Origin of the sequence: Pantoea sp. EKM20T (assembly GCF_011800485.1) — a bacterium.
Lineage (GTDB): Bacteria > Pseudomonadota > Gammaproteobacteria > Enterobacterales > Enterobacteriaceae > Pantoea > Pantoea agglomerans.
This window is the reverse complement of record NZ_JAALFW010000007.1, coordinates 57,672-115,342: the sequence shown is the minus strand read 5'-3', so window position 1 is coordinate 115,342 and position 57,671 is coordinate 57,672. Positions and strand designations below refer to the sequence as shown.

The following is a 57,671-nucleotide window of genomic DNA, read 5'->3' as shown; positions in this document are numbered from 1 at the left end:
CGGCATCATCATCAGCACTAACAGGGTAGAGAAGCACATCACCCGACGGCAGCCAAACCGCGCCACCAGTGTGCCGGTCACCGGCATCGCGGCCAGCGAACCAATACCCAGACAGAGCAGTAACGCGCCCAGTGATGCGCCGCTGAGCTGCAGACGATCGCGGGCAAACGGCACCAGCGGAGCCCAGGCTGACATTCCTAAGCCATTGATCAAAAAGATGGTGCGTGTGCCCCAGTTCAGGCGGCTCTGATGTTTGTTTTGTTGTGCAGCGTCCAGTGCGGTCATAGGTCAGATTCATCAATGGTAAAGCGGAAAAGTGTAGCACTGGCCGTGAGTCAGTGGTCGTTGCGCCTCTTATCAGGAAGGGGATTGCAACATGGCATAAATGACAAAACCGGGAGTTTACCGACTTTTGTCGCGCTGCGAATTTTTTCCAGAACTTTCCTGGCATGACCACCGCCCCGCAGAATGACTTAACTCAAATTTCACTGTGGTTTTTCAACGACTTGCTGCTGAAAAATCGGAACAGGGCCACTGATAAATGATGGCTGAATCGCTTAATGAACAAATTTTTTTTACAGCCCTGATGTTCCGGTAGTGGTGGTTTTTTAACCTTTCCGCATCATTTCCGGAAACAGTCAGCAATAAATTGACATGTAAAAACAAAGGCAAAGCGGATTTTATGATAACCTTTTTTCAAGTGAGGCTTATGTAATGAAGATTAAACCATAATGAAATCTGTACATTGAAATTGTTTTTTAACACGGCTACGCTAAAACTTAATCTGTCAGAAACGTTACATTTTGCGTGAGTCTGTACAAGTAAAACTAACAATAACACCGTCACTCGCCACTCTGATTAGAGCGTGTGACCAGCTTTGGCTTTGCCGTTTCGACATACACCAGGTTAAGACATCTTCTGATTTTCAGAAGATGAAACTATGTGTGAACACTGTAAGCATAAAATAATTTTATGTTTATGGATTCAGTATATTAGCTAATCTGGTGGAGTAGAGGTTACAAATGGCAGAACTCACGCAAGGCCGTGTAGACATTATCTCGCGCGAAAACGGCACACTCATCTCGCAGTCCGTCAGCGGTTCGTCACAATCCATTAACCTCACCGAGCCCAGCGTCGTGCGCATCAGCGGCACCCGCGACATGGTGACGCAGTATGAGCGCCAGGGTAACGATCTGGTGTTGCATATGCGCGACGGCAAGACTGTCCGCTATCAGAAATTCTTCCTCGACGACGCCGATGGCCAGCACAGCGAACTGGTGTTCGATGATGGCGTCAACCCACCAGAACACGCGCTCTTTCCCCAGACCGCAGAAGGGGCTGAACTCGCTTCAACGTCGGTCACGCCAACCTATGAATCACTCGACAGCGTAGAGCCGCTGCTGCTGGCAGATAACGCCAACACCTCGATGGGTGTGATAACGGCGGGCGGTCTGGGTGTGCTCGGCTTAGCCGGTCTGGCCGTTGGCGTCGGCGGTGGTGGTGGTGGCGGCGGTGGGGGTAACGGTGGCGGCAATGATGGTGGCACCGATCCTGGAACACCGGTCACGCCGGGGACGCCTGCTATCACGCTCAATGCATTCGCTGGCGATGACGTTCTGGATAACGCGGAAAAAAGCAGCGATCAGGTACTGAGCGGCACCACCAGTAATGTCGAAGCGGGTCAGATTGTCACTGTCACGCTGGGCGGCCAGACCTACAACGCCACCGTCGGTGCTGACGGCAGCTGGAGCGTTACTATCCCTGCTGCCGCGCTGGCGGGACTCGCCGCAGGCACCACCACCATCGACGTCAGCGTCACTAACGCGGCGGGCACGACGACCACCGGCAGCCTGCCCATTACCGTCGCGGCCGCCGATCCCGGCACACCGGCTGCGCCGTCCATTAGCCTGAACCCGTTTGCGGGCGATAACCTGCTGGATAACAGCGAAAAAACCACGCCACAAACGTTGTCCGGCAGCACCAGCAATGTCGAAGCGGGCCAGCAGGTCAGTGTGACATTGGGCGGACAGAGCTATAACGCCACTGTGGGGGCGGATGGCAGCTGGAGCGTCTCAATACCGGCTGCCGCACTCTCGGCGCTGGCTGCAGGCAGCAGCACCATTTCGGTCAGTGTGACCAGCGCCGCGGGCACGGCGGCTGCCGCCAGCCTGGGTATCCAGGTGCAGGCACCTGACACCACCCCTGGTGTGCCAGCCCTGACGATCGCCCCGTTTACCGGCGACGACGTGCTGAGCAACGCAGAAAAAACCAGCGATCAGATTCTTAGCGGCAGCACCACCAACGTCGAAGCCGGGCAGATCGTCACGGTTACCCTGGGCGGCCAGAGCTACAGCGGCAGCGTGGCAGGCGACGGTAGCTGGAGCATTACCGTGCCTGCTGATGCGCTGACCGCACTGGCAACCGGCACCACCACGGTGACTGCCACCGTTGCTAACCAGGCAGGAACCGCTGCCAGCGGTAGCCTGACCGTAAACGTAGAGCCACCACTGACTCAGCCGGGTACGCCCGTTATCACCATCGATCAGTTTGCCGGTGATGACATTCTCAGCAATGCCGAGAAAAGCAGCGATCAGGTACTTAGCGGCACCACCACCAATGTGGAAGCGGGCCAGATTGTCACCATCACGCTGGGCGATCAGACCTACAGCGCAGTAGTGGATGCGCAGGGCAACTGGAGCGTCACGCTCTCGCCTGCGGCACTGAATGCGCTGGCAACCGGTTCGGTTGCGATTTCCGCGGTCGTCACCAGCCAGGCTGGCATTGAAGCCAGTGAAAACCGCGCGATCAGCATTGATACGCCGGTCGTTCCGGGCCCGCCATCCGTCACGCTGGATAATTTTGCCGGGGACAACGTGCTGAGTAATGGGGAGAAAGCCACCGATCAGACACTCACCGGCAGCACCAGCAATGTTGAACCCGGTCAGCTGGTAACCGTCACCCTGGGCGGCCAGACTTACAGCGGCAGCGTTGATGCGCAGGGCAACTGGAGCGTTACTTTGCCATCGGCGGCCCTGAGCGCCCTGGCGGCAGGTGAAACGACGCTGACGGTTTCAGTCAGCAATGTGGCCGGTGATACCGTGACCGGCACGCGGCCCATCACCGTGGAAGCGCCTGTCACACTGCCGGGCGAACCCACCGTCACCATTGGTCAGTTTGCCGGGGATGATATCCTCAGCAACGATGAAAAAGGGACGGCCCAGACGCTCTCCGGCTCCACCACCAACATCGAAGCGGGCCAGACGGTGACAGTCACCTTCGGTGGCCAGACTTACCTCGGCACCGTCGATGGCAGTGGTAACTGGAGTGTAATTGTTCCGGCAGCCGCGCTGGGTAATCTGCCTGCGGGAGCTAATACCATCAGCGTTACCGTCAGCAATGCCGATGGCGTGAGCACTACCGAAATCCGCGATATCGCAGTTGAGACGCCAGTAACGGAACCGGGTGTGCCGTCTCTGATCCTGAATGATTTCGCCGGCGACAACCTTCTGAGCAACGACGAAAAAGCGGTCGATCAGCTTGTCAGCGGTAGCACCAGTAATATCGAAACCGGGCAGATCGTGACGGTCACCCTGGGCGGTCAGACCTACAGTGCCAGCGTGCAGGGTGATGGCAGCTGGAGCGTCGCCGTGCCGTCAGCCGCGCTGAACGCGCTGGCAGCAGGCACCACCACACTGACCGTCTCGGTCAGTAATGCAGCGGGCGACACAGTCACTTCAACGCAGCCAGTCACTGTCGAAGCCCCGGTAACGCAGCCGGGTGAAGCCACCGTAACCATCGACGCCTTTGCCGGGGATGACATCCTCAGCAACAGCGAGAAAGCCAGCGATCAGCTGCTGAGCGGCACCACCACCAATATCGGCGAAGGCCAGCAGGTCACTGTCACTCTGAACGGAGAGACTTTTACCGCCACGGTCGGTGCGGATGGCAGCTGGAGCGTGACGATTCCTGCCAGTTCACTGGCTGCGCTGACAGCCGGTAGCGCAGCCCTGAATGTGACGGTGACAGATCAGTCTGGTACTCAGATCACTGAAACCCGCGACTTCCTGGTGGAGTCAGCGGGCACTTCACCGAATGCCCCGACGCTAACCCTCAATGCCTTTGCTGACGACAACATCCTGAGCAACGATGAGAAGCTGGAAGCGCAGGCGGTCTCCGGCAGCACCACCAACGTCGAGGCGGGCCAGATTGTCACGGTGACGCTGGGCGGCCAGAGCTACAGCGGAACGGTTGGCGCCGACGGCAGCTGGAACATTGCCATTCCGGCCGATGCACTCGGTGCGCTGGCAGCCGGTTCTGCCTCGCTGGTGGTCACGGTCAGCAACGCGGCAGGCACCACCGTCAGTGACACGCTGCCGATCACGGTTGAGCCGCCGGTTACCGAGCCGGGCCAGCCCACTATCACGCTCGATCAGTTCGCCGTGGATGACGTGCTGAGCAACGATGAGAAAACCAGCGATCAGCTGCTGAGCGGCAGCTCAACCAATGTCGAGGCGGGTCAGGTCGTGACCGTTACGCTGGGCGACCAGACTTACAGCGCCACGGTCGGCGCGGATGGCAGCTGGAGCCTGAGCGTCCCGGCCAGCGCGCTGGCGGCACTGACGGCGGGCAACGCGACTATCGCGGCCACAGTCACCAATCAGGCGGGCGTAACAGTCAGCGAAGATCGGGTGATTGCGGTGGAAGCGCCAGCGGAACCGGGTACGCCGACGGTGACGATCGCCCTGTTTGCCGGTGACGATCTGCTGGATAACAGCGAAAAAGCGCTGGACCAGACGCTGTCCGGCAGCACCAGCAACGTGGAGGCGGGCCAGACGGTCACCATTACCCTGGGCGGCCAAAATTACACTGCGCTGGTCAACGCGGATGGCAGCTGGAGCACGCAGATCCCCTCTGCGGCGCTCAGCGCACTGGCGGCGGGCAGCAGCACCATCGCGGTCAGCGTCACAACGGCGGCAGGCGCCTCAGCTACCGACACCCGCGATATTAACGTCGCCCCGGCGGCAGGCGAACCTGGCGTGGTCTCCATTAGTGAACCGGTCAGCGTGGATGGCTTCCTTAACCAGCAGGAGCTGAGCAGCGATCTGATCATCAGCGGCTCTGCGGTAGGCGTTAACCCGGGCCAGGCGGTGCAGGTTAACTTTAATGGCAATAATTACAGCGCGGTAGTGAACAGCAATGGCTTCTGGAGCGTCACTGTTCCGGCAGGCGATCTCACCACTATCACCGACGGCGTAAAACTGATTTCGGTCACCACCACCGACGCCACTGGCGCACTGCTGACCGACTCCGCTCAACTGAATGTAGTCGCAGCCACGCTGCCGCAAATCACGCTGGAGGAGAGCGCAATCACCGATGGCCTTCTCAACCGGGTGGAAGCGGGCAGCGATCTGCTGATCGGCGGCAGCACCGGCAAAGCCGTGCCGGGCCAGCAGGTTGAACTGGAACTTAACGGTAAAACCTACAGCACCACGGTCAATCCTGACGGTAGCTGGAGCCTGGCGCTGCCGGCCGCCGATCTCGCCTTACTACCACAGGGCGCCAACAGCCTGATCATTACCGCGATTGATGAAGCAGGCAACCGCGTGGATGAGACGCTCAACTTCAGCGTCGACACGCTGCCACCGAATCTGATTGTGGCAGAGGTCGCAGGCGGCGATGGCATTCTCAACAGCAGCGAAGTGGCTGCCGGTCTGCCGGTCAGCGGTTCAGGTGCGTTGCCGGGCGAAGTGGTGTCTGTCTCGCTGAATAACGAGAGTTACAGCGCCACCGTAGATGGGCAGGGTAACTGGACGGTGGATGTGCCGCCAGCGGCGCTGCAGGCCCTGTCAGATGGCAGCAGCTATACGCTGGTAGTTACGCTGACTGATGCCAGCGGTAACACCACCACGCAGACGCAGCCCCTGGCGGTCAGCACGCAGCCTCCGGTTGCAACCGTTACCGCTCCGGGCGGTGATGGCGTCCTGACCAACAACGAACTCACTACGCCGCTGCAAATCAGCGGAACCGGCACCCCGGGCGACAGCGTGACGGTGGAGTTAAACGGTAAGTCCTACACCGCCATTGTTGACGAAAACAGTAACTGGAGTGCATCCGTCCCGGTGGCCGATCTCGGCACGCTGACCAATCAGACCTATCCGGTGACCGTCACCGTGACCGATCCGGCCGGTAACATCAGCACTCAGAATACGGAACTGCGGGTGGCTACCGCGGTGCCCGCTCTGACGCTCAACGATCTCAGCGATGATGGCGTGATCAACGTCAGCGACGCGCAGCAGCCGCTAATCGTCAGCGGAACCGGCGACGAAGGCGACATCATCCGCGTCACGCTGAATAACGTGGCCTACAGCGCCGTGGTGGCGCAGGGTGGCAGCTGGAGTGTCACCGTTCCGGCATCCGACCTGGCAAATGTGCCCAACGGTACCCAACCGGTATCGGTAGTGGCGACAGACGCCGATGGTAATACCACGCCAGCCAGCAGTTCACTGATTTTCGCCACCACACCGCCGCTGCTGGAAGTCTCCACGCCGGGCAGTGATGGTTATATCAATATCGCTGAACACACTCAGGATCTCACACTCGACGGACGCGGGGGGGCCCAGGGCGACACCGTCACGGTGAGTTTCAATGGCGAGACCTACACCGCCACCGTGGATACCGATGGCGCGTGGAGTGTTACGGTGCCCGCCGCGATTATCAGCCAACTGGGTGACGCAACCTATCCGGTGGATGTGGTACTCAGCGATGCATATGGTAACAGCAGCACCGTACCGACCAGCGTCACTGTGCTGGCGGCAACGTCGCCGGCGCTGACCATTAATCCCGTGACCGGCGATAATCAGGTCGACAGCGCTGAACAGCTCACCGACATTCTGGTCACCGGTAACGTCACCGGCGTACCGGCAGGTCAGCCGGTATTGCTGACCATCAATGGCCAGTCTTACGATGGCGTAGTACAGGCGAACGGTAGCTGGAGTGTGTCGCTGCCAGCCGGATCGCTGGGCGGTGCAGGCGATAAAACCTTCACCGTGGCGATTACCGATGTGGCCGGTAACCCGGCGCTGCCTGCTGAAGGGCAGTTTAGCGTGGTTACTTCACCCATACCGTCGCTGTCGATTGCCCCAATCAGTGACGACAATGCGCTGAATGCCCTGGAGGCGCAGAGCGATCTTATCCTCAGCGGCGGTTCAGCGAACCTGCCGGCTAACAGCCCGATCAGCGTAACGCTGGTGACTGGCGGCACCGTCTACAGCACGACGACCGATGAAACCGGTGCGTGGACCCTGACCGTGCCGGCTGCCGATCTGGCGACGCTGCCGCAGGGCACGACCACCGTTACCGTCTCTTCGGGTGATGTGCAGAACAGCCTGCCGCTGCTGGTGGCGACCGCGCCGCTGGCAGACCCGCAAATCAACACGCCATTCACTGACGGCATACTCAATACCGATGAAGCCAGCGCGGCGCAGACGCTGACCGGCACAGTGCTGCCAGGCCAGGCCGTCAGCGTGACCCTGGGCGGTGCCAGCTATCCGGCCACTGTAGACGCGAATGGTGAATGGAGCGTGACGATACCCGCAGACAGACTGCAGGCACTTGCGCAGGGCAGCAATCCGATTACCGTGACGGTGAGTGATGAAGCGGGTAACAGCACCAGCATCAGCGAGCCGCTGATTGTTGATACCGGCGTACCGGCGCTGACCGTTAACCCGATTGCCACCGATGGCACGATTAATGAGGCTGAAACCGCCACCGATCTGACCCTCAGCGGCACCGTTACGCCGGGTAGTAGCGTCAGCCTTGCGCTGAATGGCCAGACCTATGACGCAGTGGTTGCCGCCGATGGCAGCTGGACCGCCACCGTGCCTGCTGCGAATCTGCAACAGTTGCCAGATGGCCGTTACGATCTCAACGTGACCGTCACCACCGTCAGTGGCAACGTGGCTACCACGCCAGTGTCGGTTACCGTGGATACCACGGCACCAGACTTCAGTATCGCTGCGCCCGCGGGTGATGGTGTGCTGAACATCGCTGAGCAGGCGGCAGGGTTCAGTTTCAGCGGCGCAGGCAGTGAAGGCGATCGCGTCAGTGTGACGCTGAATGGCGTGACCTACACCGGCACCGTTGATGGTGACGGAAACTGGGCGCTGGCTGTTCCGCCAGCGGCGCTTGCCGGTCTGACCAATGGCAGCAGCTATCCGGTGGTGGTCACCGTCACCGACGCAGCCGGTAACAGCAGCAGCCAGAACAGTGCCCTGACGGTTGCGACTACGCCGCCTCCGCTGGTCGTCGCGCCGGTCAGCGGTGATAACGCGCTGAACGTCGGGGAACTGGCAGAGCCGCTGGTGGTGAGTGGCAGTGGTCAGAATGGCGACGTGGTCACGGTCCAGCTCAATGACCAGCTCTACAGCACCACCGTTGGCGTTAACGGCCAGTGGACGCTGCAGATCGCCCCTGAAGCGCTGGCGGCGCTGCCTCCTGGCAGTAATCTGGTGACGGTGACGGAAACCAGTGCTAACGGGAATCAGAGCAGCCAGGTGGTTGATCTGAATGTGGCAACCGCGCCGGACGTGCAGCCTGTACTGACCATCGACAGCAGCACCTTCGCCGGTGACGGCATCGTTACGGCAGCGGAGCAGCTGCAGCCGATAACGGTTCGCGGCAGCAGCACGAATGTCGAACCTGGCCAGCAGGTGATCATCTCCCTGAATGGCATCGAATACAGCGGTGTGGTCGAGGCCAGCGGCAACTGGAGCATTATTCTGCCTGCGGGCGCCCTGGCTGAACTGGGAGAAGGCACTCAGACGCTGAACGTCAGCGTCATCAACGCCGTGGGTAACACCGCCAGCAGCACGCTTGACTTCAGTGTGGACAACACCCTGCCGTCGATCGCGCTGGCACCCGTCAGTGACGACAACTACCTCAATGCGCAGGAATTGGGTGGCGCCGTCGTGGTCAGCGGCAGCACCAGCGGTCTGCCTGACGGCAGCATTGTCACCGTGCTGGCCAACGGCACCACGGTCAGCACCACCGTGACGGCAGATGGAAGCTGGAGCCTGACCTTACCGGCAGGCACCTTTACCGGAACGGCAGATGGCCCGCAGACCATCACCGCCACCGCCAGCGACGCTAACGGACAGCCGCTGGCGACCAGCGACGCTACCCTGACGGTGATCGCCACTGCATTGCCGGTGGCGACCCCGGGCGTGGCCTTTGATGATGGCATTCTGAACGGAGAGGAAGCCGCTGCCGGTGGTACGATCACCGGTAACACTGGCGTGACCGGCGACGGCCAGACCGTCGTCGTGACGTTGGGCGGCAACAACTACAGCGGCACGGTCGATGCTGCAGGCAACTGGCAGGTCGCCGTTCCGGCCGATGTCTTGTCTGCATTGCCGCAGGGCAATAGTGGCTACACCGTGGTCGTCAGTGATGTGGCGGGCAACAGCAGCCAGGCGGATGGCAACCTCGTGGTGGATACGCTGCCTCCGGTGCTGAACTTCATTACGCCATCCGATGGCATCATTAACGCCGCTGAAAGTCAGCAGCCGCTGACGCTGACCGGCAGCAGCGAAGCTAACGCCCTGATTGTGGCCAGCTTCAACGGCACCACCCTGAGCACCACCGCTGACGTCAACGGCGTCTGGTCGCTGGAGCTGCCCGCCACGGTTTACACCGGGCTGGGCAACGGCAGCTATCCGCTGACCGTGACCGCCAGCGATGCGGCAGGAAATGCCACCACCACCAGCCGCGACCTCGCGCTGAAAGTGGAGCCAGGCACACTGCCGACCCTGACGCTGGATGCCTTTGCCGGTAACAACGTGGTCGATGGCGCGGAGCGCCTCACCGATCAACGTCTCTCCGGCACCACCACCAACGTCGAAGCGGGTCAGCTGGTCACCGTCACCGTTGACGGCACAGTCTACAGCGCCGCCGTGCAGGCGAGCGGAGCATGGAGCCTGATCGTGCCAGCCGGTGCGCTGGCCGCGATTAATGATGGCAGCGCCAGTTTTACCGTGGCAGTCAGCGATGTGGCGGGCAACACCTCCACCAGCAATCTCACCTTTGACGTCAACAGCAACGCCTCTGGCCTGGCGATGGATGCCATCAGCGAAGATAACTACCTGAATGCGCAGGAGCTGGGTCAGGCCCTGGTCGTCACCGGTACGTCGGTGAACGTGACAGAGGGCAGCACGGTCACGTTGCTGTTTAACAACATCAGCTACACCGCGCAGGTCTCGGCCAGCGGCCGCTGGACAGTGATCGTTCCGGCTGAGGCACTGACGGCGCTCGCCGATGGGCCTTACACCCTGACTGTCACCGCAACGGACAGCGGCGGGGCGACCCTGAGCAGCGAGGCAGCGCTCAGCGTGCTGGCGACGCTGCCAGCACCGCAGATCGTCTCGGCCTTTGGCGATGGCCTGCTCAACAGCAGCGAGATCGCCACAGCACAAACCCTGAGCGGCACCACCGGCATAACCGGTGACGGCCAGACGGTGAGCGTGCTGCTGAATGGCGCAACCTACAACGGCACCGTCGACGGCAATGGCAACTGGCAGATCAGCGTGCCGGCTTCCGCGCTGGCCGGCCTGCCGGAAGATCTCCTGAACTATACCGTCACAGTCCAGGATGCAGCGGGTAACACCGGCAGCAGCCAGGGCAGCGTGACGGTGGATCTGACGCCACCGACCCTGACACTGAATACGGTTGCGGGCGATAACAGTATCAATATTGCCGAAAGCACCGCGCCGATTGTTCTCAGCGGCAACAGCAATGCCGAAGCGGGACAGCAGGTCACCATTACCCTGAACAATCAGACCTGGACCACCACGGTTGACCAGAACGGCGAGTGGAATCTGACGCTGCCTGCGGGTTCGCTGGCCGGCATTCCGGCCGGGGCGTACATCCTGACCGTGACGGTCAGCGATGCGGCGGGTAACCCGGTAACTGAAACGCGTGAAATCACCGTGGCGACGGCGTCGCTGGCCGTCAGCATAGACACCCCGTTTGGCGATGGTTATCTGAACCTGGCGGAACAGGGAGTCGGTCAGACGCTGACCGGCAGCACCGGTGTAGCGGGCAACGGCCAGACCGTCAGCGTGACGCTGGGCGGGAATGATTATTCCGCTACGGTGGATGCGCAGGGTAACTGGACGCTGACCTTAACAGCAGATCAGGTGCAGACGCTGGGCGAGGGGGTTACTACGCTGGTGGTCAATGCCAGCGATGCCGCCGGTAACAGTGGTTCGCTGACCAGCGCCGTTACGGTCGATCTCACGCCGCCAGTGCTGACCGCCAATGCCATCGGCGGCGACAACATCATCAATTCGGTAGAGGTGCTGGAAGCGGTCGCTATCAGCGGCAGTGCGTCGGTAGCGGATGCCGGACAGACAGTCACCGTCAGCTTCCAGAACGTCGATTACACCACTCAGGTGCTCTCTGACGGCACCTGGGAGGTGACACTGCCAGCCAGCGTCGTGCAGGGGCTGGCAGACGGCAGCTACACCGTTGCTGTCTCAATGACCGATGCCGCGGGGAACCCGGCCACGGCCACCCAGACCCTGACGCGTGATGCTGACACTCTGAACCTGCCAACCCTGACCATCGGGACCATCAGTGATGATAACTTCCTTAACCAGGCGGAGTCGCTACAGGATCTGAACATCGGCGGCACCAGTAACAACCTGGTGGAAGGCCAGCTGGTGACGGTGACGCTGAATAACATTCAGTACAGCGGCACGGTGGCAGCCGACGGCAGCTGGACGGTGACCGTTCCGGCCGCCGATCTGGGTAATCTGCCGGATGGCGATCAGCTGCTGGTCGTGGTCTCAGCGGATACGTCTGGCAATCCGGCCAGCGCCAGCACCAGCCTGGTCGTGCTGGCCAGCGCGCAGGTTCAGCCGACGCTGACCATGAACGTGGTAGCCGGCGATGATGTGATTAACGCCACCGAGGCTACAGCGGATGTCGCGGTCAGCGGCAGCAGCACCCTGCTGGCAGCGGGTACGCTGGTGACGGTGTCGTTTAACGGCACTGACTACAGCACCACGCTCGACGCTGACGGCAACTGGACGGTGAATGTGCCGTCTGCTGCCTTTACCAGCGTGGCTCCGGGCAGCACGCAAATCTTTACCGTGACCGCCACTGATGTCGCAGGCAATCCGGCGACCGCCACTCAGGAGGTTAGTTTCATTACCACACCGCCTGCGCTGACGAATATCACGGTCGATGCGGGAGATACCCTTAACCTGGCGGAGTCGCTGCAGGATCTCACCATCAGCGGCAGCACCACGGGCGCATTGCCGGTGACGGTGACGCTGAATAACGTCAGCTATACCACCACGGCCGATGCCGACGGTAACTGGTCACTTACTATTCCGACCGCTGACCTGCAGCAGCTGGCGGACGGCCCCAATGCGATTACCGTTTCGGTCACCGACGCGGCGGGCAATATCACCACGGATAGCACCACGACACTGGACGTAGCGTTTAATACCTTGCCAGCGCTGACGCTGAATACGCCGTTTGGCGATGCGCTGATCAGTGCGGCAGATGCGGAAGGGGCGTTAACGCTGAGTGGTGACAGTACCAATCTGCCGGAAGGCAGCGTGGTGAACATCTCTGTAGGCGGGCAGAACTTCAGCACCACCACGGATGCCAGCGGTAACTGGACGCTGAACCTGGCACCGGGCGCGCTGACGGGCCTGGCCGATGGATTGACACAGGTGGTGGTCAGCGCCGCGGATGGTGCCGGTAATCCGGCGCAGGTTACCGCAGGCGTTGAGATCCTGCAGAGTGATCCTGTTTCAGCCGCCTTCGACACGACACTGTTCGGCGATAACATCATTAATATCAGCGAAGCAGGCTCCGTTCAGCTGGTCACCGGCACCTCCACCGTCGTGCCGGGCCAGACCCTGAGCGTCACGGTAGGCGATGACAATATCCCGCTGTCGGTGACGGTCGATGCCAATGGCAACTGGACTGCCAGCCTGCCCCCAGAGTTCATTGCCAGCCTGGGAACCGGTGAACATACCCTGACCCTCACCACCACGGATCGGGCCGGTAACAGCATTGAAACGATCAAAACGTTCGTCGCTGCGATTACGCCGATTGCTAATCCAACGCTGGATACGCCATTTATTGATGGCCGTATCAATGCTGAAGAGGCCGCCTCAGGCGGATCCCTGACTGGTGCGGTGAATATTAATAACGCCGCGTCGGTCACGGTGACCGTTAATGGCACGGTCTATTCCGCTACGCTCAGTGCGGATGGTTCGCGCTGGTCGCTGGATCTGCCACCTTCTGTATTGCAGTCATTGCCGGATGGCAACTGGCCGGTGAGCGTGACGGTTACCGATGCGAACGGCAACGTCGGCAGCACCAGCGGCACGATACTGGTCGCCGTTAACGCGCTGCCGGATGTCACCCTGAACCTGCCGTTTGGCGACGGTGCGCTGAACGCAGCAGAGGCGGCCGGTGAACAGATCCTCAGTGGCACAACCGGCATTACTGGTGCCGGACAGACGGTAACGGTGCTGATCTCCGGCTTTAACAACGGTCAGCCGCTGGCAGCCGCGGTGCAGACCGATGGCAGCTGGTCTCTGGCCCTGTCGCCAGCGCAGTTAGCCACCTTCACCAGCGGCACCCACACCATTACCGTGACGGCGACCGATATCGCGGGTAACAGCGACGCGACGGCGCAGAACGTGGTGACAGAGGTGGCGCTGCCTGTGCCGACCTTCAACCCAGGCGCATTTGGCGGCGACAACCTGCTGAACATCAGTGAAGCCGCGGCAGGGGTGACCCTGACCGGCACCACCGGCAGTGTCGGGGCGAACCAGGCGGTCAGCATTACCGTGGATGTCAACGGCAGCCTCTATTCTGGCACCGTGGCGAGCAACGGTAACTGGACTGTTAACATTCCTGCCAACGCCCTGAGTTCACTGGTTGACGGTGCGCAATCACTGACGGTTAACGTCGTGGATGCGGCGGGCAACAGCGCGTCGGCGCAGCTGCCGTTCACCGCGGATCTCAGCGCGCCGCAGCCTGCGGTCAATCCGGAATTCCTTGGCAGTTATGTGAATGGCGGCGATGTTGCCGCGGGAGTGACGCTGAGCGGAACCACCGGTGAGGCGGGCGCGAATCAGACTGTGCAGCTTACGCTTGGCGGCACAACCTATTCTGCAACCGTCGATGCCAATGGTAACTGGACGGTGCCACTGACAACGGCGGAGCTTTCACAGCTGCCGGATGCCACCTATCCGGTTACCGTGACGGCAACCGATGCGGCGGGCAACAGCACCACCATTAACAGTTCGCTGGTGCTCGACACCACACCACCGGTGCTTAATGTTGCCGCCTTTACCGGTGACAATGCGCTGAACTACGCCGAGAGCATTCAGCCGCAGAGTCTCAGCGGCACCGCAGCGGGAGCCGAGCCGGGATCAGTGGTTTCGATCTCACTGAATGACACGCTGCTTGGCACCGCGATAGTGGCAGCCAACGGCAACTGGAGTGTAACGCTGACGCCAGAACAGATGGCCACCTTTGGTCCATCGACGACCCTGGCGCTGGCAGTGACCGATCTGGCAGGCAATACCGCCAACGGCACGGTTGCGCTGACGGTAGATCTTACCCCACCGCCAGGGCCGCTGGTTACGCTGGGCACGGTGTCGGGCGACAACATCATCAGCACCCAGGATGTGGCGGGTGGTGTGGTAGTGAGTGGCACCTCCGCTAACCTCGGCGCGGGTGGGGTAGTGACGGTGTCGATCAATGGTCAGGAGTACGCGACTACGCTGGATGGGTCGGGCAACTGGTCAACGGCGGCATTGCCGGTCAGCGCCTTTGGCAATGCGGACGGCAGCGTCGCCATCACGGTGAATGCTACCGACGGCACTAACCCTGTGACCACCAGCGGTAACGTGCTGATCGACCTTACGCCACCGGCACTGACTCTCAATCCGTTTACCGGTGACAACCAGGTCAATGGCAATGAAAGTGCCACCAGCCAGGCCATCAGTGGCACCGCCGATCTCAGCGAAGTGGGTCGCACGGTGGTGGTGACCTTCAATAATCAGACCTACAACGCCGTGGTGCAGAGCAACGGCACCTGGTCCACAACGGTTCCTGCCAGCGCGATGCAGGCTCTTCCCGATGGCAGCTCGCCGGTGATCACCGCGCAGCTGGCGGATGCGGCTGGTAACGTGACGACGACCACCCAGACGGTGACGGTAGATACCGCCGCGCCGCTGGTCCTGGTCGACGCGTTCCTCGGCGACAACGTGATCAACGCCGCTGACCTGGTGCTAAGCCAGGTGCTGACCGGCAGCGCGCAGGGAGCAGAAGGCCAGACCATCGGTCTCTATCTGGGCGATGCCGCGCCGATCGCCACCGCGACGGTGGGTGCTGACGGACGCTGGAGCATCGATCTCGCGCCGGATGTTCTGTCGAGTCTCACTGACGGTGCGCTGGTGTTTGGCGTGCGGGTCAATGACGGTGCCGGCAACCAGACCGACGCCACGCTGACGGTCAACAAAGTGGTCAACAGTGCGCTGACGCTGGTGGTCGATTCGGTGTTTGGCGACGGCACGCTCAGCGCGCTGGATACCACGGTGGCGCAGACTATCTCCGGGGTTGCGACCTCGGCGGGTGTGGGCGCCACGGTATCGGTGGTGCTGGGCGGCACAACGCTCTCTGCGTCAGTGGGCCAGGATGGTAAATGGGCCATCGTGGTGCCGCCTTCGGTGCTGGGCCTGTTAAGCGATGGCAATCTTGCGCTTGACGTCACCCTGACCGATGCCGCGGGCAACACCCGTACCGTCGGTGAAACCGTCACGGCGATTGTTGATGCGGTGCCGGTGGTTGGCGCGCTCACCGGGCTGTTTGGCGGTGATAACCTGCTGAACATTGCGGAAGCCGCTGCCGGACAACTGGTCAGTGGCGTGATAGAAAATGCGGCGGTGGGTTCCCAGGTAACGGTCACCTTTGGCAGCAAGAGTTACAGCACGACGGTGCAGGCGGGTGGAGTGTGGAGCGTTAACCTGCCGGGCAGCGATCTGACCTCTCTGCTGGATGGCAATCTGACGCTGGGCGTCAGCGTCAGAGACGTGGCGGGTAATGTCGCCTCCAGCAGCGCATCCATCGGCATCTTTACTCAGACGCCATCAATCTCGCTGACCTCACTGTTTGGTGATGGGGTGCTGAACCTGGCCGATATCGCCACCGGACAGGTGATCAGCGGGGTGGTGAACAACGTCGCGCAGGGCAGTGTGGTGACGCTCTCGGTTGGCAACAGCCAGGTGACCGCCACCGTGGGTGCGGGCGGGGCGTTCAGCGCCACGGTGACGCCAGATATTCTGGGCACGCTGGCGCAGGGCAACCTGACGGTGGGCGCGTCGGTAACGGATGCGGCGGGCAATACCGCCAGCACCAGCGCCGGTATCCGGGTCGATACGCTGCTGCCGACCATCACCGTGAATCCGCTGTTTGGCGACGGTTTGCTGAACGTGGCGGATTCGCTGGTCACCCAGGTGATCGGTGGGGTGATTGGCGGCGCGGAAGCGGGATCGCGCGTGGTGGTGTCGGTAGGTTCACAGCAGTTGGTGACGGCGACCGATGCCAATGGCAACTTTAACGTCTCGCTGACGCCAGCGCTGTTGCAGGGGATTGCAGATGGCAATCTGACCGTGGGCATCAGCGTCACCGACAGCGCGGGTAACACCAACAGCACCACGGCCGGGGCACTGGTCGGTATTCACAACCTGCCGAAAGTCACCCTCAGTCCGCTGTTTGGCGACGGCGTGCTGAACCTGGCGGAGTCGCTGGTGACTCAGACCATCAGCGGCACGGTCTCCGGGCTGGCTGCGGGTAGCAGCGTCAGGCTGACGATTGGCAACACTATCGTCGACGCGCAGGTCAACGCGGATGGCAGTTTCTCAACCGCCGTCTCGCCAGCGATTCTGTCAACGCTGCTGAACGGGAACTTCACCGTCAGCGCGGCCGTCACCGATCCGGTCGGAAACGTCAGCAGCACCAGCGCGGGCGTGTCACTGGGACTGTTCCAGCCGACCCTGTCGGTGAATACGGTGTTTGGCGATGGTGTGCTGAGCGCCGCGGATCTGGCCTCTAACCAGACCCTGAGCGGGACGTCCAGCCTCTCTGCCGGTTCAACCGTCAGCGCCACGCTGAATGGCCTGACCTACACCACCAAAGTGGTCAGCGGCGGCAACTGGAGTATTACCGTCCCGAAAGCGGATCTGGTTGCTATCACTGACGGCAGTAAAACCGTCACGGTCACCGGCACCGATGCCTACGGTAACGTGGCAAACAGCAGCGGAACGCTGAGCGTCATCAGTCAGTCGACGCCGGTGGTCGCCATTACCTCGCTGTTTGGTGACAGTGCGCTGAGCGCGGTGGATGTGAAAACGGCGCAGACCATCAGCGGCACCGCCAGCAACGCCGAGGGATCGGTCGTGCGTGTCACGCTGGGTGGCCAGACTTACAGCACGACGGTGAGCAGCAACGGCAACTGGAGTCTCTCTGTTCCGGCGGCTAACCTTGCTGCCATTACTGACGGTCTACAGACTGTCACCGCCAGCGTGACCAACGGTGCGGGCAGCATTGGCAACACCTCGGCGTCGCTGGGTGTGGTCAGTCACACCACGCCAACGGTCAGCGTCAACAGCTTCTTTGGCGGCGATGGCTACCTCAATATTGCGGAAGCCAACAGTACTGAAACCATCAGAGGAACCAGCACCAACGCGGCGGGCGGCACGGTGACGGTGAACGTGGCGGGCAATATCCTCACCACTACTATTGGTGCGAATGGCGCATGGAGCATCAGCGTGCCGTCAGCGACGCTGAAAGGGATCGCCGATGGCAGCCATCCTCTCACCGTCACGGTGGCGGATATTGGCGGCAACACCGCAACCAGCACCAGCAGCTTTACCGCGCTGTCACACAATCAGCCGCTGGTCGGGGTCGATCCGGTGCTGAGCATCGTCGGTTCCTTACTGGCGGGTCTGGTGGTGCAGGGGGGATCGCTGAATGCCGCGCAGGGCTCGAAAGTGAACGTTACGCTGCTGCTCTCCAACGGCAACAACGGCCCGACGCTGAACACCACGACCGATGCGCTGGGGCGTTACGCGGTTAACTTCTCACCTTCACTGCTGTCGGTGGGGGGCCTGCTGCTGTCGCTGGGAACGCTGGCGAAAGTCACGATTACCGACGCGGCCGGTAACAGCTACTCGACCACCAATACCCTGTTACTGGGTGCCGTGCTACCGGTGACGCTGGCGGCAAACGAATCGGTTGCGCTGTTCTCGGTGGCGGATGACAGCGCTACTGTCGCCAGCGCGGAGACGCAGCATAACAGCAGCACCAGCAGCGACGAGAGCAGCGCCCATGTGGCGGTGGCTTCCACGCTGATCACCGAAGCGGATACCGTGACACCCGTCGGCAGCAGTGAAAACGCGGCGGCAAATGACGCCGCGGTGGCAGCGGCACCGGCAGAGGAGGCGGGGTACACCATCGGCGGCGTCGTGATTACGCTGGCCGATGGCAGCACCATTGAGGGGGCGACAGTGACCGGCAGCAGCGGGGCGGATATCGTGACGGTCAGTGACCTTAACTTTACCCATATTGATGGCGGCGCAGGCACCGATACCCTGGTGCTGAATGGTGAGCATCTCAGTCTGGATCTCACCGCGCTGGGCCTGAAGGTCGAACACGTTGAGGTGCTCGATTTGGGTAAAACCGGAACCAACTCCGTGAAGCTCGATCTCAATGAAGCACTCAATATCACGGATAAGCAGAGTGACGATTTGCTGATCAAAGGCGCAGATGGCAGCCAGGTGACACTGGCTAACAGCAACGGCGGAATCTGGGAAGTGACGGGCGAGCGTACCGTTGAGGGCAGAGTCTTTGAGATCTACCACAACTCGGCGCTGACCAGTGATAACACCCTGGGCGATGTGCTGGTGCAGCAGAACCTGCAGGTTCATGTTGTGTAGTGACTGAAAGGTCTGTTCAGAAGATGAATAGAGCGGGTGCGAAAGCACCCGCTTTTTTTGTTTTAGTCACGTGATAATTGCATTTTCCAGATTATCGCCACTATTCATTAGCAGAATGAAAGATTAGGGTAGGCGCAACAAACGGCGTCACGCCGTAAAATCAGCATTCTGACTCTATTTGGCGCTTTTATTAGCGTCCTGTTTATCAATCCTTGTTACCTGCGGGTAACCGGTTCCGACCAGCGGAAACGGGCAGCTTCAGCTGTCCCACTACCATGTCGTCAGACTAAACGATCGGTTTATCCGATGGTTTTTGTCTGCGTTTCTGTTCTGAACTGAGGTTACCTATGTCATCACGCGATACGCTTCGTACCATCCGGCTCGAATCCATTTTCCAGACGGCGGTAAGCGACTTTGCCGTTGCCGATAGCGCTGTGCCCGCCATTGCGCCAGCCGCCACGCAAAGTCTGAGCCTTCCTTTCGCCACGCCGGGACAGAGCCTGCCGATCACTACGCTCTCCACCGAGTCACTGCATAGCAGCCCGCTCAACGACAGCACACTGGCTGTCAGCGCGGTCAAAAGTTCGCCGCCCGCTATGCTGCGACCCTATGAACCGATCGCCAGTGATGGCGTGATCGCCGGCTGGGAAGCGCAAAAGCCGGTGCATCTGCGCGGCCGTGCGGAAGGAGAAGCGGGCTCCACCGTCACGCTGACCTTCAACGATCAAAGCTGGCACAGCACCGTCAATAAGTGGGGCTACTGGAACGCCTCAATGCCGGCTGATGCGCTGAAAGGCGTAGCGGATGGCAACCACACGCTGACGCTGACCATTACCGATAAAGCAGGGCAAAGCACGGCAACCACCGTAGATTTTGGTCTCTATACCGATCGCACGATCAAACCTACGCTGACCGTGGACACGGTCAGTGGTGATAACGCAGTGAGTATTGCTGAGAGCATTTATGGCGTTGAGATCAGCGGCAGCGCAACGCATTTGCCGGTGGGGTCGGTGCTGAAACTGACGCTGGGGACGCAAACCACCACCGCCAGCATGGGAAACGACGGTAAGTGGTATGGCTCATTTCATGAAAGCGATATGCAGGCGCTGAAAGACGGGGTCTACAGCCTGAAAGTCACGGCGACCGATCCCAATGGAAAAACCGCCACCGAATATCACGATCTGACGCTGATCACCCATCTAAGTAGCCTGCCAAAAATTAGCTTCGATAAGGTCACTGCGGACGATGTGATAAACCTGGCAGAAAGCCAGCAGGATCTGCTACTGAGCGGCATGCTCTCCACCGTCATGCCGGGCCATCGCCTGGTGATCACGGGTGCCAACCAGAAAGATTATGCCGCCACCATAGGCGATGATGGACACTGGCAGGTGGTGATCCCGGCAGCGGATGTGCACGCCTTTATCAACGTTGGGGAAATCCGCGCCTGGTCGATCGACGGGGCCAAAAACTACATCGACGTCACGCATGAGCTGAATATCCACACCGGCTTTATTCCGATCTACACCGAAATGGATATCGGCGGTGACATGACGCTCAACTATCAGGAGGCGCAGCACGATCTGAGCTTCTACGTTGAAGGCGCCAACACCCTGGAGATCAACGGTAAAACCTACCAGCCCGATGCCAAAGGTATGGTAACACTGACCTCCAGCGAGCTGCTGGCGCTGCCGGATGGCCCGGTCGCCGCCACCTTTCACCGCTGGGATGAATATGGCAACAGCGACACCCAGACCAGCGATAAACTCTTTACCGTAGCAGTGCACCAGCGGCCGACGCTGACCCTGGACACGGCTTTTGGTGATAACAAAATTGATGCTGCCGATGTCAACAGCTGGCATCTGATTCAGGGCAGCTCCAGTCATCTGCAACCGGGCAGCCTGGTGGAACTAACGCTGGGCGATCAGCACTACAGCGCCAGTGTAAAAGCCGATGGCGGCTGGGCGCTGACTATTCTGGCCGGGCAGCTGGCACCGCTGGACGATGGTGAGTACCAGATGACAGTCAGCGGCAAAGACAGCGCCGGTAATCTGGCCAGTGCCAGCCAGACGGTGCAGGTGGCATCACATACTGAAAGTGCCAACCCGCTGGAGGGTCAGACGGTGGACCAGTTGCTGGAGACGGTCAGCCTGACCCAGCAGGCGGAGACGGCGCATGTGGCGCAGGCATCTTCTGCCGCCGCCGCACCGCAGGAAAGTCAACTGTTCTCTGATATTCCTTATACGCTCGCCGACCACCTGCTGCTGCATCCTGCGGCACACCCCCTGGTCTGACGCTGACACATTAGTAAACGCACTGCCTTCCGGACAGGTCTGTTAAGCCTGTCTGGATTGGCGCGAGCTCGCTCAGTGGTTGCTTTTCGTTCGTTCAGCAGAAATATTAACGATTTCATCTGTTTTTAGCAGGAATAAGCGCGGGATCTGATCTAATAATGTTAAAGGTCGTTTAGCGTCTCGCTTGCGAACCATAAATAAAATAACGCAGTAAATCTGTCAGACGCTGAGTAGCACCCCTTTTTGCTCGCTTTGTTCACCAGGAAAAACACCATGATGATAAGAACCCCTGTTGGTATGGATAATGTACAAAGCGCGATTAACTTTTTTGTTGTGCGCCCTGAGTGGCGTTGCAGTGCACGCGGCCTTTGCCGCACCGTTACCTAAAGCCGAATTTAACTGGCGCGCCGCGCCCACCGAAGAGCAGATTGCCAGCTTAACGCTGCGCGACGCCATTCTTCGGGCCTTCGCCCGCAATCCGAAAATCTCGGAAGCGGCGGCACAGATCCACATCGGTGAGGGGGATCTTGATGCCGCCCGCAGCGCCTGGTATCCGCAGATCTCACTGCAGGGCGCGGCGGGACGCTCTCATCAGACCGACTCCGCCGGGAGCCTGAACAATAACGGCTCCGGTGGCATCACGCTCAGCCAGCTGCTCTACGACTTTGGCCGCACCGGCAGCGCCATCGATGAGCAGCACGCGCTGTCGGATGCTTATCGTTACAGCCTGTTCGACTCGATGACCACCGTGGCGGAAGATACGCTGCAGGCCTACCTCGAAGTCAAACGTTACCAGGCGCTGGCAGAAACGGCGCATACCAATATTGCCTCGCTGAAGCGCGTGCGGGATATCGCGAAGCTGCGCGCCGATGCCGGCCTCAATTCCCAGTCCGACGTGCTGCAGGCGGAAACCCGCATCGCCGCGATGCAGGCCACGCTGGAGCAATATCGCGCCCAGCATCGTTCCGCCACCGCGCAACTGACCGTGCTGACCGGCGTGGTCCCCGCTACGCTGCCTGAACTGCCACAGGCGCTGCTTAAGCAGCAGATCACCCTCGACAAAATCGCCTATGAAAGCAGCGCGGCGGTGCGCAGTGCGCAGTCGAAGCAGGAAGCCGCTCGTGAACGAGTGCGCCAGGCAGAGTCCGGTCACTGGCCGACGATTAAAGTGCAGGCGGGCCGGACCCGCTATGAAAACGATCGTCAATCTTACTGGGATGATGAAGTGCAGCTGCAGGTGGAAGCGCCGCTTTATCAGGGCGGCCTGGTGAATGCAAAAACCCAGTCAGCAGAGGGCGATCGTGAAGCGGCGCAGGCCGCTATTCAGCAGGCCAAGCTCGCCATCAATCAAAACGCCTCTACCGCCTATGCCGACATGATTGGCGCGCAGCAGCGGCAGGCTGCCGGGGAAGTGCAGCTGGCCAGCGCCGACCATACCCGTAATGTCTACGCCGATGAATATCGCCTGAGTAAGCGCAGCCTGAACGATCTGCTTAGCGTGGAACAGGATGTGTTTCAGGCTGACAGCTCACGTATCACCGCGCTTTACGATGGCTGGGACGCCACCGTGCGTTATGCCGCCGCGGTAGACAATCTGCTCGATATCATGGGTATCGATCGCCAGCAAAGCAGCGGCGATCTCCTTCCTTCGCTGCAATAGCGATAAGGCATTAATAATGAGTACATCAACCCTGAATACCGATAACTGGATTGCCGCCATGCTGCGCGTAGCCGCGCGATTCGGTAAACCTGCCGATGGCAAAACCCTGCGTCAGCAGATGCGCTGGTTTGAACATCTGCCGGTGTCACAGCAGCTGGAACGACTCTCCGGCCTGCTGGGACTGCATCTGACCATGGTGCCGCAGAACAAACTGCGCTGGCGTCAGGAGATCACCCCGGTGGTGCTGGTGCTGGAGAATGCCAGCGTGGCGGTGCTGGAGAGCATCGATTCAGACAACAGCGCGCGCTACTGGCTCAGTGAAGGTGGCGATGTGGTGCGTGAAAGCGCGTTATCAGAACTGCTGGCACGCGCCCAGGGCGATGTAGGCGTGATTGGCGTAGCGGCGCGTGGCCGTGATGCGCGCATCGACGAATTCGTTCAGCCTTATGAACCACACTGGTTCTGGAAAAATTTTCGCGGTATGGGCCGCCGTATCACGGAAATTTCGCTGGCCTCGGTGATCAGTAATGTGCTGGCACTGGCCGGTATTCTCTTTTCGATGCAGGTCTACGATCGGGTCATCCCGGCCCAGTCGCAGTCCACGCTGTGGGTACTGTTTGTCGGCGTGCTGATCGCTGCGGCCATTGAGTATCTGATCCGGCTGATGCGGACCCAAGTGTCAGACTTAATGGGCAAACGCATCGACCTGAAAGTCTCGGCCATGCTGTTTGCCCGGGCGATGAGCATACGTAATGAGGCGCGTCCGAAGTCGACCGGTTCGTTTATCTCGCAGCTGCGTGAGATCGACCAGGTGCGTGAGCTGCTCACCTCGACCACGGTAGGCGCAGCGGCCGATCTGCCGTTTGTTATCCTGTTCCTGTTTATCATGTCGTTTGTTGGCGGCTGGCTGGTGCTGATTCCGCTGGCAGCGATCCCGCTGATCGTCATTCCCGGTCTGCTGGTGCAGATCCCGATGGCGCGGCTGGCCAAAGAGGGGCTGCGCGAGGGCGCGCTGCGCAATGCGGTGCTGGTAGAGACCATTGAAGGGATTGAGGATATCAAGGCGCTGCAGGCGGAACCCTATTTTCAGCGTCAGTGGGAGCAGACGCATGAAGTCAGCGCCTCAATCAGTAATCAGCAGCGGTTGTGGGGCGCGCGTCTCACTGGCTGGGCCTCGACTGTGCAGCAGCTCACCTATGCGGGCATGCTGGTATTTGGTGTCTATCTGGTGCTCGATTCGCAAATCACTACCGGTACGCTGGTTGCCTGCAGCCTGCTCTCATCACGCACCATCGCCCCGCTGATGCAGCTGACCATGGTCTTCTCGCGCTGGCAGCACGCCAAAATGGCGATGAAAGGGCTGGACGAGTTGCTGAAAAAGCCGCTTGATCAGCCTGAAGCGACGACGCTGGCACACTGCCCGACGCTCACCGGCCAGTACGATCTGCGCAATGTGCACTACAGCTATGACGAAGAGAATGAAAAGAATGTGCTCAACGTTCAGCAGCTGCAGATTAAGCCCGGCGAGAAGATTGCCATACTGGGCAAAGTCGGAGCAGGGAAATCGACGCTGCTGAAGATCCTCGCCGGTCAGGCGCTGGCTACCCAGGGCAAAGTGATTGTCGATGGTGTCGATATTGAGCGTATCGATCCCACCGATTTACGTCGTCAGCTTGGCTGGCTGTCGCACGACTCCCGCCTCTTTTTTGGCACGCTGCGGCAGAATCTGATGCTGGGCAATCCCCATGCCAGCGAACAGGAGATGCTGCAGGCGCTGCGCATCAGTGGCGCGCTGTCGCTGGTCCAGCAGGATGCCGCCAGCCTGGACCGCATTATCAATGAAGGCGGGCGAGGGCTTTCGGGCGGCCAGCGTCAGATGGTGATGCTGAGCCGGTTGATCCTGCGTCAGCCGCAGGTGGTGTTGCTGGATGAACCCACCGCGGCGATGGATGAACAGCTGGAGGAGCATGTGATCCGTCAGCTACAGGGCTGGATCAGCGGCCGGACGCTGGTGCTGGTGACGCACCGTCCGGCGCTGCTGAAGATGGTCGATCGTATTGTGGTGATGGATAACGGCCGGATTGTGGCCGACGGCCCGCGTGACGAGATCCTGCGCCGTGCGACGACACCCGCGCCGGCACCGTCGCCAGGTAAAGGAGACACCGCATGAGTCTGGTTATTGTTGATAAAGATCTTGCCCGTCATGAGCGCCGGACATCGGCGATTATCTGGCTCTGCACCGCCGCGCTGGCGATTTTTCTCATCTGGGCGCACTTTGCCATTCTGGATGAGGTCACGGTCGGCACCGGTAAAGTCACCCCTTCCAGCCGCGCGCAGGTGATCGACAGCCTGGATGGCGGCATCGTCAAACAGCTTAACGTGCATGAGGGCGACATTGTCGAAAAAGGGCAGGTGCTGGCGACCCTCGATCCGACACGCTTCCAGTCGAACTTCGGCGAGGCGCAGGCCAAAGTGCGCACCCTGCGCGCCTCGTCCGAGCGGCTGGAGGCGGAGCTGTCGGGCACGCCGCTGACATTCAGCGCCGAAACGCTGAAGGAGCCGAACCTGGTGACGCGCGAACGGCAGCTCTACGAGTCGCGACGCCGTAATCTCACCGAAACCATCAGTAATCTGCAGCAGTCGCTGCGACTGGTGCAGGATGAACTGCGCCTGACGGAACCGCTGGTTGCCAAAGGCGCAGCAGGGCAGGTCGAGGTGATTCGACTGCGTCGTCAGGTCAGCGATCTGCGCGGCAAAATCGATGAGGCGCGCAATGACTATCTGGTGCGCGCCCACGAAGAGCAGGTGAAAAATAATGCCGAACTGGATGCGCAATTGCAGGTTGCTGCAGGCAAAGAGGATCAGCTGACGCGTGCCACGCTCTATTCACCGGTGCGCGGCATTGTTAAAGATATTCAGGTCACCACGGTCGGTGGGGTACTGGAGCCTGGCGGTAAACTGATGGAAATCGTCCCGCTGGAGGATCAACTGCTGATTGAGACGCGCATCAATCCACGCGATATCGCTTATATCCGGCCCGGTCTGGCGGCTACCGTCAAAGTGACCGCCTATGACTCCTCTATCTATGGCGATCTGCACGGCGAAGTTGAAACGGTGTCGCCAGATACCCTGCAGGATGAGGTAAAACGTGATCAATATTACTATCGTGTTTATGTTCGTACCCAGAAAGCCGAGCTGACTAACCGTGCCGGACGAAAATTCCCGATCGTGCCCGGTATGGTGGCCAATGTAGAGATTAAAACCGGTCAGAAATCGGTTATGGATTATCTGATTAAGCCCCTGAATAAAGTCAAAGAATCGATGCGCGAGCGCTGAAAATCCGCACCAGCTTAAATATCCGCCTGCTTAATTACGGTGATAAATTAACATGGCGGATATTTGGGCAGCCAGGGCGCAAAGTGTGCGTATTTTAACAATATGTGCGGAAACAGGCCGTAGTTAATTTAACCCGGTTAAGAAAGTTTACGAAGATATAACGCAACGGTAAATAGCAGGCAAAAAAATGCCGGACAACTTGTCCGGCGGGAAATAATAAGTTGTACATCTCATTCGGGGAGAATGAAGGTAATAATGGAATAAATGATGATAGCGGGGTCTATTCTATTACCAGATGCCGTATAAGTTTTATCATTCAGTGCTTCGGAATACTCTTATGTAACCTGTTGATAACATAGCTCTCTGAATCGGTTTATCGATTTGTGCGCCATTTTTTATCGATCCGTGCTGGTTATTAGTTCCCCGTTATTTACATTATGAAATAACTGTTTCGACGTATGAAACACTTTTGGAAATTTAGTAGCATTTTCCTGGTGGATTATTGCCCGTTATAAAACAACAATGGCCTGCCGGCTGAATTTTTAATCATTCAGTTAGCAGTGGCAAATAATAAAGGCACATAACAGAGGGTAATAAAATGAAACGTCGCGTTCTCTCCCTGATGATCCCTGCGTTGCTGGTTGCAGCAGGATCAGCAAACGCAGCTGAAATCTATAACAAAGACGGCAACAAATTAGATCTCTTTGGTAAAGTTGACGGTCTGCACTACTTCTCTGATAACGATGGTTCTGATGGCGATCAGTCTTACGTTCGCTTCGGCTTCAAAGGCGAAACCGAAATCAGCAATGAGCTGACCGGTTACGGCCAGTGGGAATACCAGGCGGCGCTGAACAACGCCGAGTCTGAAGGTACGGCTGACAGCTTCACCCGTGTTGGCTTTGCCGGTGTGAAATTTGGTGATGCAGGTTCGTTCGACTACGGTCGTAACTACGGCGTAGCTTACGACATCGGCGCATGGACCGACGTGCTGCCAGAGTTCGGCGGCGACACCTACGGCGCAGATAACTTTATGTATCAGCGCGGTAACGGCATGGCGACCTACCGTAACAATAACTTCTTCGGTCTGGTGGATGGCTGGAACTTTGCAGTCCAGTATCAGGGCAAGAATGGCAACAGCACCGAGTCTCCGAATGGCCGTGACGTACTGGGTCAGAACGGCGACGGCTGGGGTCTGAGCACCACTTATGATCTGGGTTCAGGTTTCGGCATTGGTGCGTCTGCCTTCCAGTCTGATCGTACCAACGACCAGAACGGCGCAGCGCAGGGTATTCTGGGGCGTGGTGATAAAGCGGAAGCTTACACCGGCGGTCTGAAATATGACGCGAACAACATCTATCTGGCGGCTATGTATTCACGCGCCTATAACGCTACTCGCTTCGGCAGCAGCGACTCTTCAGCTTATGGCTATGCGGATAAAGCGGACAACTGGGAACTGGTTGCGCAGTATCAGTTTGACTTTGGCCTGCGTCCATCCCTGGCGTACGTCACCTCACGCGGCACCGATGTTCAGAACTGGGGTAAACAGAATCTGAAAAAATATATCGACGTTGGCGCGACCTACTACTTCAACAAAAACATGTCCACCTATGTTGATTACCAGATCAACCTGCTGGACGACAACGCTTTCACCGACGCAGCCGGTATCAATACCGACGACGTGGTGGCACTGGGTCTGGTTTACCAGTTCTGAGTTGTACGGGAGCGCAGTTACCGCTGCGCTCCTGCGTCACCTTTCGGGCTGAGCGCTTCAGCCTTTCGCCACTTGGTGGCTTCCGGCGCGGTTGTCACTGACGACACCACGCTGCCGAATCGCGCGCCTTCAAATGCCACGCCTGCCAGGGTGAAGGCTGAAAAGCTCAGCCAGTGATGCCATGCTGACTGCCACTTCTGTGAATTTTTCATTCTGCACCTCTCAGAGATAAACACTGTTTCAACAGTGCAGAATTCATGCCAGCTTTACCGCTCTCACAGCCACAGACCTCGCGCGCACTTTGGTACACTTGCCGCGCGCGTCAGGGCGATCTTGCCCCAATCAGGTGCAGTGAAGCCTGTTATTGGCGCGGGCGTGAGGGTGTCATGTGACGATGACGACGCTGATGCAAGACTTTATAGCTACTGAAGATAAACAGCCCCAGGGCAATGACGAGAATCAGATAGATCATCTGCCGCTCCTTACTTTGGTTAACGTTAGTCGCCTGATAAAAGGCGCATACAGGGTAGATGACCGGTGAATACTGATAGGTTTCAGAGAAATATTCAACTCTCTTTAAGCGTCTTTACCCGAAGTTTATGCTTTGTAGCAGAGCTGAATAAAGTGTTACAAGTGAGGAAAGATGCGTTCTCAGATTAATCTGCTGTTTATAGCGATGTTAGCGTTGATGTTAACGGCCTGTGATAAGCCAGCGACCACATCCGCGCTGGTGCTGGAAGGAAAAACCATGGGAACCGTCTGGCGGGTAAGCCTGGCCGGTGTGGCGAGTGAGCGCAGAGCGGAACTGCAACAGCGGATTCAGCAGCAGCTGGATGCGGACGATGCGGAGCTCTCTACCTGGAAGCCAGACTCCGCCTTATCGCGCTTCAACCAAAGCCGTGACCTGTCACCGCAGCCGGTGAGTGAAAACATGGCAGATATTGTCACGACCTCACTGCGGATTGGCCGTAAAACCGGCGGGGCGATGGATATTACCGTCGGGCCACTGGTCAACTTATGGGGCTTTGGCCCGACGAAGCAGCCCGGCCATACGCCGGATGCGGCACAAATCGCCGCCGCCCGGGCGCAGACCGGATTGCAGCATCTGCGGGTGGTGCAGGGCGCAGATGGACAGTGGCTGCAGAAAGATCTGCCAGGTCTCTATGTCGATCTCTCGACGGTGGGCGAGGGCTTCGCCACCGATCATCTGGCGCGACTGATGGAGCAGCTCGGCATCAATAACTATCTGGTGTCTGTGGGCGGCGCCGTGCTGAGCCGTGGCCTTAATGCGCAGCAGCAGCCTTGGCGGGTGGCGATTCAGAAACCGACCGATCGTGAGAATGCGGTTCAGGCGCGCGTTAATCTGCAGGGACACGGCATCAGTACCTCCGGCAGCTATCGCAACTATTATGAACTGGACGGCAAACGCATTTCTCATGTGATCGATCCCGTTACCGGACGGCCAATTGAGCATAAACTGGTTTCCGCCACGGTGATCGCCACCACGGCGCTGGAAGCCGATGGCTGGGATACCGGACTGATGGTACTTGGCACGGAAAAAGCCCAGGCGCTGGCGATTGAACAGCATCTGGCGGTCTATCTGATCAGCAAGCAGGGCGATAAATTTGTCAGCTGGATGTCGCCGCAGTTCGCTGCTTTCCTGATCCCCGCTGAATTCGGAGAACCCTGATGTTAGATCTGTTTAGTGAAGAACAACCCTGGCAGGAGACGCTGGCTGAGGGCGCGGTGATCCTGCGGCGGCGCGCACGTGAGGATGCAGAGGCGCTTTATCAGCAAATAATGGCAATTGCGGAGCAGAATCCGTTTGCCCATCGCATTACGCCCGGTGGCCATCGCATGTCGGTGGCGATGACCAACTGTGGCGATTTCGGCTGGTCGGTGGATTCACGCGGCTACCAGTATCAGCAGCAGGACAACCTGAACGGGCGTAAATGGCCGGCTATGCCGCCGCTGTTTCGTACTCTGGCGCAGCAGGCGGCGTCTGAGGCGGGGTTCCCTGGCTTTAATCCGGATGCCTGCCTGCTTAATCGCTATGAGCCGGGCGCGAAGCTGACGCTGCATCAGGATAAAGATGAGAAAGATCTGCGTCAGCCTATCGTTTCGGTGTCGCTGGGTTTACCGGCGGTCTTTCAGTTTGGCGGTTTCGAACGGGGTGACAGTACCCAGCGTGTGCTGCTGGAGCATGGAGACATTGTGGTGTGGGGCGGGCCGTCGCGCCTGCGTTACCACGGCATTCTGCCACTTAAGCCAGGCGTTCATCCCCTGGTGGGTGCCTGGCGTTATAACCTGACGTTTCGACGCGCTTTCTGACCCACCATGCCGGTTACGGCGTGGTACGAATAACTATTGCTATCATTTTGCATCCCATTACACTGCAGGCTGTTTTTTGACTGCTGGATTGCCTGCATGACGTTGCTAAGCGTTGTTTTTCGCCAGTTCCGCTGGCCTTTTATCGGGGTAATTGCGCTCACATTGTTAAGCGCCGTGCTGGGTATCGGCATGATCGCCTTTATCAATCGCGAAATGATTGTCGCCATCAACACCTCATTCGCGGTACTGCCGCAGTTTCTGTTGCTGCTGGTGGTGCTAATGGCGGTGACGCTGGCCTCGCAGCTGGCGCTGACCATGCTTGGCCATCAGTTTGTCTGGCGACTGCGCGGCGAATTTATCAAGCGTATCCTCGATACCCGTATTGAACGCATCGAGCAACTCGGTAGTGCGCAACTGCTGGCGGGACTGACCAGCGACGTGCGGGCCATTACTCTGGCCTTTGTACGCCTGCCGGAGCTCTTTCAGGGCGTGATTATTACGCTTGGCTCAGCGATCTATCTCGCGTGGCTGTCGCCTAAAATGCTGCTGGTAACCAGTGTCTGGCTGGGTGTCACGCTGGTTGGCGGCTGGCTGCTGGTCTCGCGGGTTTACCAGCACATGGCAAAGCTGCGGGAAATCGAAGATAACCTCTATCGCGATTATCAGACGGTGATTGAAGGGCGCAAAGAGCTACAGCTTAACCGCTCACGCGCTCAGCAGGTCTACGACACGGTTTATCAGGAAGATGCCCGCGCCTGGCGACACCACATTGTCCGCGCCGATACTTACCATCTCAGTGCGGTCAACTGGTCAAATATCATGACGTTAGGCGCTATCGGTATGGTCTTTTTTATGGCCAACAGCCTGGGCTGGGCCAATACCGCCGTCGCCGCTACCTTTTCCCTGACGCTGCTGTTTTTACGCACGCCGCTGCTCTCCGCGGTGGGCGCGTTACCGACGTTGCTCAGTGCCCAGGTCGCATTCCGTAAGCTCAATGCCTTTGACCTCGCTCCTTATCAGTCAGGATTCCACTCCGCCTCCACGTCCTCAGACTGGCAAACGCTGGAGTTGCGCGACGTCTCTTTTCACTATGGTGATAACGGCTTCCAGGTCGGGCCGGTTAACCTGACGCTGCGCCGGGGCGAACTGGTCTTTCTGATTGGCGGCAACGGCAGCGGGAAATCGACGCTGGCGATGCTGCTGACCGGTCTTTATCAGCCTCAGTCCGGCACGCTGCTGCTGGATGGCAAGCCGATAACGGCGGATGAGCTTGATGTGTGGCGCAGTCAGTTCTCGGCGGTCTTTACCGACTTACACCTGTTTGACCGGTTAATGGGACGGGAAGGGGTTGCAGCCAACCCGGCGCTGGTTCAGCTCTGGCTGGAGAGACTGAAGATGCAGGATAAGCTGAAGATTGAAGGCAACAAAGTGCTGAATCTGCAGCTTTCTAAAGGACAGAGTAAGCGACTGGCACTGCTGCTGGCGGTGGCAGAAGAGCGCGATGTGCTGCTACTGGATGAGTGGGCGGCGGATCAGGATCCCCATTTTCGCCGTATCTTCTATCGCGAGCTGCTGCCGTGGCTACAGCAGGCGGGTAAAACGGTGTTTGCTATCAGCCATGACGATCACTACTTCATTCATGCCGATCGGCTGCTGGAGATGCGTGAAGGCAAGTTGACGGAGCTGACCGGTAATGAGCGCGATCTTGCCACGCTCGACTCGGTAAAACGCACCGACACCGGGCTTTAACGGCAGCTGGCAAAGCTTAGCAAAAAAGCGTAGTGGCATGCTTCGCCTGAACCAGGCTACGTTAGCGATCAGCAGAAACTCCGGTTTCTGCCATTCTGAACCTTTTCTTTCGTCTGTGTTACCCCCGGCTAAACCGCAAAGTTTTAACGCGTATTGTTTAGCCGGTTTTTTTAAAGCCGATGTGTGATTAGCGTGATTACCTGAGTATCCCGCCACACAAAGCTTGCCTCCAGTAACGTTCCCATCGCAAAACACCCGCTGAAGTGCTGAGTCAGTCGCAACGTCGCGCGCTGCTGTGAGAAATCTACCGACACCAGTTCCGCATCCGGAAAGTCCATCGGCTGAAGCAGTTGCGGCCAGATGGCTTTGTAAACGCTCTCTTTGAGAGAGAAGAGCAGGGTAGCGGCAGCGCAAAAAGAGACGGGCAGCGTCCGTAACAGGTGCTGTTCCTGCTCGTTCATCAGCAACTCAGCCGTTTCATGCGCCGTCGTCTCCGACATGAACTGCTCGACATCCACCCCAACAGCGCAGGGCTGACGGGTTGCCGCTACCACAACGATGCCTGCACTGTGCGACAGTGACGCCTGAATGCCAGCGGGCCAGCAGGGGGATCGATCAGCTGCATTGGACAGAATGAAATCAGCAATACCCAGTTCTGCCATCACTGACCGGACCAGCAGACGGCTGGCGAGGTATTCAGCACGCCGTTTACTGACAGCCTGCTGCAGTCGGGCGGGCAGCGGAATATCCCATTCGACAGCCAGCCCGTCATGATACTTTTGCGGATCGAAGTGACTCACCGCCAGCAAGGGATCGCTGCGGTTAAGGTGTCGGGAAAGGATAAAGCCGCCTGCAACAGGCGGCAGCGGCAGGTCGGGATAGCGCATGCGGGACCATCATCAAAACCAAAAAGGCATTAAATCAGGCGCGATGGATCAGGGCAAGCAGCCCGCCGGAATCAGTCGTTGGGAGGAATGGCAAAACTCTTCAGAGAAACAACGAAATGGTGGTGCCCCCTGCTGATGCGTGCACCTCGGTCGCACCAGTGGCTTGCCAGACGAAAGAAATCGTCGCTGCCAATGTCATACGCCAGTTCCACTTTGCTAATGCCTGAATGCAGCAATGCTTCTGCATCTTTCAGGCTTTTCGCTTTGATCGCCATAAAAATTATCCGTCAATTTCTGGGGATTTCAGGGTAGGCATTTTCTGTGACATTTTTGTTTCAGTTTGATGAATAAGCGCAGCCGGTAGCCGATTTTGTGAAGCAGATCAGATTATAATGCAACTGTTAACCTGCTGATTGTAAGAGGAATGTTAACTGCCACACGGGACTATTCTGAATGTTAAACGGAGAGGTAAGCTGAGATAGAAAGGCCGCGTCAGACGCGGCCCCGTGGGTTACTTCTGGTCTGGCGGGGAAGGTTGCTTATCGCCTGACTCGGGTGCTTCTGTTGGATCGTCTTTTTCAATATATGTCATGAACTCTCCTCTTGTTACCCACACGCAGTTAAGTATAGAACGGATTGCGGAAGGTGCGAGGAAAGTGAAGGTTTGATGACAGAAACGAAAAAAGCAGCCTTTAAGGCTGCTTTTCAGGGAATTTGGTCGGCACGAGAGGATTTGAACCTCCGACCCCGGACACCCCATGACCGTGCGCTACCAGGCTGCGCTACGTGCCGAACACTGGAGGATTAGTCTACTGGTTATCACCATTAATGCAAGATACCTGCCGGCTATTTGCCTGATTATTAATCAGTTAGCGATAAAGCGCTTCTCTTCAGTTAATACCTGCAACAGCAGCGCCAGTTCTGGCTTGTGATCTTTCAGGGCGTTGCCCTGCGCATCATAAGCGCGATAGCTGCCGTTGTTGTTGAGTACCAGCGTCACCTGCGGCGTGGTAATCACCAGCTTATTCTCTTCGCTGCTGACGACCCAGTCATGGCGACGGCGCGCAGCAAACAGATCTTCACCCTGAGAGTAGTTCACCGGATTGGTCCGCACATGCAGCAGTCGCTGCATCAGCGTCGACATCACATCCTGATGATCAGAAAGGCGATCAACGGTCTGTGCGGGCGTGTCAGGCCAGTGAATAACTAACGGCACCTGCAGCGTCTGGCGGTTTCCGGCGCTGTCAGGATTGCCATCCAGTGCCAGTCCACGCTGCGCCGTAATCACCACCACCGTGTTCTTCAGTAAATCACGCGCCTGCAGGCTGCTGAGCACCGCGTGGATCTGCTCATCAACGGCAGGAGCCTGGCGCAGATAGCTGCGCTGACGCGCTTTTGCACTGTCGCCGGTGACGTCCGGGCCGTTCAGGGCAATCCATGAGAACCACGGCGCCTGTGAACCGTTCTGTTTCTCCAGCCAGTTCTGCCATTGCGCCACAGTACTGGCGTTGGGCTGGCTGGTCGTTGCAGGCAGTGAATAATCAGTCAGCAACGCCTGCCGGTAGAGCGGCGGATTAAAGCCTTCCGAGGAGAAGAGGCCAAACTGGTAACCCTGGGTGCTAAGCGCGCCCAGCAGCGCGGACGGCGTTCGGGACGCCAGAATACCGTTCATGTAGCTGGATGAGATCCCATAGAACAGGCCAAACAACCCTTTCTCTGGCGTATCACCCGCGCTGTAGTGCTGGGTAAAACGCACGTTCTCGCTGGCGAACTGATTAAGCTCCGGCAGCGCTTTGGCCAGCGTGGCGTTGTTCAGACCATCGACCGTCAGCACCAGCAGGTTGTTGCGTGTGCCGGCATCACGGAAAGTAATCTCGCTCAGCGGATATTCCACCGCCACTGCTTCCGGGTCGCCCTGCTGAATCAGCCGACGCTGATACTCCTGGGCATCCAGCAGACCATGACGCTCAAGGAAGCGGCGGGCAGTCATCGGGTAGGAGAGCGGCAGGTTGGCACGCTGCATGGTAATCGGGCGATAGAAATTCGCATCGGCCCAGATATACATCAGGTGGCTGGCAAAGAAGGCGCTGATAAACAGGGCGGCGACAGGCTTGCCAAATGAACGGCGATTCAGGCTGCGAAGCTTCTGCCAGCTCCAGGTCGCAAACAGCATCTCAACCAGGAAAATCAGCGGCACGCTGATAAACATCAGCTGCCAGTCGCGCGCCATCTCGCTCTGATCAGGGTTAATGACCAGCTCCCACACCACCGGATTCAGGTGCAGGTGGAAGCGGCTGAACACTGCACTGTCGACCATCACCAGCGTCAGCCCGGCGGTAGCGACCACCGCGGACAACACCCGCATCAGCCGTTGCGACATCACCACAAAGGTCAGCGGGAAGATAATCAGCAGATAGGCGGCAAAAACAACAAAACTGAAGTGGCCAACCCAGCTGGTATAGGCGTAGATGCGCCCCGCCAGCGAAGAAGGCCAGTCGGCGACCAACAGGTAGCGACTGCCTAAAATCAGCGCGAATAAGATGTTAAACAGAGCAAACCAGTGACCCCAACTGATCATCTGGGAAACTTTTTCGCGGTAGCGCTGCCGGTTGGTTACCATATTATGAAGTCAAATCAGCCAATTAATGGGCGTTATCGTCACGCACAGACGCCTGAAGGGCATCGGCGAAAGATCGTGCCAGTGAACGACGTTGCGCCGGAGCGACATCGCTGTTAATTAAGTTGGTCACCATATTTCCCAGAACCATCAGGGAGAGATCGGTGGGGGCTTTGTCCTTGTGCAGGATTTGGGCCATTTCCGCGAGGAGTTGTTCCACGCGTTCGTCACTGTAACGGGATGATTGTGCCATATCGTCGTCTAAGCTCATTTCAAAAGGCGATATATTACCGGAACAGCGCACTTTTTACCGCAATTTTATCGAAAGCCGCGCGTTCGCTATACGCATGGAGTTGAAAGCCGATGCTGGCGGTGTTTGAATACGCGCCTGTGCTAAAAGGAGAGTCTACCATGAGTCTGGATATCGACCAGATTGCCCTGCATCAGTTAATTAAACGCGATGAAAACCAGCTTGAACTGGCGCTGCGCGATTCGCTGCTGCCTGCCACCAACACGGTCAACGCGATGGTGGAGGAGTTACACCGGGTTTATAGCGCAAAAAGCAAAGCCTATGGCCTGTTCAATGCAGAGAGTGAACTGGCAGAAGCGCTGCGTAATTGTCGTAAGGGCAACGATGATTTTCTCGCTTTTAGCCGTGCCGCGACCGGTCGTCTGCGCGATGAGCTTGCAAAATACCCCTTCGCTGAAGGCGGCGTGGTGTTGTTTATTCACTACCGCTATCTGGCGGTGGAATACCTGCTGATTGCGGTGCTGAACAGCCAGTCCAGCATGCGCGTCAACGAGCAGATGGATATCAGCAGCACCCACTATCTTGACATCAATCATGCCGACATCGTGGCACGCATCGATTTAACCGAGTGGGAAACTAACCCGGAATCGACCCGTTATCTGACCTTCCTGCGTGGCCGCGTCGGACGTAAAGTGGCTGACTTCTTTATGGACTTCCTGGGTGCCGAAGTGGGATTAGACACCAAGGCGCAGAACCGCGGTCTGTTGCAGGCGGTAGATGACTACTGCAACGAATCGGAACTGGATAAGCAGGAGCGGCAGAACTATCGCCAGCAGGTCTACAGCTACTGCAACGAGCAGTTGCAGGCGGGCGAGGAGATTGCGCTGGAAGAGTTATCGAGCGAACTGCCACCGCTGGGTGAAAAAACGTTCCAGGCTTTTACCCAGGAGCAGGGGTATGAACTGGAAGAGAGCTTCCCGGCGGATCGCAGCACTCTGCGCCAGCTGACGAAGTTTGCCGGAAGCGGCGGGGGACTGACCCTGAACTTCGATGCGATGTTGCTGGGCGAACGCATTTTCTGGGATCCGGCAACGGACACCCTGACGATTAAGGGCACACCACCCAATCTGCGCGATCAGCTGCAGCGCCGTACCAGCAGCAAATAAAAAAGCCGGGCTTAGCCCGGCTTTCATTCCCTGCTCGCGGCGATCATTTCACCGGACAGCGCCAAAAGAAAAGGGCCGGTTTCGCAACCGGCCCTTCTGCTTTCAACGAAGTTCGCGATTAAGCGCGAACGAAGTCGATGTGGAACAGTTTTGGCTTGAACGGGTGACGCTGAACAGCCTGAACTTTCACTTTAGTTTCTTTACCGTCAACTGACAGGGTCAGCACTTCGTCGTAGAAACCTGGCTTAGATTGCAGGTTCATTACGGAGTCGTGATCCAGGTCGATGGCAACAGCCGCTTCAGAACCACCGTAGATGATGGCCGGGAAACGGTTTGCTGTACGCAGGCGGCGGCTCGCACCCTTACCCTGCTCTTTACGTTCTACTGCATTGATAGTGAGCATTAATATATCTCTTTATTTAATTCCTGCTACAGGCGACCCAGTAACAGGCTGGTTATTCAATACCGCTGATGCACATGCAAAAGCGGGCGGCAGTATAGCCGTTATGCTGGATGGTAGCAAACGATATACCCGCCAGCCGGGCTCGGCATCCGGTTAGCCGGACCCGATAGCGCTCATTAGCGCAGCTCATTGGCACGGCGATAGCGACCCTGATAATCGAACATTTTTTCGCGGATCTGCCAGAACTGACCTTTGGCCCGCGCCACCACAAAGTCGGGATGACGCAGCAGCGGCTGTAGCGCCAGCACGTCAGCGGCGCTCTGCCAGCCCAGCGGCACGCCGGGCGCGCGCTGATGCGGGCGCATAAAGAGCTGTTCAAACGCTTTGCGCTGGGCCGGTGTCTGCAGACGAAACCGTTCGCTGACGCTGGTGCCTTCCTCGTCATAATAGGTCGCCTTGAGCCATTCACCTTTGGCGTCACGGCCCTGTTCCAGCGTCATGCCGCCACAGCGCAGCACCAGCGCATCTTTAAGCTTCAGCGCCGCTTTGAGCATATCGTCAGGATCGACCAGAATTTTGTCGCACTGGTGACAGCGCCGGGCGGCAATATCATTCTCTGCGCCACAGTCGGGGCAGCTTTTAAAGCGGAAGCGGAAGTCACACTGTTCGCGCTCGCCCTCATCATCTTCCAGCACGCCCTGACAGCGTCGCCCAAAATGTTCGATAACCATGCCATCTTCGGTCGCCTTGCCCCAGAAGGTGTTGGCGAAACCGCAGGCGGGACAAAAAACCTGTACCGGCTGATTGTCGCTGGCCCCTTTGGGCGCGCCGACCTCGGGCGTAAAAAGATCGTGCGGATTACCGGCATAATCGAGAATCAGACAGTCGGTTTTACCGGGCGAGAGCCGCAGGCCGCGTCCGACGATTTGCTGATAGAGGCTGACCGACTCGGTCGGGCGCAGAATCGCAATCAGATCAACGTGCGGAGCATCAAACCCGGTAGTCAGCACCGCCACGTTAACCAGGAATTTCAGCTGCTGCGCCTTAAAGGCCAGAATCAGAGCATCGCGCTCTCTGGCAGGCGTTTCGGCTGATACCAGCGCGCTGTTAGCGGGCAGCAGCCGCAAAATTTCATGCGCATGCTCCACCGTTGAGGCAAAAATCATCACCCCCAGTCGATCTTCAGCGAACTCCATGATCTGACGGATAATATGGGGCGTCACGCGCTGCTGCTGTTTCAGTTCACGATTAAGATCGGCTTCGCTGAACAAGCCGCTGCTTTGTGCCGTCAGGCGGCTGAAGTCATACTGCACCACCGGCATATCCAGTCGCTCCGGCGGCACCAGAAACTGATGTTTAATCATGTAGCGCAGCGGCAGTTCATAGATACAGTCGCGAAACAGCGATTTTTCATCGCCACGCACCATGCCGTGATAGTGGAACTGATAAATCCAGCCTTTACCCAGCCGGAAAGGCGTGGCCGTCAGGCCCAGTAAACGCAGTTGCGGATTATGCTGACGCAGATGATTGAAGATCTGCTGATACTGACTCTCTTTATCATCACCGATACGGTGGCACTCATCGACAATCACCAGTGAAAAGGCGCTGTCGAACTGGTCGAGGTTACGCGCCACTGACTGCACGCTGCCAAACACCACTTTGCGCTGACTCTCTTTACGCTGAAGTCCGGCGGCAAAGATATCCGCCTCCAGCCCGTAAGCCTGATATTTACTGTGGTTCTGCGCTACCAGCTCTTTGACGTGCGCCAGCACCAGCACCCGGCCACGCGCCAGCCGTGCCAGCTCGGCAATGACCAGGCTCTTTCCGGCACCGGTCGGCAGCACAATGACTGCAGGCTGATGATGACGACGGAAATGCGCCACGGTGGCATTCACCGCATCCTGTTGATAGGGGCGTAAGGTAAAAGACATGATGCTCACTTTTGCAAAACTGGGGGTAATTATGCCATGAAAGTGCGGTAAACGCGCTGTCAGGCTGGCGCGGATCACGTTATACTTCCCGCACATTTTCAACGGTTAACCAGGCCGTTTCAGATTCCCTCCGCAGTAACAGGCAAAACGAATTCATGCGACTCGACAAATTCATCTCTCAGCAACTGGAAATCAGCCGCGCCATCGCCCATCGCGAGATCCGTGGCCAGCGTGTCACCGTTAACGGGGAAATCGTACGCGATACCGCGTTTAAACTGCTGCCCGACCACGAAGTCGTCTATGACGGCAACGTACTGCAGATGCAGACCGGTCCACGCTACTTTATGCTGAACAAACCGCAGGGTTACGTCTGCTCAACCGACGATCCCGATCATCCCACCATCATCTATTTCATTGAAGAACCGATGTCATTCAAGCTGCACGCGGCGGGGCGTCTTGATATCGACACCACCGGACTGGTGCTGCTGACAGATGATGGCCAGTGGTCACACCGTATTACCTCGCCACGTCATCACTGCGAGAAAACCTACCGTGTGACCCTGGAATCACCGGTCAGTGACGATACCGCCGCGCAGTTTACGGCGGGCGTGCAGCTGCACAATGAGAAGAGCCTGACTAAACCGGCACAGCTGGAGGTGATCACCCCGACAGACGTCCGGCTGACACTGAGCGAAGGCCGTTATCATCAGGTAAAACGGATGTTTGCGGCAGTCGGCAATCGGGTCCTTGAGCTGCATCGCGAGCGCATCGGTGACATCGTACTGGACGCCGATCTGGAACCGGGCGAATATCGTGCGCTGACAGAAGAAGAGATCGCCAGCATCGGTCTGCCGAAAGAGCTGCAGACAAAATAACCGGACGGGCCCGGCGGCCCGCATCACGACCATAAGGGCAGGAGAGGGTGTGCGTAAGGAAAAGAATTCGCCAACAGGACTGGTGGTCATCCTCGGTCTGTTAGCCATGCTGATGCCGTTGTCGATCGACATGTATCTGCCCGCCATGCCGCAGATTGCACGTGAGTTCGGCGTTTCAGCCGGTAGCGTGCAGATGTCGCTCAACCTCTACATTCTTGGCTTCGCGATTGGGCAGCTGATCTATGGGCCGCTGGCAGACAGCTATGGGCGTAAGCCGGTGATTGCGCTCGGCACCCTGATCTTTGCCTGCGCCGCCGCGGCCTGTGCGCTGTCGCAAACCATCGATCAGCTGATTACGATGCGCTTTCTGCATGGGCTGTCGGCTGCCGCAGCCAGTGTGGTGATCAATGCGTTAATGCGTGACAGTTACTCGAAAGAGGACTTCTCCCGCATGATGTCCTTTGTGATGCTGATTACCACCATTGCGCCGCTGCTGGCGCCGATCATCGGCGGCTGGCTGCTGGTGCTCTGGAGCTGGCACGCCATCTTCTGGGCGCTGGCGGGCGCGGCGTTAGTGACGACCGTGCTGGTGACCACGCAGATCCGTGAAACCCTGAAGCCGGAGCAGCGACAGCGGTTTCATCTGCGTACTACGCTGGGCAATTTCGTAACGCTGTTTCGCCACAAGCGCGCGTTCAGTTACATGCTGTCGAGCGGTTTCTCCTTTGCCGGGCTGTTTACCTTTCTCAATGCCGGTCCCTTTGTTTACATCGAACTGAACCACGTTTCACCGCAAAACTTTGGCTACTACTTTGGCCTCAATGTGGTGTTTCTGTTTGTCCTGACGCTGATTAACAGCCGCGCCGTGCGCCGCTTTGGCCCGGTGGCGATGTTCCGGATGGGACTGCTGATACAGTTCTGTATGGGGATCTGGCTGCTGCTGGTCAGCGCCTTCAGCCTCGGCTTTTTGCCGCTGGTGATGGGGATCGCGATGTTTATCGGTTGCGTGTCGATGGTCTCATCGAATGCGATGGCGGTGATTCTGGATGAGTTTCCGCATATGGCGGGTACGGCATCGTCCCTGGCGGGCACCCTGCGTTTTGGCGTCGGGGCATTTGTTGGCGCACTGCTGTCGCTGGTGAGTTTCAACAGCGCCTGGCCAATGGTCGGCACGATTGCACTGTGCGCGACAATCTCTCTGCTGCTCTTTTTCTACGCTTCACGTCCCCGCACTGCGTCCCGGTAATCGGGCGCAGTGGTTTCCCTCTGCAATGACCTGCCGACTTGCACGCCTCCTGACTTTGTTTCGATATTGTGAAAATATTTAGTTAAAAAAGTAATCACAATGCAGCTAAAATGATTGTTAACGGCGTGTGAACGCGGTACATATAGGCTGAAGTGCGATGTGAGTCGCAAAAAATGCGCTTCTGCAATCCACACGGACGGGCCATTAAACCCTGTCCGGACTCAGCGGTTATCAGGCCGCTTCCTGCTGGGTTGCTTTGTGTTGCGACATAAACTCATCCGGGGAGAGTAAACTATGCTGCAACTTTCGATTGTGCATCGTCTGCCACAGCATTTTCGCTGGGCCAGCGATCACCACAGTGCTATCGAATCCGATGACACCACGCTGGACGAGCAGGATTTCGTTGCGCTGCGCTTGATCAGCCATGATGGCATTCCGGCGTGGGAGATCCTTCAGCAGCTAAAAGAGGTTCTGGCGGATATTCAGGTCGATTGTAAAGTGGCCGAGTGCGAAGGACAGCCCTGCCTGTTCATTCAGCGTCGTGACGAAAGCGCCACCAACTGCTGCCTGAAAAATCAGGGCGTAGCGATTGCCGAAACCTTTATCGCAGGTTGAGTTGCGCCGACTGCAGCAGCTCGCGGGTATATCCGGCCGCGGGTGAGGCAAACAACCTTTCACACTCTCCCTGTTCCACCACTTCTCCCTGACGCAGCACAATAAGCTGGTGACACAGGGCGCGTACCACATCCAGATCGTGACTGATAAACAGATAGCTGAGCTGCCGCTGCTGCTGTAAGCGGCGCAACAGCGTCAGAATCTGCTTCTGCACCGTGCGATCCAGCGATGAGGTCGGTTCATCCAGCACCAGCAACTCCGGTTCCAGAATCACTGCCCGCGCAATGGCAATACGCTGTCGCTGACCACCCGAAAATTCGGCCGGATAACGGTGGCGACTTTCCGCTTCAAGCCCCACCTCCGCCATTACCTCGATGACCCGCTGTTCCTGTTGCGCACGGCTAAGTTCGGGCTGATGTACCGCAAGCCCTTCCGCAATGATCTGCTGCACTGTCATACGCGGATTCAGTGAAGAGTTAGGATCCTGAAACACTACCTGAATGCGCTGACGCAGCGGCAATAACTGACGACGTGACAGCTGATGCAGCGGCTGGCCGTCAAACCAGACTTCGCCGCGCGAGGCAATCAGCCGCAGCAGTGCCAGCCCGGTAGTGCTTTTACCTGATCCGGACTCGCCCACCAGCCCCAGACTTTCGCCGCGCCGCAGGCTAAAGCTCAGCCCGGAGAGCACCTGTTTCTCACCACTCTGCCGGCGGAACAGCCCGCGCCGCAGCGGAAAGCTGACCTGAAGATTATCGACCCGAAGAATGACCGGCGCGTCTGCGGGCAGCGGCAGCGCTTTTCCTTCCGGTTCGGCAGCCAGCAACTGCTGGCTGTAAGGGTGTTGCGGCTGATTCAGCAGGACCTGGCAGCGGTTCTGTTCGACGATGTGACCATTGCGCATCACGCTAACGTTATCCGCCAGCTGACGCACGATATTCAGGTTATGGGTGATAAACAGCATGCCCATATTCAGCTCTCGCTGCAGTTCACGAAGCAGCGTCAGGATTTGTGCCTGCACCGTCACATCCAGCGCGGTGGTTGGCTCATCGGCAATCAGCAGCTGAGGCTCGGTCAGCAATGCCATGGCGATCATCACCCGCTGACGTTCTCCACCCGAAAGCTGGTGGGGGAAATCATTGAGCCGGGTGGCGGGCTGCCGTATCCCGACCCGATCAAGCACGCTGAGAATTTCACCGCGTGCCGCCGGACGACGCAACCCGCGATGCAGCGACAGCACTTCATACAGCTGCTTCTCCACGGTGTGCAGCGGATTAAGCGATACCATCGGCTCCTGAAAAATCATCGCGATCTGGTTGCCGCGAATCCCGCGCAGGCGCTGCTCGCGCGCGCGCAGCAGATCTTCACCGTTAAACAGAATCTCACCGCTGGGATAAACCACCGCAGCCTCATGCAGCAGTCGCATCACCGAGAGTGCCGTGACGCTCTTGCCGGAACCCGACTCGCCCACCAGCGCCAGCGTTTCGCCCGCGTCGATGCGCAGTGAAACGTCATTCACCACCTGGCGAAGCGTCTCGCCCTGACGAAAGGCGACCGAGAGATGATTGATGGCAAGCAATGGCGTGTTCATTCAGGCTCCTTTGCCCGGATCAAAAGCGTCGCGTACCGCTTCGCCAATAAAAATCAGCAGCGAAAGCAGGATCGCCAGGGTGAAAAAGCCCGCCAGGCCTAACCAGGGTGCCTGCAGGTTATTTTTGCCCTGCAGCAGTAACTCGCCCAGCGAGGGCGAACCCAGCGGCAGGCCAAAGCCGAGAAAGTCGAGTGAGGTCAGCGTGGTAATCGATCCGCACAGAATAAACGGCAGAAAGGTCAGGGTGGCGACCATGGCATTTGGCAGCATGTGGCGCAGCATAATCCGGCCGTCGCTGACCCCCAGCGCCTGCGCCGCACGGATGTAATCAAAGTTTCGGGTACGCAGAAACTCGGCCCGGACCACGCTGACCAGGCTCATCCAGCCGAAAGCCACGGTGACCAGCAGCAGCCACCAGAAACCCGGCTGGATCACGCTGGAGAGGAGAATCAGCAGAAACAGCGCAGGCATGCCGGACCAGACTTCAATCAGCCGCTGCCCAATCAGGTCAATCCTGCCGCCGAAATAGCCCTGCACCGCGCCGACCACAATCCCGATGACGCTGGAGAAGAGCGTCAGCATCAGTCCGAACAGCAGAGAAATGCGCGTGCCATAGAGCAGGCGTGCCATCACGTCGCCGCCGTTGGCATCCGTGCCAAGCCAGTTCTGCGCAGAGGGCGGAGAGGGGAAGGGCACCTCGGTGGCAAAGTTGATGGTGCTGTCGCTGAAACGAATCGGTGCCCATACTGCCCAGCCATTCTGCTCAATGCGCTGCCGCAACCAGGGATCCTGATAATCCGCCGCTGTCGCCAGTACGCCGCCATAGTCGGTTTCGCTGTAGTCAAACAGCAGCGGTACTGTCCAGCGCTGCTGGTAATGCACCAGCAGTGGCTTGTCATTGGCAATCAGTTCGGCACCCATCGACAGCAGAAAGATGATCAGAAAGATCCACAGCGACCAGTAGCCGCGCCGGTTATGACGAAAGCGCTGCCAGCGCTGTTGATTCAGCGGAGAGAGCCTCATGAGCGGCTCCCGAAATCGATGCGCGGATCGACCAGCGTATAGGTGAGATCACTGAGAATATTCATCAGCAAACCTATCAGCGTAAAAATATAGAGCGTGCCAAACATCACCGGATAGTCGCGTTGGAGAGTCGCATCATAGCCGAGTAGTCCAAGCCCGTTGAGCGAGAACATCACCTCGATCAGCACCGAGCTGGTAAAGAACATGCTGATAAAGGTGGCGGGGAAGCTGGCGATCACCAGCAGCATCGCATTGCGAAACACATGGTGATAGAGAATACGGCGCTCCGGCACCCCTTTGGCGCGCGCAGTCACCACATAGAGCTTGCGGATCTCATCCAGAAACGCGTTTTTCGTCAGCATGGTCAGCGTGGCGAAGCCACCGATCACCGTCGCCAGCACCGGCAGGGCGATATGCCAGAAGTAGTCCAGCACTTTGCCATACCAGGGCAATGTGTCGTGCTGCGCAGAGGTGAGCCCGCGCAGCGGAAACCAGTCCAGATAGCTACCACCGGCAAACAGCACGATTAACATGATGCCAAACAGAAAAGCCGGGATGGAGTAGCCAATGATAATAAAAGCGCTGCTCCAGACATCAAAAGCGCTGCCATTGCGCACCGCTTTGCGGATCCCCAGCGGGATCGACACAAGGTAGATAATCAGTGTGCTCCATAATCCCAGACTGATCGAAACCGGCAGGCTCTCTTTGATCAGCCCGATCACCGAGGCACTGCGAAACAGGCTGTCGCCAAAATCCAGACGCAGATAATTCCACAGCATCTCGCCGTAACGCTGCCAGAGAGGTTTATCGAAACCGTAACGCTGTTTAATCTCAGCAATCACTTCGGGATCCAGCCCGCGTGCGCCACGATACTGATTATCGGCAGGATTGAGATGACTGACGCTGGCGCGTGAACCGGCGCTGTCTGCGCCACTGCCGGGCAGACCGGTTGTCTGACCAAACTGAATGTTAGCCAGCGCCTGATCGACCGGTCCGCCGGGCGCGATTTGCACGATAAAAAAATTAAGCGTGATGATCGCCCATAACGTTGGGATGATCAGCAGCAATCTGCGCAGAAAGTAAGCGGCCAACGGTGATCTCCTTAGCGTTTGCTGGCCGGCAGGCGTCCGGCTTTGTTTGTGTCGTACCACCAGTTTTCCAGTCCGACGCTGTAGGCTGGCTTGCGGGCAGGGTGAGAAAACTTATCCCAGTACGCCAGCCGCTGCTCTGCGTTGTACCACATCGGGATCATATACGCATTCCACAGCAGCACCCGGTCCAGCGCCTGGGCCAGCGGCCGCAGCGCGGCGGGATCACCCTGATGCGCCACAATCTGTTTCACGAAATGATCGACTAAAGGCTCTTTGACCCGCGCGGTATTCCACGACGAGGCGATAAAGTCAGACTGCCACAGGATCTGCAGACTGGAGGTCGGGATCGGCATTGCCCCATAGACCGTGGCAATCATGTCATAGTCGCCTTCGCGCCAGCGCCGCAGATACTGTGAGTTGTCGATCTGCCGCAGGTTCAGCGTAATGCCAAGCCGGGAAAGATTGTGCTGGAACGGTAACGCCCAGTCAGTATTGGTGCCACCGCGCAGCAGGAGTTCAATGGTAAACGGCTGACCAGTTTTATCATTGACCAGACGGCGATTTTTTATCTGCCAGCCCGCCTGTTTCAGCAGGTCAGACGCTTTTAACAGGCTGGCGCGGTCATAGCCGCTGCCGTCGGTTTTATGTGGCTGATAAGGCTGGCTGAACAGCTCAGGCGGCAGTTGCGCGCGCCAGGGTTCAAGCAGGGCCTGCTGCTGTGCATCCGGCACGCCGCTGGCCGCATACGCCGTGTTCTGGAAATAGCTGCTGGCGCGCTGCCAGGCACCGTAATAGAGCGCCTTGTTCATCCACTCGAAATCGAACATCAGTGACAGCGCCTGACGCACGCGGCGATCCTGGAACAGCGGTTTTTCATTGTTGAATGCCAGCCAGCGGGTATCGATAGCGGCATCGTTAGGCGTGGTCTCTTTAACGATGCTGCCATCGTCAAAATTGCGGCCACGATACTGAGTGGCCCATTTCTTTGCCGATGTCTCTTCACGCAGATCGTAAGCACCCGCCTTAAAGGCTTCAAATGCCACATTGTCATCCAGATAGTAGTCATAGCGCATTCGATCAAAATTAAAGCGTCCGCGATTGACCGGCAGATCAGCGGCCCAGTAATCTTTTACCCGGCTGAACTCAATAAACTGTCCCAGCTTCCAGCGGGTGATGCGATAGGGTCCGCTCGACAAGGGTGGCTCGCTTAACGGTTCATTAAACTTCTTATCGCGCCAGAACGACTCTGCGATAACCGGCAGCGTCAGTAAGCCAAGCAGCAGATCTTTATCCGGCTTCTGTGCCTCGATGCGTACAGTGAGATCGTTCAGCGCTTTAACGGTCACGCCACGGTAGGCGACGCGAAATTGAGGCACGCCCTCGGTCATGAATTTCTGATAGGTGAACGCCACGTCGCGGGCGGTTATTGGTGTGCCATTCTGAAAACGGGCGCGGGGATTAAGGCGGATCTCAATCCATGTAAAATCGCTGGCGTAGCGCGCTGACTCGGCAATCAGCGGATAATAACTGCCAGGCTCATCGTCTGAGCTGGTGTAAAGCCCATCATAAAGCGTGCCGGTGTTAATGCCCGGATTACCGCGAGAAGCGTAGCGGTTGAAGTTGTCGTAAGTGCCCACTACCGCCATGGTGATGCTGCCGCCTTTGGGTGCGCGGGGATCGGCGTAGTCGTAATGGCTGAAGCCGGGCGGATATTTCGCTTCACCGGCCTGGGTGAACGCGTAGCTTTGCTGGACAGAGGCTGCCAGCAGCGGGGCGCTGAGCAGGCTGCACAGCAGCAGAAGTCCGGAACGAAACAGCATGCACTCTCCTGTCAGATGTCTGGCGCAGTTCGGGCCAGGTAGTGTCAGGCGTTATGACGCCGGAAATAGTCTATCAGCGTTTCCGGCCGCAGCGGACGGCTAAAGATGTAACCCTGCAGATGGGTCACACCGCGGTTAATCAGCCAGGCAGCCTGCTCGCCGGTTTCTACCCCTTCGGCCACACTTTTCAGGTTCAGCTTCTTCGCCAGCTGCAGCACGGTATCGAGCACCGGCGAGGTCAGGCTATCCGTACCGATACTCTGAACAAAACCGCGATCGATTTTCAGATAATCAAAGTCATAACGTTCCAGATAGATCAGCGCGCTGTGACCGGTACCGAAATCATCAATGGCGATATGGATCTGCTGCTGATGCAGCCAGTCAAACAGTTCTCCAACGTTTTCGTCGCGCACCATGGCTCGCTCGGTGATCTCAAACACGTAAGTAAAGTGGTCCGCAGGCATGGTATCAAGCCAGCGCAGCACATCCTGACGGAAACCGCTGTCAGCCAGATGCAGGGGCGAAATGTTGAGGCTGAGGCAGGCATGACGGGGAATGGTATGACACAGCAGGTGGGCATCACGGGAAACCAGCTGAAACAGATGTCGGGTCAGGGGAATAATCAGGTTCTGCGCCTCGGCATAGTGAATAAACACATCGGGCGGAATCGGGCCTTTCGTCGGGTGGGTCCAGCGCAGTAACGCTTCCATCCCATACGGCTGACCATCATGGGAGGTGACCAGCGGCTGATATTCGACGTGAAATTCACCGCGCTTCATGCCCCGAATCAGCTCTTTACCAGGGCGCTGATAAACCGACAACAGCAGCCAGCAAGCGCCTGAAACCAGCAGCGACAGTAGCAGGCCGCTCAGCAGGATATTCTGATAATCGCTGAACGCCAGAGTGGAACCGTACAACACAAACTGCAGCGGATAGCCTGTCAGCGCCTGCCGGTGCAGCGGCATCGGCAGGTTTTTATTCTGCATGACGACGGATTGCCAGCTGGTTAAGGCACTGCGTTGTGCCACCAGTGCCATACCGGTGATTTCCGGATGCCCGGACGCCAGCAGCTGATAGGGTGCCAGGGTAATATTCAGCGTCGCGAAAACGCCTGACTGCAGGCTGCCGGGATTTTTGATCCACAACGCCAGCGCCGGTTTATTGGGCTGCAACGGCGTGCCCGGCATCAGCTGCAGATCGATATCACGCGAAATATCACTCAGGGGCGCAATTACATTGAGCGGCAGATTAAAACTGCCGGTGGCCGAGGAGCAAAAAGCATTACCTTCTTTAACCAGCAGGATGGCACGAAGATTTCCGGCAAAGGCGGCGCGTGAGGTGAGTTCACGATTGATGGTATTGCAGGCAGTGTGGGTAAACGGAAGCAGGGGACTGAGAGTACTGTTAATCAGGCTGGAGAGCGTTTGCTGCAATGCCGTGCGGCTGTTCTCCAGCAGTTGCTGATGCTGTCGTTCGCGCTTCTGCCAGGTCTGGTGAAGCGAGAGTGCAGCAAATAACAGAAAGAATAAGCCGCCAGCCATCGCACTACTCCATGCGATACGGCGAGGATAGGTGGCATGGCGCCGTAGCGCCCCCGACAGTGGCATGAGGAGCTTCCCCTAATCAAATTATTATTATGTTATTGCGCACGACGGCTTCGGTTTAAGCGACCGAGAATATAACGAGACGGCGGGAAATGTCTTGCTATTAATCTGAGTCAGAATGCTTTTATCTTATATAACTGCTGGTAAAAATGATTAAAGGCGAAAAAAAACGCTGCATAAGCAGCGTTTCATGTTCTCTGGCTGAGAGAAGATCGAAAGTGGTTATCAGGTCGGATTACGACTTAATACACGGCGTCCTTCACGGTAGCGCTTTTTCCAGTAATCATCATTCAGACTGGAGATCATCACGCCACTGCTGGTCGAGGCATGAACGAAGTTATCGTTGCCAAGATAGATGCCAACGTGACGGCCCGTAGAGCCTGCACGGAACATCACCAGATCGCCGGGACGCAGTTTACTGCGGGTAATCTCTTTACCGGTGTCCTGCTGCTGAGAGGTAGAACGCGGTAATTCTAAGCCAAACTGATCGCGGAAGGTGCGTTGTACAAAGGCGGAACAATCGATCCCGCGTTTAGTATCGCCACCGAGGCGATAGCGCACACCTTTCCAGACGGCGTATTGTTCCATGATGCGCGACTTAACGTCGACATTACGCACCATTTCTTCAAACTCATCCTGAGACGCCTGAAGTAAAAAACCATTGTGGTTGTTAACTTCATGATTCTCGTTATTCGCGTTTTGACTGCTATGGGTACTGCTACAAGCTGAGAGGAGTGTTGCCAGCGCCACTGCGGGCACGATCCGCAAGATATATCTCAGTATTGGTTGAGACTTGACCATTATTCGGGTTTTCCTTCGATTTCCTTACGACAAGATTGTCGCCAGCCAGATGACAAAACAGGGAGATTAATAAGCGAAACAGACTAAGACAAATCCTTAATTACTAAAATGTGTTAATGGACACATTTTAACGGTAAAAAATCCGAATTTTCTGCCGCTTTTGCCTCACTGCGACTGAGGTTAACTGATTACAGACGCCGTGGCGAGTGCTTTTAATCAATTTCATATAGGTTTTTTTGATGTGAAATCAAACCGTAACACACTGACTACTTTAGCTACAATTGTGGTCAAATGATGGTGAGAACAGGGAGTTAAAGGGGGGCTAATTCGGGGCATAGCCGCTATTTTTAGAGTTTTCTTTATTGACAGAGGATATTGGCGACTATTTAACCTGCCAGCAGGGTCATAACCTTTTCTTTTCGTGAATTTAATTAGCAGGCTAATAGTGATGGGGTGTTTTTTATAAGCGCGGGCGGTTCAAACCAGGGGTTTAAATCGCCCGCGCTTAACATTTACGTCACGGGCTTATATTTACCCGGCAATTTGCGATAAAACCAGTTAACCAATACGTCACTGGCTGGCGTTAATAGCCACCAGCTCAGACCCACTAATACCACCGACATTGAACCGACGGCAACATCGGTAAACCAGTGCGCACCGGCCATGATGCGTGGCAGTGAAAATATCACCACAATAGCCGTGGCAATTAAAAAGCGGCTGAAACCAAAATAACGCCAGATAAAGCAGGCGAAAATGATCAGCATCATACCGTGGTCGCCAGGGAAGCTATCTTTTGAAGCATCTTTTGCGGGAATACCGGTCAGTTCACTGACGCGATGCACGTTTTCGAAGAACAGTGTCGGACTGGAGTGTTTAACCGGCAATAAATGGCCCAGCTGATTGAGAACGACGGCGGTCAGCAGCATGGTGATGCCGATTGCCAGCATCCGGCGCTGCGCCTGTGGCGTTTCGCGCCGCCAGATCGACAGGTAAAGCAGACCCATCGCCAGCAATGACACCGCATCAAAACCACGGTAATTCGTGATAGCGACGATCAGCGCGAACAGCGGATGGGTCACCATCTGGCTATTGAAGCCAAAGAAAATAGATTTATCGACGCCGAACCAGAAGCCATGTTCCGGGGGCAGATACCATGACAGAAATAGCACCACGCCCAGTGCATTAAGCAGCAGGATAGTAATAAGGCGAGTTACGCGCATAGTTAAACTCATTATTATTAAAAATAACCGCCGACAATACCTCTGTCAGCGTAAACGGCACTTCAACAATGCCGATTGTAGACGATTCCAGTCAGCCTGTTGAGAATGAATGAGCTCAATACGGCTATCGGATGGCGGTGAGGGGAGTATTTCACTCTGCAGCTCATTTGCCTGGCGATTGATACGCAGGGCGCCTTCTGTCGTGCGCATCACTCCTTTAACGCGATCTACCGGCGCCTGCCGAACCCATTCCAGCAGCGTGCCGCTGTCGAACAGCGTATCACCATCAAACAGCCAGCCGCAGGCGCTATAACCCTGGCCGTGGTTCAGCGCCCGACGCCAGCGCGCCTCGCCATTCAGTCGCAACGCTGCCAGACCGCTGGTGGGACCCGACGAATGATGGTGCTGCGGCACGGGAAGCTCGCGCGGCTGCCGGGGTGTATCCAGCAGGGAAAGGGGGATCTGACCAAATTCTGTCTCTATCAGAGGGCGCGCAGGCTGCATCTGCTGCTGCCAGTCAGCCAGGCGCTGATGATCCGCCTGATCCCAGCAGTCGCGCTTATTAGCGATAATAAGGTCGGCGGCAGCCAGCTGATCGCGGAAGTTTTCATTGGCAACGATACGAGGATCAGCCAGCTGACGCGCATCCAGCAGCGTTAGTGTGGCATTCAGTTGCAGCCACGACTGATAGACGGGCGCACTCAACATCTCCAGCACCTGACGAGGATGGCCCAGGCCGGTTGGCTCGATCAGCAGCCGATCGGGTTTACTCTTCAGCAGCATATTCAGCCCGACCTGCATCGGCAGGCCATTCACACAGCACAGGCAGCCGCCGGGGATCTCTTTCAGCGTGGCACCGCTATCGGCCAGCAGGGCGCCGTCGATCCCGATCTCGCCAAATTCATTAACCAGCACCGCCCAGTTTTCCCCGGACGGCCTGGCAGCCAGCAGATGGCAGAGCAGCGTGGTTTTGCCGCTGCCCAAAAAACCGGTAATCAGATTAACGCGTGTCATGGGGGTGACTCCTGCCGGGGAATAACGTGATAATGTAATAATATAACACTATCACGATCGGCAGCAGGCTTCTGATTTAGTCTGCGCGGCCCATATAGCGGCGTTCAGCAATGTGGATGCGGATGCGGTCACCGTTGCTGAGGTATTCCGGTACCTGAATCGAGAGGCCTGTACTCATACCGGCGGGTTTGGTGCGAGCGCTGGCAGAAGCACCTTTAATGCCTGGTGAAGTATCCACGATCTCCATATCCACGGTTTGTGGCAGTTCCAGCGCCAGCACCTGACCTTCCATCGTCAGCACGTGAATGCCAGGGATACCGCCTTCAGGGATAAACAGCAGCTCTTCTTCAATCTGCTCCTGTTTAAAGGAGTAGGGGGTATAATCCTCATCATCCATAAAAATATATTCGTCACCATCTATATAAGAGAAGGTCACGCTGCGACGGCTGAGCGAAATTGCATCAATAATCTCGTCGCCTTTAAAGCGCTCTTCCACTTTTAAACCGGTGCGAACATCGGTAAAGCGCATTTTATACAGGGTGGCGGCACCGCGTGCGCTGGGGCTCTGGACATCAATATCTTTAACCAGCAGCAGTTTACCGTTGTGCGTGACGGCCATCCCTTTTTTGATTTCATTGGCTTTTGGCATTGCTGTTCTCGCTATCTTGAAAGTGAAGTGCGCGCAACGTTACTCGCGCCGATGAAAACTGGCAATATCACCGGCGTGAAATTTTGTCTCAGGCCGCGGCTTTCATGGCAATTGCCGCCCCGGACTGCTATTGTCGCCGCGACTTTCTCTGCCTGAGCACAGCATGCAATGCCGTAGCCAGGGCGGTGCCTGTTGTACAGCGCCCTCTATCTTTTCACCGATTTCTGGCATGGGTGACAGTGAACGATTTAAGCAGGAAGTTAAGAGCTGAAGGGTGTGGTGTCGCTCCCTCTGAGGTTCTGTTACTGTCTGTTGTATCCTGAAGGTCGCGTAAGAGGTGTTAATGCAGTGTCGTATTGATTGTGGTGCCTGCTGCATCGCGCCGTCAATCTCCAGCCCCATCCCCGGAATGCCGCAGGGTAAACCCGCGAATGTCCGATGCATTCAGTTATCGGATGAAAATTTGTGCATGATTTTCGGTTCAGATTTAAGGCCGAAAGTATGCGGAAGTCTGCAACCTTCAGTTGATATGTGTCTTACAGACCGTACATCAGCCATGACCTACCTGATTGAGCTTGAAGCCAGCACACGTGCCTGAGAACCCTCCCACCGCTTAGATTTAATCCCGCGTCAGCGGTTAGCTGACCCACTCTTCCAGCTGCAATCCGGGTACCCGTTCAAACTCGCGTGTGTTATTGGTCACCAGAATAGCCCTGGCCGCAATAGCATGCCCGGCAATCGCGGTGTCGTTGGGACCAATGGGCGTTCCGGCAGCAGCCAGCGCCGCTTTGATTTCAGTGGTTGCATCTGCCGCTGCGCGATCCCATGAAAGTACAGCATCAGGACGTGCGCAGAATGCATCCACCAATTGCAAACGTATCTGCTGTAAACCGAAGCGGATACCGCGCCCTGAGGCGCTGACGCTGCTGAAGTTTTTCGGTCCACCCATTCTCACTTTACAGCAGCAGCGTCAGCCTGTTCGCCCGCTAATCCCCTAAACCTGCCCGAAATGTGCGTAACGTCAAAAATCTGCTACGCCGTTTGCGCATTTTCTTGCCTGGTGAAAGCGGCTGTACCACAATCCCTGAAACGTTTCAGCGGTGACTGCGCCACCTGTTTTCCACAGCATGGCGTAAAAACTTTCCCACTGGCTGAAACGATTCAATCTCAGCAAGCGAGGAGAATTATGTTCCAGCTCGAATTGCAGGCCATCCATACCGGAGCCAGCGCCCAGAATAAAGAAGAGGCCATTCGTCAGGTTGCTGCCGCGTTAACCGCGGCGGGCAATGTGACCGAAGGGTACGTCAACGGCATGCTGGCGCGCGAACAGCAGACCTCAACCTTTCTTGGCAACGGCATCGCAATCCCTCATGGCACCACCGATACCCGCGATCTGGTGCTGAAAACCGGCGTTCAGGTTTTCCAGTTTCCGCAGGGCATTGCCTGGGGTGACGATCAGACAGCCTATGTTGCCATCGGGATTGCCGCTAAGTCGGATGAACATCTGGCGCTGCTGCGTCAGCTGACCCATGTGCTGAGCGATGACACCATTGCAGAACAGCTAAAAACCGCCTCTGCTGAAGATCTTCGTGCGTTGCTGATGGGCGAGAAACAAGCCGCTGAATTCAGCTTCGACACCTCATTAATCACGCTCAACGTGGCTGCCAGTGATCTGATCACCTTACAGGCGATGAACGCCGGTCGGCTGCAGTCCGCTGGTGTGGTGGATGCCAGCTACGTCGCAGACGTGGTTTCAACGCCTCCGCTGAATCTGGGTCAGGGCATCTGGCTCAGCGACAGCAGCCTCGGCAACCTGCGCAGCGGCGTGGCTATCAGCCGCGCTGAACATGCCTTCGACCATCAGGGCGAATCGGCTGCGATGTTAATCAGCGTTTCGGCGACCGATGAACGTCCGCTGGAAGTGCTGGGTTACCTCAGCGCATTGCTGCAGCAGGGCAAAGCGGATCGTCTGTTGAAAGCGGATGCTGCAGGCGTTTACGCACTGCTCACCAGCGAAGTCGATGAGCAGGCTGACGTGCTGACGGCTGAATTTACCATTCGCAACGAACACGGCCTGCACGCCCGTCCAGGCACGGCGCTGGTCAGCGTGATCAAGCAGTTCAACAGCGACATCACCGTGACCAATCTCGACGGCAGCGGCAAACCCGCTAATGGCCGCAGCCTGATGAAAGTGGTTGCGCTGGGCGTGAAGAAAGGTCATCGCCTGCGCTTCACCGCCAGCGGTGAAGATGCACAGCAGGCACTGAACGCGATTGAAGAAGCGATCACCAGTGGTCTGGGTGAGGGGGCATCATGAGCAGACGCGTCGCCACCATTACGCTGAATCCGGCGTATGACCTGGTGGGATATACCCCTGAAATTGAACGTGGCGAAGTTAACCTGGTGAAAACCACCGGGCTGCATGCTGCGGGCAAGGGCATCAACGTAGCCAAAGTACTTAAAGATCTGGGTATCGATGTCACCGTCGGTGGCTTCATGGGGAAAGAGAATCAGGACGGTTTCCAGCAGTTGTTCAGTGAGCTGGGCATAGCCAACCGTTTCCATGTCGTGCCTGGCCGTACCCGTATCAACGTTAAACTCACTGAACAGACCGGTGACGTCACCGATCTGAATTTCTCCGGTTTTCAGGTGACGGCGCAGGACTGGGATCGTTTTACTACCGATTCTCTGACCTGGCTGGGCCAGTTCGATATGGTCTGCGTCAGCGGTAGCCTGCCTGAGGGCGTCGACCACGATGCCTTTACCCGCTGGATGACCGAACTTCGCACCCACTGCCCATGCATCATCTTTGACAGCAGCCGCGAGGCGCTGGTGGCAGGACTGAAGGCGGCACCGTGGCTGGTTAAACCTAACCGACGTGAGCTGGAAATCTGGGCCGGTCGCAAACTGCCAACCCTGCAGGATGTGATTGGCGCTGCGCACGAACTGCGCGAGCAGGGCATCGCCCATGTGGTGATTTCGCTGGGCGCAGAAGGCGCTCTGTGGGTCAACGCTTCTGGCGAATGGATCGCTAAACCGCCGGTGTGCGAAGTGGTCAGCACCGTAGGTGCAGGCGACTCAATGGTTGGCGGCCTGATTTATGGCCTGCTGATGCGCGAATCCAGCGAACACACGCTGCGTCTTGCGACTGCCGTGGCGGCGATGGCCGTCAGCCAGAGCAATGTTGGCGTTTCCGATCGTACTCAGTTGGCCGCAATGATGGCGCGCGTCGACTTACAACCCGTTAACTGACAGCAGGAGAGCGATAATGAAAACGCTGCTGATTAAAGACCCTACACTGGGACTGGCTTCCGCATACATGGCGCAACAACGTCTGGCTGCCGCCGCCGCTGCGGCGGGCCTGACCCTGACTGATAATCCTGCCGACGCTGAACTGGTGATTGTGCTGGGTAAAAACGTGCCGGACGATGCGGCGCTGAACGGCAAAGCGGTCTGGCTGGGCGATATCCAGCTGGCAGTACGTGAGCCAGAAACCTTCCTGAACCGCGCGAAAGCAGAAGCGAAAACCTGGCAGGCTCCGGCTGCGGTAGCAACACCTGCAGCAGGCGCACCTGCTGCACCGGCTCAGGCTGGCGCGCAGAAACGCGTCGTCGCGGTGACCGCCTGTCCGACTGGCGTGGCGCACACCTTTATGGCTGCCGAGGCCATTCAGGCTGAAGCGACCCGTCGCGGCTGGTGGGTGAAAGTTGAAACCCGTGGTTCAGTGGGAGCCGGTAACGCGATCACACCGGAAGAAGTCGCTGCCGCCGATCTGGTGATCGTCGCAGCTGATATCGAAGTCGACCTGGCGAAATTTGCCGGTAAGCCGATGTACCGTACCTCAACCGGTCTGGCGCTGAAGAAAACTGCGCAGGAGCTGGATAAAGCGGTAGCAGAAGCGAAGCCGTATAAAGCGGCGGCTGGCGGACAGAGCAATTCCAGTGAAGAAGAGAAGAAAGGCGGAGCAGGGGCTTATCGTCACCTGCTGACCGGTGTTTCTTATATGCTGCCGATGGTGGTCGCAGGTGGTCTGAGCATCGCGCTGTCGTTTGCCTTTGGTATCACGGCGTTTAAAGAGCAGGGCACGCTGGCTGCGGCGCTGATGCAAATTGGTGGTGGCAGCGCCTTTGCCCTGATGGTGCCGGTGCTGGCGGGCTTTATCGCCTTCTCCATCGCTGATCGTCCGGGTCTGACGCCGGGTCTGATTGGCGGTATGATCGCCACCAGCATTAACGCAGGTTTCTTAGGCGGAATTATCGCGGGCTTTATTGCCGGTTATGCGGCGAAGCTGATCAGCGGCAAAGTTAAACTGCCGCAGAGTATGGAAGCGCTGAAACCGATACTGATTATTCCCCTGTTCGCCAGTCTGATCACCGGTCTGCTGATGATCTACGTAGTGGGTAAACCGGTTGCTGGCATCATGAACGGCCTGACGCACTGGCTGGCCAACATGGGAACGGCGAATGCGGTCCTGCTGGGTGCCATTCTGGGCGGCATGATGTGTACCGATATGGGCGGTCCGGTAAACAAAGTGGCTTACGCGTTTGGCGTCGGGTTACTGAGTTCGCAGACCTATGCGCCAATGGCAGCCATTATGGCAGCCGGTATGGTGCCACCGCTGGCGATGGGGCTGGCGACGCTGGTTGCCCGTCGTAAATTCAATAAAGGTCAGCAGGAAGGTGGTAAAGCAGCACTGGTTCTGGGTCTCTGCTTTATCTCTGAAGGCGCGATTCCGTTTGCCGCCCGTGACCCGATGCGCGTT

General features: G+C 57.6%; 35 protein-coding genes, 1 tRNA gene and 1 pseudogene (2 of these 37 cut by a window edge). 17 read left to right on the top strand and 20 right to left on the bottom strand.

The window, feature by feature from the left end:
• A protein-coding gene (locus HFD94_RS13945; RefSeq protein ID WP_010248386.1) for an MFS transporter crosses the window boundary here: on the bottom strand, nucleotides 1-285 show its 5' end (the start). It extends 870 nt beyond the left edge of the window; only the first 285 of its 1,155 coding nucleotides appear in the window; the start codon lies at nucleotides 283-285; its stop codon lies off the left edge, out of view.
• A gap of 737 nt (nucleotides 286-1,022) precedes the next feature.
• Here HFD94_RS13945 and HFD94_RS13940 point away from each other — a divergent pair.
• The 6 genes from HFD94_RS13940 (at nucleotide 1,023) to ompC (ending at nucleotide 28,026) form a co-directional block, all read left to right on the top strand.
• Nucleotides 1,023-19,028, top strand: a complete 18,006-nt coding sequence (locus HFD94_RS13940) for an Ig-like domain-containing protein (RefSeq protein ID WP_167433224.1) — start codon at nucleotides 1,023-1,025, stop codon at nucleotides 19,026-19,028.
• 347 nt (nucleotides 19,029-19,375) lie between these two features.
• On the top strand, nucleotides 19,376-21,319 hold the full coding sequence (locus tag HFD94_RS13935) for an Ig-like domain-containing protein (protein WP_122890041.1): 1,944 nt from the start codon (nucleotides 19,376-19,378) through the stop codon (nucleotides 21,317-21,319).
• Nucleotides 21,320-21,623: 304 nt separating this feature from the next.
• Nucleotides 21,624-22,979, top strand: a complete 1,356-nt coding sequence (locus tag HFD94_RS13930; protein ID WP_122890040.1) for a TolC family outer membrane protein — start codon at nucleotides 21,624-21,626, stop codon at nucleotides 22,977-22,979.
• 16 nt (nucleotides 22,980-22,995) lie between these two features.
• Complete coding sequence (locus HFD94_RS13925) at nucleotides 22,996-25,149, top strand: type I secretion system permease/ATPase (RefSeq protein WP_010671026.1); 2,154 nt, start codon at nucleotides 22,996-22,998, stop codon at nucleotides 25,147-25,149.
• Nucleotides 25,146-26,315: an HlyD family efflux transporter periplasmic adaptor subunit gene (locus tag HFD94_RS13920; protein WP_010248368.1), complete on the top strand. Its 1,170-nt coding sequence runs from the start codon at nucleotides 25,146-25,148 to the stop codon at nucleotides 26,313-26,315. Before HFD94_RS13925 ends, HFD94_RS13920 begins: the two co-directional genes overlap by 4 nt.
• A 598-nt stretch (nucleotides 26,316-26,913) precedes the next feature.
• Nucleotides 26,914-28,026 (top strand): porin OmpC, encoded by a 1,113-nt coding sequence (gene ompC, locus HFD94_RS13915; RefSeq protein ID WP_167433223.1) that lies wholly within the window; start codon nucleotides 26,914-26,916, stop codon nucleotides 28,024-28,026.
• Between the two features lie 17 nt (nucleotides 28,027-28,043).
• Here ompC and HFD94_RS13910 read toward each other — a convergent pair whose 3' ends face one another.
• Both HFD94_RS13910 and HFD94_RS22905 read right to left on the bottom strand, forming a co-directional pair.
• On the bottom strand, nucleotides 28,044-28,238 hold the full coding sequence (locus HFD94_RS13910; RefSeq protein ID WP_010248364.1) for a hypothetical protein: 195 nt from the start codon (nucleotides 28,236-28,238) through the stop codon (nucleotides 28,044-28,046).
• A gap of 149 nt (nucleotides 28,239-28,387) precedes the next feature.
• The gene (locus tag HFD94_RS22905) at nucleotides 28,388-28,498 is read right to left on the bottom strand and encodes a hypothetical protein (protein WP_010248361.1); all 111 of its coding nucleotides are present in this window, start codon (nucleotides 28,496-28,498) and stop codon (nucleotides 28,388-28,390) included.
• Between the two features lie 171 nt (nucleotides 28,499-28,669).
• Between HFD94_RS22905 and apbE the strand changes: the two genes are divergently transcribed.
• The 3 genes from apbE to HFD94_RS13895 all read left to right on the top strand — a co-directional run bounded on the left by apbE (nucleotide 28,670) and on the right by HFD94_RS13895 (nucleotide 32,106).
• Nucleotides 28,670-29,716 (top strand): FAD:protein FMN transferase ApbE, encoded by a 1,047-nt coding sequence (gene apbE / locus HFD94_RS13905; RefSeq protein ID WP_167433222.1) that lies wholly within the window; start codon nucleotides 28,670-28,672, stop codon nucleotides 29,714-29,716.
• Nucleotides 29,716-30,357, top strand: coding sequence for a DNA oxidative demethylase AlkB (alkB, locus tag HFD94_RS13900; protein ID WP_033767444.1), 642 nt, complete (start codon nucleotides 29,716-29,718; stop codon nucleotides 30,355-30,357). The genes apbE and alkB overlap by 1 nt, the downstream gene beginning before the upstream one ends.
• Before the next feature lie 96 nt (nucleotides 30,358-30,453).
• Complete coding sequence (locus HFD94_RS13895; RefSeq protein WP_167433221.1) at nucleotides 30,454-32,106, top strand: multidrug ABC transporter permease/ATP-binding protein; 1,653 nt, start codon at nucleotides 30,454-30,456, stop codon at nucleotides 32,104-32,106.
• Nucleotides 32,107-32,276: 170 nt separating this feature from the next.
• On the opposite strand, the gene HFD94_RS13890 is transcribed toward HFD94_RS13895, so the two are convergent.
• The 5 genes from HFD94_RS13890 to HFD94_RS13870 all read right to left on the bottom strand — a co-directional run bounded on the left by HFD94_RS13890 (nucleotide 32,277) and on the right by HFD94_RS13870 (nucleotide 35,863).
• A complete protein-coding gene (locus HFD94_RS13890; protein ID WP_167433220.1) occupies nucleotides 32,277-32,993 on the bottom strand; it encodes a 4'-phosphopantetheinyl transferase in 717 nt (238 codons plus the stop codon).
• Between the two features lie 71 nt (nucleotides 32,994-33,064).
• On the bottom strand, nucleotides 33,065-33,268 hold the full coding sequence (locus tag HFD94_RS13885; RefSeq protein ID WP_003854174.1) for a hypothetical protein: 204 nt from the start codon (nucleotides 33,266-33,268) through the stop codon (nucleotides 33,065-33,067).
• 440 nt (nucleotides 33,269-33,708) lie between these two features.
• Nucleotides 33,709-33,785 (bottom strand) — tRNA-Pro (locus HFD94_RS13880).
• Nucleotides 33,786-33,858: 73 nt separating this feature from the next.
• Complete coding sequence (gene yejM / locus HFD94_RS13875; RefSeq protein WP_022625056.1) at nucleotides 33,859-35,613, bottom strand: LPS biosynthesis-modulating metalloenzyme YejM; 1,755 nt, start codon at nucleotides 35,611-35,613, stop codon at nucleotides 33,859-33,861.
• A 22-nt stretch (nucleotides 35,614-35,635) separates the two neighbouring features.
• Nucleotides 35,636-35,863, bottom strand: coding sequence for a YejL family protein (locus HFD94_RS13870; RefSeq protein ID WP_010248348.1), 228 nt, complete (start codon nucleotides 35,861-35,863; stop codon nucleotides 35,636-35,638).
• A 158-nt stretch (nucleotides 35,864-36,021) separates the two neighbouring features.
• Here HFD94_RS13870 and yejK point away from each other — a divergent pair, with 158 nt between their 5' ends.
• Nucleotides 36,022-37,026 carry a nucleoid-associated protein YejK gene (gene yejK / locus HFD94_RS13865; RefSeq protein ID WP_010248346.1) on the top strand — a complete coding sequence of 335 codons (1,005 nt, stop codon included), beginning with the start codon at nucleotides 36,022-36,024 and terminating at the stop codon, nucleotides 37,024-37,026.
• Between the two features lie 118 nt (nucleotides 37,027-37,144).
• On the opposite strand, the gene rplY is transcribed toward yejK, so the two are convergent.
• Together rplY and HFD94_RS13855 are read right to left on the bottom strand one after the other, a co-directional pair.
• Nucleotides 37,145-37,429, bottom strand: a complete 285-nt coding sequence (rplY, locus tag HFD94_RS13860; protein WP_003854168.1) for a 50S ribosomal protein L25 — start codon at nucleotides 37,427-37,429, stop codon at nucleotides 37,145-37,147.
• 176 nt (nucleotides 37,430-37,605) lie between these two features.
• A complete protein-coding gene (locus HFD94_RS13855) occupies nucleotides 37,606-39,360 on the bottom strand; it encodes a DEAD/DEAH box helicase (RefSeq protein WP_167433219.1) in 1,755 nt (584 codons plus the stop codon).
• Between the two features lie 155 nt (nucleotides 39,361-39,515).
• Between HFD94_RS13855 and rsuA the strand changes: the two genes are divergently transcribed.
• The 3 genes from rsuA (at nucleotide 39,516) to HFD94_RS13840 (ending at nucleotide 42,096) form a co-directional block, all read left to right on the top strand.
• A complete protein-coding gene (gene rsuA, locus HFD94_RS13850; protein WP_010248342.1) occupies nucleotides 39,516-40,235 on the top strand; it encodes a 16S rRNA pseudouridine(516) synthase RsuA in 720 nt (239 codons plus the stop codon).
• A gap of 49 nt (nucleotides 40,236-40,284) precedes the next feature.
• Nucleotides 40,285-41,481 carry a Bcr/CflA family multidrug efflux MFS transporter gene (locus tag HFD94_RS13845; RefSeq protein ID WP_010248339.1) on the top strand — a complete coding sequence of 399 codons (1,197 nt, stop codon included), beginning with the start codon at nucleotides 40,285-40,287 and terminating at the stop codon, nucleotides 41,479-41,481.
• A 294-nt stretch (nucleotides 41,482-41,775) separates the two neighbouring features.
• Nucleotides 41,776-42,096: a hypothetical protein gene (locus tag HFD94_RS13840; RefSeq protein WP_010248336.1), complete on the top strand. Its 321-nt coding sequence runs from the start codon at nucleotides 41,776-41,778 to the stop codon at nucleotides 42,094-42,096.
• Here HFD94_RS13840 and yejF read toward each other — a convergent pair.
• The 9 genes from yejF to yeiP all read right to left on the bottom strand — a co-directional run bounded on the left by yejF (nucleotide 42,083) and on the right by yeiP (nucleotide 52,909).
• Nucleotides 42,083-43,687 carry a microcin C ABC transporter ATP-binding protein YejF gene (yejF, locus tag HFD94_RS13835; protein ID WP_167433218.1) on the bottom strand — a complete coding sequence of 535 codons (1,605 nt, stop codon included), beginning with the start codon at nucleotides 43,685-43,687 and terminating at the stop codon, nucleotides 42,083-42,085. The two genes, HFD94_RS13840 and yejF, sit on opposite strands and share 14 nt — an antisense overlap.
• The gene (locus HFD94_RS13830) at nucleotides 43,688-44,710 is read right to left on the bottom strand and encodes an ABC transporter permease (protein ID WP_167433217.1); all 1,023 of its coding nucleotides are present in this window, start codon (nucleotides 44,708-44,710) and stop codon (nucleotides 43,688-43,690) included.
• Complete coding sequence (locus HFD94_RS13825) at nucleotides 44,707-45,801, bottom strand: microcin C ABC transporter permease YejB (protein ID WP_010248326.1); 1,095 nt, start codon at nucleotides 45,799-45,801, stop codon at nucleotides 44,707-44,709. The genes HFD94_RS13830 and HFD94_RS13825 overlap by 4 nt, the downstream gene beginning before the upstream one ends.
• 11 nt (nucleotides 45,802-45,812) lie before the next feature.
• Nucleotides 45,813-47,621 carry an extracellular solute-binding protein gene (locus HFD94_RS13820; protein ID WP_167433216.1) on the bottom strand — a complete coding sequence of 603 codons (1,809 nt, stop codon included), beginning with the start codon at nucleotides 47,619-47,621 and terminating at the stop codon, nucleotides 45,813-45,815.
• A 44-nt stretch (nucleotides 47,622-47,665) separates the two neighbouring features.
• The gene (locus HFD94_RS13815; RefSeq protein ID WP_033767426.1) at nucleotides 47,666-49,228 is read right to left on the bottom strand and encodes a cyclic di-GMP phosphodiesterase; all 1,563 of its coding nucleotides are present in this window, start codon (nucleotides 49,226-49,228) and stop codon (nucleotides 47,666-47,668) included.
• 222 nt (nucleotides 49,229-49,450) lie between these two features.
• Entirely contained in the window at nucleotides 49,451-50,026 is a 576-nt protein-coding gene (gene mepS / locus HFD94_RS13810) for a bifunctional murein DD-endopeptidase/murein LD-carboxypeptidase (protein WP_010248316.1), read from the bottom strand.
• Nucleotides 50,027-50,538: 512 nt separating this feature from the next.
• Nucleotides 50,539-51,246, bottom strand: coding sequence for a phosphatase PAP2 family protein (locus HFD94_RS13805; protein ID WP_010671014.1), 708 nt, complete (start codon nucleotides 51,244-51,246; stop codon nucleotides 50,539-50,541).
• A gap of 45 nt (nucleotides 51,247-51,291) precedes the next feature.
• A complete protein-coding gene (locus tag HFD94_RS13800) occupies nucleotides 51,292-52,260 on the bottom strand; it encodes a GTP-binding protein (protein ID WP_167433215.1) in 969 nt (322 codons plus the stop codon).
• A gap of 76 nt (nucleotides 52,261-52,336) precedes the next feature.
• Complete coding sequence (yeiP, locus tag HFD94_RS13795; RefSeq protein ID WP_003854146.1) at nucleotides 52,337-52,909, bottom strand: elongation factor P-like protein YeiP; 573 nt, start codon at nucleotides 52,907-52,909, stop codon at nucleotides 52,337-52,339.
• 343 nt (nucleotides 52,910-53,252) lie between these two features.
• On the opposite strand from yeiP, the gene HFD94_RS13790 reads away from it, so the two are divergent.
• Nucleotides 53,253-53,507, top strand: coding sequence for a YkgJ family cysteine cluster protein (locus tag HFD94_RS13790; protein ID WP_031292689.1), 255 nt, complete (start codon nucleotides 53,253-53,255; stop codon nucleotides 53,505-53,507).
• 39 nt (nucleotides 53,508-53,546) lie between these two features.
• Here the strand turns inward: HFD94_RS13790 and HFD94_RS13785 are convergent.
• Nucleotides 53,547-53,783: pseudogene (locus HFD94_RS13785) on the bottom strand (PIN domain-containing protein); the annotation flags it as partial.
• Between the two features lie 312 nt (nucleotides 53,784-54,095).
• Here HFD94_RS13785 and fruB point away from each other — a divergent pair.
• The 3 genes in view from fruB to fruA are tightly spaced (at most 16 nt apart) and all read left to right on the top strand, a layout consistent with a single transcriptional unit that may run on beyond the window.
• Nucleotides 54,096-55,226, top strand: a complete 1,131-nt coding sequence (fruB, locus tag HFD94_RS13780) for a fused PTS fructose transporter subunit IIA/HPr protein (RefSeq protein WP_010248303.1) — start codon at nucleotides 54,096-54,098, stop codon at nucleotides 55,224-55,226.
• Nucleotides 55,223-56,161, top strand: a complete 939-nt coding sequence (fruK, locus tag HFD94_RS13775) for a 1-phosphofructokinase (protein WP_010248301.1) — start codon at nucleotides 55,223-55,225, stop codon at nucleotides 56,159-56,161. The genes fruB and fruK overlap by 4 nt, the downstream gene beginning before the upstream one ends.
• A gap of 16 nt (nucleotides 56,162-56,177) precedes the next feature.
• Nucleotides 56,178-57,671 carry the 5' portion of a PTS fructose transporter subunit IIBC gene (fruA, locus tag HFD94_RS13770; RefSeq protein ID WP_062758575.1) on the top strand. Its footprint extends 219 nt past the window's final position, so the window shows 1,494 of its 1,713 coding nt (coding positions 1-1,494); the start codon lies at nucleotides 56,178-56,180; its stop codon lies beyond the right edge, outside the window.

What these genes read in the sequence shown, in the direction of transcription:
- HFD94_RS13815 (WP_033767426.1), bottom strand. Translation starts at nt 49,228, where the DNA reads ATGCCACTGTCGGGGGCGCTACGGCGCCATGCCACCTATCCTCGCCGT.
- HFD94_RS13855 (WP_167433219.1), bottom strand. Translation starts at nt 39,360, where the DNA reads ATGTCTTTTACCTTACGCCCCTATCAACAGGATGCGGTGAATGCCACC.
- HFD94_RS13800 (WP_167433215.1), bottom strand. Translation starts at nt 52,260, where the DNA reads ATGACACGCGTTAATCTGATTACCGGTTTTTTGGGCAGCGGCAAAACC.
- HFD94_RS13890 (WP_167433220.1), bottom strand. Translation starts at nt 32,993, where the DNA reads ATGCGCTATCCCGACCTGCCGCTGCCGCCTGTTGCAGGCGGCTTTATC.
- rplY (WP_003854168.1), bottom strand. Translation starts at nt 37,429, where the DNA reads ATGCTCACTATCAATGCAGTAGAACGTAAAGAGCAGGGTAAGGGTGCG.
- yejK (WP_010248346.1), top strand. Translation starts at nt 36,022, where the DNA reads ATGAGTCTGGATATCGACCAGATTGCCCTGCATCAGTTAATTAAACGC.
- HFD94_RS13870 (WP_010248348.1), bottom strand. Translation starts at nt 35,863, where the DNA reads ATGGCACAATCATCCCGTTACAGTGACGAACGCGTGGAACAACTCCTC.
- HFD94_RS22905 (WP_010248361.1), bottom strand. Translation starts at nt 28,498, where the DNA reads ATGATCTATCTGATTCTCGTCATTGCCCTGGGGCTGTTTATCTTCAGT.
- HFD94_RS13925 (WP_010671026.1), top strand. Translation starts at nt 22,996, where the DNA reads ATGAGTACATCAACCCTGAATACCGATAACTGGATTGCCGCCATGCTG.
- HFD94_RS13830 (WP_167433217.1), bottom strand. Translation starts at nt 44,710, where the DNA reads ATGAGGCTCTCTCCGCTGAATCAACAGCGCTGGCAGCGCTTTCGTCAT.
- fruK (WP_010248301.1), top strand. Translation starts at nt 55,223, where the DNA reads ATGAGCAGACGCGTCGCCACCATTACGCTGAATCCGGCGTATGACCTG.
- HFD94_RS13805 (WP_010671014.1), bottom strand. Translation starts at nt 51,246, where the DNA reads ATGCGCGTAACTCGCCTTATTACTATCCTGCTGCTTAATGCACTGGGC.
- mepS (WP_010248316.1), bottom strand. Translation starts at nt 50,026, where the DNA reads ATGGTCAAGTCTCAACCAATACTGAGATATATCTTGCGGATCGTGCCC.
- yejM (WP_022625056.1), bottom strand. Translation starts at nt 35,613, where the DNA reads ATGGTAACCAACCGGCAGCGCTACCGCGAAAAAGTTTCCCAGATGATC.
- HFD94_RS13940 (WP_167433224.1), top strand. Translation starts at nt 1,023, where the DNA reads ATGGCAGAACTCACGCAAGGCCGTGTAGACATTATCTCGCGCGAAAAC.
- HFD94_RS13930 (WP_122890040.1), top strand. Translation starts at nt 21,624, where the DNA reads ATGTACAAAGCGCGATTAACTTTTTTGTTGTGCGCCCTGAGTGGCGTT.
- yejF (WP_167433218.1), bottom strand. Translation starts at nt 43,687, where the DNA reads ATGAACACGCCATTGCTTGCCATCAATCATCTCTCGGTCGCCTTTCGT.
- HFD94_RS13790 (WP_031292689.1), top strand. Translation starts at nt 53,253, where the DNA reads ATGCAGTGTCGTATTGATTGTGGTGCCTGCTGCATCGCGCCGTCAATC.
- apbE (WP_167433222.1), top strand. Translation starts at nt 28,670, where the DNA reads ATGCGTTCTCAGATTAATCTGCTGTTTATAGCGATGTTAGCGTTGATG.
- HFD94_RS13920 (WP_010248368.1), top strand. Translation starts at nt 25,146, where the DNA reads ATGAGTCTGGTTATTGTTGATAAAGATCTTGCCCGTCATGAGCGCCGG.
- alkB (WP_033767444.1), top strand. Translation starts at nt 29,716, where the DNA reads ATGTTAGATCTGTTTAGTGAAGAACAACCCTGGCAGGAGACGCTGGCT.
- ompC (WP_167433223.1), top strand. Translation starts at nt 26,914, where the DNA reads ATGAAACGTCGCGTTCTCTCCCTGATGATCCCTGCGTTGCTGGTTGCA.
- fruB (WP_010248303.1), top strand. Translation starts at nt 54,096, where the DNA reads ATGTTCCAGCTCGAATTGCAGGCCATCCATACCGGAGCCAGCGCCCAG.
- HFD94_RS13935 (WP_122890041.1), top strand. Translation starts at nt 19,376, where the DNA reads ATGTCATCACGCGATACGCTTCGTACCATCCGGCTCGAATCCATTTTC.
- HFD94_RS13885 (WP_003854174.1), bottom strand. Translation starts at nt 33,268, where the DNA reads ATGGCGATCAAAGCGAAAAGCCTGAAAGATGCAGAAGCATTGCTGCAT.
- HFD94_RS13895 (WP_167433221.1), top strand. Translation starts at nt 30,454, where the DNA reads ATGACGTTGCTAAGCGTTGTTTTTCGCCAGTTCCGCTGGCCTTTTATC.
- rsuA (WP_010248342.1), top strand. Translation starts at nt 39,516, where the DNA reads ATGCGACTCGACAAATTCATCTCTCAGCAACTGGAAATCAGCCGCGCC.
- yeiP (WP_003854146.1), bottom strand. Translation starts at nt 52,909, where the DNA reads ATGCCAAAAGCCAATGAAATCAAAAAAGGGATGGCCGTCACGCACAAC.
- HFD94_RS13910 (WP_010248364.1), bottom strand. Translation starts at nt 28,238, where the DNA reads ATGAAAAATTCACAGAAGTGGCAGTCAGCATGGCATCACTGGCTGAGC.
- HFD94_RS13840 (WP_010248336.1), top strand. Translation starts at nt 41,776, where the DNA reads ATGCTGCAACTTTCGATTGTGCATCGTCTGCCACAGCATTTTCGCTGG.
- HFD94_RS13820 (WP_167433216.1), bottom strand. Translation starts at nt 47,621, where the DNA reads ATGCTGTTTCGTTCCGGACTTCTGCTGCTGTGCAGCCTGCTCAGCGCC.